The 54,843-nt window shown below is 63.7% G+C and carries 53 protein-coding genes (2 of these 53 only partly in view); 23 read left to right on the forward strand and 30 right to left on the reverse strand.

The genetic code is table 11. From position 1 onward, the window contains the following. The 3 genes from J5M73_RS24430 to J5M73_RS24440 all read left to right on the forward strand — a co-directional run. Nucleotides 1-593, forward strand: the 3' portion of a protein-coding gene (locus J5M73_RS24430; protein WP_102863254.1) for a c-type cytochrome. The gene continues 58 nt to the left of window position 1, outside the view; only the last 593 of its 651 coding nucleotides appear in the window; the start codon falls outside the window, past its left edge; its stop codon occupies nt 591-593. Next, nucleotides 590-1,510 carry a c-type cytochrome gene (locus J5M73_RS24435; RefSeq protein WP_102863255.1) on the forward strand — a complete coding sequence of 307 codons (921 nt, stop codon included), beginning with the start codon at nt 590-592 and terminating at the stop codon, nt 1,508-1,510. The genes J5M73_RS24430 and J5M73_RS24435 overlap by 4 nt, the downstream gene beginning before the upstream one ends. 69 nt (nt 1,511-1,579) lie before the next feature. After that, the gene (locus J5M73_RS24440; RefSeq protein ID WP_102863256.1) at nt 1,580-1,810 is read left to right on the forward strand and encodes a hypothetical protein; all 231 of its coding nucleotides are present in this window, start codon (nt 1,580-1,582) and stop codon (nt 1,808-1,810) included. Nucleotides 1,811-1,825: 15 nt separating this feature from the next. On the opposite strand, the gene J5M73_RS24445 is transcribed toward J5M73_RS24440, so the two are convergent. Further along, nucleotides 1,826-2,107, reverse strand: coding sequence for a hypothetical protein (locus J5M73_RS24445; RefSeq protein WP_102863257.1), 282 nt, complete (start codon nt 2,105-2,107; stop codon nt 1,826-1,828). Between the two features lie 464 nt (nt 2,108-2,571). Here J5M73_RS24445 and galU point away from each other — a divergent pair, with 464 nt between their 5' ends. Both galU and gorA read left to right on the forward strand, forming a co-directional pair. Continuing rightward, on the forward strand, nt 2,572-3,411 hold the full coding sequence (gene galU / locus J5M73_RS24450) for a UTP--glucose-1-phosphate uridylyltransferase GalU (protein WP_007935647.1): 840 nt from the start codon (nt 2,572-2,574) through the stop codon (nt 3,409-3,411). A gap of 131 nt (nt 3,412-3,542) precedes the next feature. Beyond that, entirely contained in the window at nt 3,543-4,901 is a 1,359-nt protein-coding gene (gene gorA / locus J5M73_RS24455) for a glutathione-disulfide reductase (RefSeq protein ID WP_102863258.1), read from the forward strand. Here the strand turns inward: gorA and J5M73_RS24460 are convergent, their stop codons facing one another. Next, nucleotides 4,902-5,909 (reverse strand): DNA-binding protein, encoded by a 1,008-nt coding sequence (locus tag J5M73_RS24460; RefSeq protein WP_102863259.1) that lies wholly within the window; start codon nt 5,907-5,909, stop codon nt 4,902-4,904. It abuts the gene before it with no gap. Nucleotides 5,910-6,089: 180 nt separating this feature from the next. Here J5M73_RS24460 and J5M73_RS24465 point away from each other — a divergent pair, with 180 nt between their 5' ends. The 3 genes from J5M73_RS24465 (at nt 6,090) to ahpF (ending at nt 9,441) form a co-directional block, all read left to right on the forward strand. Continuing rightward, complete coding sequence (locus J5M73_RS24465; RefSeq protein WP_102863260.1) at nt 6,090-7,028, forward strand: site-specific integrase; 939 nt, start codon at nt 6,090-6,092, stop codon at nt 7,026-7,028. Between the two features lie 151 nt (nt 7,029-7,179). Continuing rightward, nucleotides 7,180-7,743, forward strand: a complete 564-nt coding sequence (ahpC, locus tag J5M73_RS24470) for an alkyl hydroperoxide reductase subunit C (protein ID WP_011061677.1) — start codon at nt 7,180-7,182, stop codon at nt 7,741-7,743. A gap of 132 nt (nt 7,744-7,875) precedes the next feature. Continuing rightward, the gene (ahpF, locus tag J5M73_RS24475; RefSeq protein WP_102863261.1) at nt 7,876-9,441 is read left to right on the forward strand and encodes an alkyl hydroperoxide reductase subunit F; all 1,566 of its coding nucleotides are present in this window, start codon (nt 7,876-7,878) and stop codon (nt 9,439-9,441) included. Between the two features lie 172 nt (nt 9,442-9,613). Here ahpF and gloA read toward each other — a convergent pair whose 3' ends face one another. Continuing rightward, nucleotides 9,614-10,135, reverse strand: coding sequence for a lactoylglutathione lyase (gene gloA / locus J5M73_RS24480; protein ID WP_102863262.1), 522 nt, complete (start codon nt 10,133-10,135; stop codon nt 9,614-9,616). 244 nt (nt 10,136-10,379) lie between these two features. Between gloA and J5M73_RS24485 the strand changes: the two genes are divergently transcribed. Next, nucleotides 10,380-10,862 (forward strand): DUF4946 domain-containing protein, encoded by a 483-nt coding sequence (locus J5M73_RS24485; protein WP_240322092.1) that lies wholly within the window; start codon nt 10,380-10,382, stop codon nt 10,860-10,862. Nucleotides 10,863-11,094: 232 nt separating this feature from the next. Here the strand turns inward: J5M73_RS24485 and J5M73_RS24490 are convergent, their stop codons facing one another. The 3 genes from J5M73_RS24490 to J5M73_RS24500 all read right to left on the reverse strand — a co-directional run bounded on the left by J5M73_RS24490 (nt 11,095) and on the right by J5M73_RS24500 (nt 14,219). Then, nucleotides 11,095-11,460, reverse strand: coding sequence for a histone-like nucleoid-structuring protein, MvaT/MvaU family (locus J5M73_RS24490; protein ID WP_102863264.1), 366 nt, complete (start codon nt 11,458-11,460; stop codon nt 11,095-11,097). Nucleotides 11,461-11,705: 245 nt separating this feature from the next. Continuing rightward, entirely contained in the window at nt 11,706-13,244 is a 1,539-nt protein-coding gene (locus J5M73_RS24495) for an EAL domain-containing protein (RefSeq protein ID WP_102863265.1), read from the reverse strand. An 81-nt stretch (nt 13,245-13,325) separates the two neighbouring features. After that, nucleotides 13,326-14,219 carry a LysR family transcriptional regulator gene (locus J5M73_RS24500; protein WP_102863266.1) on the reverse strand — a complete coding sequence of 298 codons (894 nt, stop codon included), beginning with the start codon at nt 14,217-14,219 and terminating at the stop codon, nt 13,326-13,328. Between the two features lie 85 nt (nt 14,220-14,304). Here J5M73_RS24500 and J5M73_RS24505 point away from each other — a divergent pair, with 85 nt between their 5' ends. The 3 genes from J5M73_RS24505 to hpaR all read left to right on the forward strand — a co-directional run bounded on the left by J5M73_RS24505 (nt 14,305) and on the right by hpaR (nt 17,141). Continuing rightward, nucleotides 14,305-15,261: a DMT family transporter gene (locus J5M73_RS24505; RefSeq protein WP_102863576.1), complete on the forward strand. Its 957-nt coding sequence runs from the start codon at nt 14,305-14,307 to the stop codon at nt 15,259-15,261. A 251-nt stretch (nt 15,262-15,512) separates the two neighbouring features. Beyond that, a complete protein-coding gene (gene hppD, locus J5M73_RS24510; RefSeq protein WP_102863267.1) occupies nt 15,513-16,589 on the forward strand; it encodes a 4-hydroxyphenylpyruvate dioxygenase in 1,077 nt (358 codons plus the stop codon). Between the two features lie 129 nt (nt 16,590-16,718). Then, nucleotides 16,719-17,141: a homoprotocatechuate degradation operon regulator HpaR gene (hpaR, locus tag J5M73_RS24515; protein ID WP_102863268.1), complete on the forward strand. Its 423-nt coding sequence runs from the start codon at nt 16,719-16,721 to the stop codon at nt 17,139-17,141. Between the two features lie 51 nt (nt 17,142-17,192). Here the strand turns inward: hpaR and rarD are convergent, their stop codons facing one another. The 3 genes from rarD to J5M73_RS24530 form a co-directional block, all read right to left on the reverse strand. After that, complete coding sequence (gene rarD / locus J5M73_RS24520; RefSeq protein WP_102863269.1) at nt 17,193-18,074, reverse strand: EamA family transporter RarD; 882 nt, start codon at nt 18,072-18,074, stop codon at nt 17,193-17,195. Between the two features lie 201 nt (nt 18,075-18,275). Further along, nucleotides 18,276-19,289, reverse strand: coding sequence for an aldo/keto reductase (locus tag J5M73_RS24525; RefSeq protein ID WP_207816297.1), 1,014 nt, complete (start codon nt 19,287-19,289; stop codon nt 18,276-18,278). A gap of 203 nt (nt 19,290-19,492) precedes the next feature. Beyond that, entirely contained in the window at nt 19,493-20,395 is a 903-nt protein-coding gene (locus J5M73_RS24530; protein WP_102863271.1) for a LysR family transcriptional regulator, read from the reverse strand. A 100-nt stretch (nt 20,396-20,495) separates the two neighbouring features. On the opposite strand from J5M73_RS24530, the gene J5M73_RS24535 reads away from it, so the two are divergent. Together J5M73_RS24535 and J5M73_RS24540 are read left to right on the forward strand one after the other, a co-directional pair. Beyond that, on the forward strand, nt 20,496-21,227 hold the full coding sequence (locus J5M73_RS24535) for an SDR family oxidoreductase (protein WP_115580240.1): 732 nt from the start codon (nt 20,496-20,498) through the stop codon (nt 21,225-21,227). Then, complete coding sequence (locus tag J5M73_RS24540) at nt 21,224-21,634, forward strand: hypothetical protein (RefSeq protein ID WP_102863273.1); 411 nt, start codon at nt 21,224-21,226, stop codon at nt 21,632-21,634. The genes J5M73_RS24535 and J5M73_RS24540 overlap by 4 nt, the downstream gene beginning before the upstream one ends. 77 nt (nt 21,635-21,711) lie before the next feature. Here J5M73_RS24540 and J5M73_RS24545 read toward each other — a convergent pair whose 3' ends face one another. Beyond that, nucleotides 21,712-23,022: an MFS transporter gene (locus J5M73_RS24545; RefSeq protein ID WP_207816299.1), complete on the reverse strand. Its 1,311-nt coding sequence runs from the start codon at nt 23,020-23,022 to the stop codon at nt 21,712-21,714. 155 nt (nt 23,023-23,177) lie between these two features. Here J5M73_RS24545 and J5M73_RS24550 point away from each other — a divergent pair, with 155 nt between their 5' ends. Continuing rightward, the gene (locus tag J5M73_RS24550; RefSeq protein WP_115580239.1) at nt 23,178-24,308 is read left to right on the forward strand and encodes a sugar diacid recognition domain-containing protein; all 1,131 of its coding nucleotides are present in this window, start codon (nt 23,178-23,180) and stop codon (nt 24,306-24,308) included. A 257-nt stretch (nt 24,309-24,565) separates the two neighbouring features. Continuing rightward, complete coding sequence (locus tag J5M73_RS24555; protein ID WP_102863276.1) at nt 24,566-25,708, forward strand: glycerate kinase; 1,143 nt, start codon at nt 24,566-24,568, stop codon at nt 25,706-25,708. 476 nt (nt 25,709-26,184) lie between these two features. On the opposite strand, the gene hpaI is transcribed toward J5M73_RS24555, so the two are convergent. The 8 genes from hpaI to J5M73_RS24595 form a co-directional block, all read right to left on the reverse strand. Then, entirely contained in the window at nt 26,185-26,985 is an 801-nt protein-coding gene (gene hpaI, locus J5M73_RS24560; RefSeq protein ID WP_207816300.1) for a 4-hydroxy-2-oxoheptanedioate aldolase, read from the reverse strand. 10 nt (nt 26,986-26,995) lie between these two features. Further along, nucleotides 26,996-27,799, reverse strand: coding sequence for a 2-oxo-hept-4-ene-1,7-dioate hydratase (gene hpaH / locus J5M73_RS24565; protein WP_102863279.1), 804 nt, complete (start codon nt 27,797-27,799; stop codon nt 26,996-26,998). 2 nt (nt 27,800-27,801) lie between these two features. Beyond that, nucleotides 27,802-29,109 carry an MFS transporter gene (locus J5M73_RS24570; RefSeq protein ID WP_207816301.1) on the reverse strand — a complete coding sequence of 436 codons (1,308 nt, stop codon included), beginning with the start codon at nt 29,107-29,109 and terminating at the stop codon, nt 27,802-27,804. Between the two features lie 162 nt (nt 29,110-29,271). After that, a complete protein-coding gene (locus J5M73_RS24575) occupies nt 29,272-29,661 on the reverse strand; it encodes a 5-carboxymethyl-2-hydroxymuconate Delta-isomerase (RefSeq protein WP_102863281.1) in 390 nt (129 codons plus the stop codon). A 135-nt stretch (nt 29,662-29,796) separates the two neighbouring features. Further along, nucleotides 29,797-30,648 (reverse strand): 3,4-dihydroxyphenylacetate 2,3-dioxygenase, encoded by an 852-nt coding sequence (gene hpaD / locus J5M73_RS24580; RefSeq protein ID WP_102863282.1) that lies wholly within the window; start codon nt 30,646-30,648, stop codon nt 29,797-29,799. Between the two features lie 54 nt (nt 30,649-30,702). Continuing rightward, nucleotides 30,703-32,163, reverse strand: a complete 1,461-nt coding sequence (gene hpaE / locus J5M73_RS24585; protein WP_102863283.1) for a 5-carboxymethyl-2-hydroxymuconate semialdehyde dehydrogenase — start codon at nt 32,161-32,163, stop codon at nt 30,703-30,705. Beyond that, nucleotides 32,164-32,964: a fumarylacetoacetate hydrolase family protein gene (locus J5M73_RS24590; protein ID WP_102863284.1), complete on the reverse strand. Its 801-nt coding sequence runs from the start codon at nt 32,962-32,964 to the stop codon at nt 32,164-32,166. A 9-nt stretch (nt 32,965-32,973) separates the two neighbouring features. Beyond that, nucleotides 32,974-33,633, reverse strand: coding sequence for a fumarylacetoacetate hydrolase family protein (locus J5M73_RS24595; protein WP_102863285.1), 660 nt, complete (start codon nt 33,631-33,633; stop codon nt 32,974-32,976). Between the two features lie 207 nt (nt 33,634-33,840). Between J5M73_RS24595 and hpaA the strand changes: the two genes are divergently transcribed. Together hpaA and J5M73_RS24605 are read left to right on the forward strand one after the other, a co-directional pair. After that, nucleotides 33,841-34,770, forward strand: coding sequence for a 4-hydroxyphenylacetate catabolism regulatory protein HpaA (gene hpaA, locus J5M73_RS24600; protein ID WP_102863286.1), 930 nt, complete (start codon nt 33,841-33,843; stop codon nt 34,768-34,770). A 122-nt stretch (nt 34,771-34,892) separates the two neighbouring features. Next, nucleotides 34,893-35,984, forward strand: coding sequence for a DUF1176 domain-containing protein (locus J5M73_RS24605; RefSeq protein WP_207816302.1), 1,092 nt, complete (start codon nt 34,893-34,895; stop codon nt 35,982-35,984). 9 nt (nt 35,985-35,993) lie between these two features. Here the strand turns inward: J5M73_RS24605 and J5M73_RS24610 are convergent, their stop codons facing one another. The 5 genes from J5M73_RS24610 to J5M73_RS24630 are packed head-to-tail and all read right to left on the reverse strand — an operon-like array spanning nt 35,994 to nt 41,938. After that, the gene (locus tag J5M73_RS24610) at nt 35,994-37,655 is read right to left on the reverse strand and encodes a GMC family oxidoreductase N-terminal domain-containing protein (protein WP_102863288.1); all 1,662 of its coding nucleotides are present in this window, start codon (nt 37,653-37,655) and stop codon (nt 35,994-35,996) included. Between the two features lie 35 nt (nt 37,656-37,690). Continuing rightward, entirely contained in the window at nt 37,691-38,992 is a 1,302-nt protein-coding gene (locus J5M73_RS24615; RefSeq protein WP_102863289.1) for a carbohydrate porin, read from the reverse strand. A gap of 51 nt (nt 38,993-39,043) precedes the next feature. Beyond that, complete coding sequence (locus J5M73_RS24620) at nt 39,044-40,108, reverse strand: 2,3-butanediol dehydrogenase (RefSeq protein ID WP_102863290.1); 1,065 nt, start codon at nt 40,106-40,108, stop codon at nt 39,044-39,046. Further along, complete coding sequence (locus tag J5M73_RS24625; RefSeq protein WP_102863291.1) at nt 40,105-41,370, reverse strand: MFS transporter; 1,266 nt, start codon at nt 41,368-41,370, stop codon at nt 40,105-40,107. The genes J5M73_RS24620 and J5M73_RS24625 overlap by 4 nt, the downstream gene beginning before the upstream one ends. Nucleotides 41,371-41,404: 34 nt before the next feature. Continuing rightward, nucleotides 41,405-41,938 carry a 2,4'-dihydroxyacetophenone dioxygenase family protein gene (locus tag J5M73_RS24630; RefSeq protein WP_060839573.1) on the reverse strand — a complete coding sequence of 178 codons (534 nt, stop codon included), beginning with the start codon at nt 41,936-41,938 and terminating at the stop codon, nt 41,405-41,407. 309 nt (nt 41,939-42,247) lie between these two features. Between J5M73_RS24630 and J5M73_RS24635 the strand changes: the two genes are divergently transcribed. Next, a complete protein-coding gene (locus J5M73_RS24635; RefSeq protein WP_102863292.1) occupies nt 42,248-43,216 on the forward strand; it encodes a helix-turn-helix domain-containing protein in 969 nt (322 codons plus the stop codon). A 22-nt stretch (nt 43,217-43,238) separates the two neighbouring features. On the opposite strand, the gene J5M73_RS24640 is transcribed toward J5M73_RS24635, so the two are convergent. The 5 genes from J5M73_RS24640 to J5M73_RS24660 all read right to left on the reverse strand — a co-directional run bounded on the left by J5M73_RS24640 (nt 43,239) and on the right by J5M73_RS24660 (nt 48,290). Beyond that, nucleotides 43,239-43,499, reverse strand: coding sequence for a hypothetical protein (locus tag J5M73_RS24640; protein ID WP_102863293.1), 261 nt, complete (start codon nt 43,497-43,499; stop codon nt 43,239-43,241). Nucleotides 43,500-43,904: 405 nt separating this feature from the next. Further along, on the reverse strand, nt 43,905-45,026 hold the full coding sequence (locus J5M73_RS24645; RefSeq protein WP_180988571.1) for a class II histone deacetylase: 1,122 nt from the start codon (nt 45,024-45,026) through the stop codon (nt 43,905-43,907). 62 nt (nt 45,027-45,088) lie between these two features. Continuing rightward, a complete protein-coding gene (locus J5M73_RS24650) occupies nt 45,089-46,279 on the reverse strand; it encodes an MFS transporter (protein ID WP_102863295.1) in 1,191 nt (396 codons plus the stop codon). Between the two features lie 24 nt (nt 46,280-46,303). Next, the gene (locus J5M73_RS24655) at nt 46,304-47,176 is read right to left on the reverse strand and encodes a transporter (protein WP_102863296.1); all 873 of its coding nucleotides are present in this window, start codon (nt 47,174-47,176) and stop codon (nt 46,304-46,306) included. Between the two features lie 136 nt (nt 47,177-47,312). Then, nucleotides 47,313-48,290, reverse strand: coding sequence for a helix-turn-helix transcriptional regulator (locus tag J5M73_RS24660; RefSeq protein ID WP_102863297.1), 978 nt, complete (start codon nt 48,288-48,290; stop codon nt 47,313-47,315). Nucleotides 48,291-48,504: 214 nt separating this feature from the next. On the opposite strand from J5M73_RS24660, the gene J5M73_RS24665 reads away from it, so the two are divergent. Beyond that, nucleotides 48,505-49,356 (forward strand): helix-turn-helix transcriptional regulator, encoded by an 852-nt coding sequence (locus J5M73_RS24665; RefSeq protein WP_102863298.1) that lies wholly within the window; start codon nt 48,505-48,507, stop codon nt 49,354-49,356. 83 nt (nt 49,357-49,439) lie between these two features. Beyond that, complete coding sequence (locus J5M73_RS24670; RefSeq protein WP_102863299.1) at nt 49,440-49,790, forward strand: VOC family protein; 351 nt, start codon at nt 49,440-49,442, stop codon at nt 49,788-49,790. Between the two features lie 17 nt (nt 49,791-49,807). On the opposite strand, the gene hpaC is transcribed toward J5M73_RS24670, so the two are convergent. Both hpaC and hpaB read right to left on the reverse strand, forming a co-directional pair. Next, nucleotides 49,808-50,320 (reverse strand): 4-hydroxyphenylacetate 3-monooxygenase, reductase component, encoded by a 513-nt coding sequence (hpaC, locus tag J5M73_RS24675; RefSeq protein ID WP_102863300.1) that lies wholly within the window; start codon nt 50,318-50,320, stop codon nt 49,808-49,810. Between the two features lie 154 nt (nt 50,321-50,474). Beyond that, nucleotides 50,475-52,037: a 4-hydroxyphenylacetate 3-monooxygenase, oxygenase component gene (gene hpaB / locus J5M73_RS24680; RefSeq protein ID WP_102863301.1), complete on the reverse strand. Its 1,563-nt coding sequence runs from the start codon at nt 52,035-52,037 to the stop codon at nt 50,475-50,477. 378 nt (nt 52,038-52,415) lie between these two features. On the opposite strand from hpaB, the gene J5M73_RS24685 reads away from it, so the two are divergent. Both J5M73_RS24685 and J5M73_RS24690 read left to right on the forward strand, forming a co-directional pair. Next, on the forward strand, nt 52,416-54,041 hold the full coding sequence (locus J5M73_RS24685; protein ID WP_102863302.1) for a methyl-accepting chemotaxis protein: 1,626 nt from the start codon (nt 52,416-52,418) through the stop codon (nt 54,039-54,041). Between the two features lie 85 nt (nt 54,042-54,126). Continuing rightward, nucleotides 54,127-54,843: the 5' portion of an aminotransferase class I/II-fold pyridoxal phosphate-dependent enzyme gene (locus J5M73_RS24690; protein WP_102863303.1), read on the forward strand. The gene runs 483 nt beyond the window's last position; the window shows 717 of its 1,200 coding nt (coding positions 1-717); it begins with the start codon at nt 54,127-54,129; the stop codon falls past the right edge of the window.

Here is a 54,843-nt window from a genome sequence, read left to right on the forward strand (position 1 = left end):
CACACGCCGTGGATGGGCAGAAAGTCTTCACCCAAGGCGGCACCCAGCCAGGGGCAACAGCTTGTCTGGCCTGTCATGGAGCGGACGCGATGGGCTTGGCCCCCGCCGGGTTCCCGCGTCTTGCCGGCTTGCCGGCGGGCTATCTGGCCAAGCAGTTGCATGACTTTCGCAGCGGTGCACGCAGCAGTCCGGTCATGCAGCCTCTGGCCAAGGCGTTGAGCGAAGACGAAATCACCGCCGTGACCGCCACCCTCGCGGCCATGCCCGGGCCGAAAACCCAAGCGATCGGCCGTAGCCAGGCCGCCAGCGGTGTCGGTGAACGCCTGGCCTTGCGGGGCGCCTGGGAGCGGCAGGTTCCCGAATGCGTCAGTTGTCACGGGCCTGGTGGTGTCGGTGTCGGTGTGGCTTTTCCGCCCCTGGCCGGGCAACCGGCCGGCTACCTGGTGGCGCAACTCAATGCCTGGCGCGATGGCAGTCGGCACAACGACCCCAACGACCTGATGGGGCATGTCGCCAAGTCCTTGAGTGCCGAAGAAGTCACCGCAGTGGCGGACTACTTTGCCAGCTTGCAACCTCAGGAGGCGCGGCCATGAAACTATTGATTGCCGGGCCGTTGATGGCATTGCTTGCCGTTCAAGTTCAGGCCGCCTCCATCGCCATGGAGGATCAGTCGCAGATACCGGCGCCAAGCGCTCCCGCTCATACCCAGTACTTCCAGCCGCCGGCTGAGAGCGAGTTACCGGACAATGCCTACGGCAAGCTGGTGCGCGAAGGTCATGCCTTGTTTGTCGACACCAAGCGCCTGGCGCCGCAGTACGTGGGCAACGGGCTCAATTGCAGCAACTGTCACCTTGACCAGGGCCGCCTGGCCAACTCCGCGCCGCTTTGGGGCGCCTATCCGATGTATCCCGCCTACCGCAAGAAGAACGACAAGGTGAACACCTTTGCCGAACGCTTGCAGGGCTGCTTCCAGTTCAGCATGAATGGTGGCAAGCCGCCGGCGGCGGACAGTCCGGAGATTACTGCGCTGTCGGTCTATGCCTACTGGCTGGCGAGCAAGGCGCCCCTGGGCGTGGAGCTGCCTGGAAGGGGGTATCCGGATGTGGCCCAGCCTGCCAAGGGCTATGACCTGAAGCGGGGCGCGGCGGTGTATCAGGCGCAATGCGCGGTCTGCCATGGCGAGCAAGGTCAGGGCCAGAAGGCTGGCGCGGACTATGTGATGCCGCCGCTTTGGGGCAAGGATTCCTACAACTGGGGCGCGGGGATGCATCGGATCAATACGGCGGCGTCCTTTATCAAGCACAACATGCCCCTGGGCAAGGGCGGCAGCCTGAGCGACCAGCAGGCCTGGGATGTGGCGGCCTTCGTCAACAGCCACGAGCGGCCCCAGGACCCGCGCCTGGTGGAGGGCTCCATCGAGAAGACCCGAATCAAGTTTCACGCCAATGACGGGGTAAATTTGTACGGTCAGACAGTAGAGGGCGTGCTGATAGGCCAGGGCATCCGATAAACTATCCCCTATCGTCAACGATGCCGCCCGGGTTCAAGCCTTGGCGGCATCGTCTTTTTGGGAGAAAGCATGAAGCGGGAACACGTCAGGGAAAAGCATGCAGAGGGCTTGATCTCTGCCACTCACGTGATTCAGAACCCGGCCAACTCCGGGGAATGGATTGTGTTTTTCAAGAAGAGTGCCGGACGCAGCTACTTTCTGGTGGATGAGAGCGACGAGGTGGAATCCTTTTCCCGTCTTGACGATCTGATCGAAACCATTCGCGGCCTGGGCATCAAGTTTGCCGAGATTCACATGTAGTGGGGCGTTTGCCCGCTATTTGCAGACGACTATCACGCTGCGGCTTTTGTAGTTGCCAACGTCGACTCCCAGGGTCTTGTCGCTTTCCTTGGGGGCGGGTGTGCCTTCGGTGCTGACGATCTGATAGCCCGTGCCGGCGCAGGACGCTTCGGCTTTTTCATAGCAGCTGGCCCAGGAGCCGGCTTCCCCGGAGCAGTCGATGCTCAGGCCTTGTTCGCCATTGGTCAGATAGGTGTTGGAAGCCGTGGCGCATCCGGTCAGAGCCAGTACAGCGGTGACTGCGAGAAGTCTGTTCATGGGGGGATTTCGTCGTCTGGGAGGGGGATGTGTTGGGAGGCGGGTATCGATGTGGCGATGCTATAGCTAATGGCCATTTCGGTACAGCGCATCACCTTAGTCCGCAGGCATTGCCGAAAAGTGCCGCATCTGGATATGGCAGCTCTTGTGTCGGGAATCCAAGGGCTATTTCGTCGCCGTCGACGGTGCCATCAGTGTTGCGTGGAAAATGCAATTGTCTGTGCCTTTGCGGGCTCGCATGGGAAGCATCTCGATCTGGCTGGTCAAGGCTCCAGGTGGCGGTTTACAAGCCCTGTGAGGTGATGAAGGTTTACGCCGTGCGCTATCTGGAGGATGCTGCGGAACTATCTGGCGCTTTATTTCTCTATGATGGCAGCGGTTAGCCAGCGCGGGGCATTGTAAGGTGCACGCGGCCTGATTAGACTGCGCCGAAACTCGTACGCACAGCCTTTTTAAGGACTCATATGATCAAGAAATGCTTGTTCCCAGCAGCCGGTTACGGTACTCGCTTCCTGCCAGCGACTAAAGCCATGCCTAAAGAAATGCTGCCGGTGGTGAACAAGCCACTGATCCAGTACGGCGTTGAAGAAGCGCTGGATGCTGGACTGACTGAAATCTCCATCGTGACCGGCCGTGGCAAACGCGCCCTCGAAGACCACTTCGACATCAGTTACGAGTTGGAAAACCAGATCAAGGGCACCGATAAGGAAAAGTACCTGGTTGGTATCCGCAAACTGCTGGATGAGTGCTCGTTCTCCTACACTCGCCAGACCGAAATGAAAGGCCTGGGCCACGCGATTCTGACCGGTCGCCCGCTGATCGGTGATGAACCCTTCGCCGTGGTACTGGCAGACGACCTGTGCGTCAACCTCGAAGGCGACGGCGTGCTGACCCAGATGGTCAAGCTGTACAAACAGTTCCGCTGCTCGATCGTGGCCATCCAGGAAGTCGACCCGCAGGAAACCAACAAGTACGGTGTGATCGCCGGCGAGATGATTCGCGACGACATCTATCGCGTTCACAGCATGGTCGAGAAGCCAAAGCCGGAAGACGCCCCGTCGAACCTGGCGATCATCGGTCGTTACATCCTGACGCCGGACATCTTCGATCTGATCGAGCAGACCGAGCCGGGCAAGGGGGGTGAAATCCAGATCACCGATGCCCTGATGAAGCAGGCGCAGAACGGTTGTGTAATGGCCTACAAGTTCAAGGGCACGCGTTTTGACTGCGGTGGCGCCGAGGGTTACATCGACGCGACCAACTTCTGCTTCGAGAACTTCTACAAGACCGGCAAGGCGTACTGATAGTCGCCTCGCGGGGTTGTCGGAAAAAGCCACCTTCGGGTGGCTTTTTCATTGCTCGCCCTTATGTAAAACCACGGCGCTGACCCGATCGCCATCTGCGGTTATGCTGTCAGTCTGCCTGGGAGAGTGAAATGGCCTACGATTTTGATCTTTATGTAATTGGTGCCGGTTCCGGCGGTGTACGTTGCGCGCGCTTTGCTGCGGGTTTCGGGGCGAAAGTCGCGGTGGCCGAGAGCCGCTATCTGGGCGGTACCTGTGTCAACGTCGGCTGCGTGCCCAAAAAACTCCTGGTGTACGGAGCCCACTTCGCCGAAGACTTCGAGCAGGCCTCGGGTTTTGGCTGGTCACTGGGCGAGGCGAACTTTGATTGGGCGACTTTGATCGCCAACAAGGATCGCGAAATCAATCGCCTTAATGGCATCTACCGTAATCTGCTGGTCAACAGTGGCGTGACCCTGCACGAAGGCCATGCCAAGTTGATTGATCCTCATCAGGTGGAGGTCAATGGCCAGCGCTACAGTGCCAGGCACATCCTGATTGCCACAGGCGGCTGGCCGCAGATTCCGGATATTCCCGGTCGCGAGCATGCCATCAGTTCCAATGAGGCGTTCTTCCTCAAAGCTTTGCCAAAGCGTGTCCTGGTGGTGGGCGGTGGTTACATTGCGGTGGAGTTTGCCGGGATCTTCCATGGCCTGGGTGCCGATACGCAGTTGCTGTATCGCGGTGATCTGTTCCTGCGTGGCTTTGATGGCGCGGTGCGCAAGCATTTGCAGGAAGAGCTGACCAAGCGCGGCCTGGGACTGCAATTCAATGCGGATATCGAACGCATCGACAAGCAGGCCGATGGGAGTCTGGAGGTCACCCTCAAGGACGGTCGCAAGCTAGCAACAGATTGCGTGTTCTACGCCACTGGGCGTCGGCCGATGCTCGACAACCTGGGGCTGGAGAATACCGGTGTCAAACTCGATAAGCGCGGCTTTATCGAGGTCGACGACCAGTACCAGAGCAGCGAGCCGTCGATCCTGGCCATTGGCGATGTAATTGGTCGCGTGCAACTGACACCTGTGGCCCTGGCAGAAGGCATGGCCGTGGCTCGGCGTCTGTTCAAGCCGGAACAGTATCGCCCAGTGGATTATCGGATGATTCCGACGGCGGTCTTCAGCTTGCCGAATATCGGCACCGTTGGCTTGACCGAAGAGCAGGCGCGCGAGGCGGGGCACAAGGTGCAGATCTTCGAAAGCCGTTTCCGGCCGATGAAGCTGACGCTGACCGACTGCCAGGAGCGCACCCTGATGAAGCTGGTGGTGGATGCCGAGAGCGACAGGGTGCTGGGGTGCCACATGGTTGGACCTGATGCCGGGGAAATTGTCCAGGGCCTGGCGATTGCCCTGAAGTCGGGAGCCACCAAGCGCGACTTCGACGAAACCATCGGCGTGCATCCGACGGCTGCCGAAGAGTTCGTTACCCTGCGTACCCCTGTCGCGGACTGATCACGCGTCTGCAGGCGTGTCTGGCTGCGCCTTGGTTGCCGCAGCCAGGCGCAGCGCCTCAAGGCCGGCCTCGGCCTTGGCGGCGCGCAACTCCATCTCCTTGCTCAATCGAGTCTGGCTGTCGGCTCTTTCCTTGAGTGCCTGAATCTCCTCCGAGGCTACGCGCAAGCGTTCCTGGAGCAGGGCGACGGCGCTGTCCTGACGCGCCAGCTGCTCGCTGAGCAGTGCTTGCGATACGGTGCTCTTGCTCGCGGCGTCCTGGACCAGCTTAAGCTCCTTGTGGGTGGCTCGCTGCTCGCTGAGCAGACGTTCATTGTCACGATGCAGTTGGGTGATTTCATCCTGGCGTACCAGTGCGCTCTGCTGAGCCTGGCGCAGCTCCATTTGCACCTGTTGGATCTGGCCTTCGTGGCGACGCTGTTCCTGTTCGCGTTGTTCCTTGCTGGCGGCGCGATAGTGCTCCAGGGCGTCCCGGGCATGCAGGTGCTTTTCTTCCAGGGAGCGGATCTGTTGCTCCTTGTCTTCTAGGCGCAGATGGCAATCCTTCAAGGCTTGATTGAGTTCGGCGTTGCGGGTCTGTTCGCTCTGCAGCATGGAGCGGGTGTCTTGCAGGGCGGCACTTTCCCCGGCCAGGGCGCTGGCCTGGATTTGTAGCTGCTGTTGCAGTTGCTCTTGGCTCTGCCGCGCTTGCTCCAATTGCTGCTCGAAGGCCTGCTTCTGTTGTTCGGAGTGGGCGAGGGCCTGTTCCAGAGGTTCCTGGGCCTGCTCCTGCAGGCGTTGAGCCAGTCGTCCCACCAGTTCGCTCAACTCTTCATCCAGCGGCATCGGGCCCGCATCTCGGCGGCTGGTGCCGTCATCCAGCTCCTTCAAATAGCGGTGGATGGTGGTTTTCGAGCCGGTATTGCCCATTTCTATGCGTACTGCATCGATGCTGGGGTGTTCGCCGCGGGCAAGAATCGCCTGACGCGCTTTCTTCACCACCGCCTTGTTTATGCCTCCGCGAGCCATGGCTTCTCCAACGATTTGATACTGTGATACATGGTATGTAATTGATGGTTATTGTACAGATGGATGAAGCTGCTAGATAGAGAAAATATGACCTGGGATATTGTAGTATTACCCAGTGTCACGGGGCATGCGGCGCTTCTTTGTCTTTTGTGGCCGTACATCTGCCGGGGTTGAATTGTCATGAGTGAACTGGATCGTTACCTGCAAGCCGCTACCCGCGATAACACCCGTCGCAGTTATCGGGCAGCGATCGAGCATTTCGAGGTGCAGTGGGGCGGGTTCCTGCCGACGACGGCGGAGAGCGTGGCCCGTTATCTCGCGGCCTACGCCGGGGAGTTGTCGATCAACACCCTGAAGTTGCGCCTTTCTGCCCTGGCTCAATGGCACAACAGCCAGGGCTTTGCCGATCCGACCAAGGCGCCGGTGGTACGCCAAGTGTTCAAGGGCATTCGTGCATTGCATCCAGTGCGTGAGAAACAAGCCGAGCCCTTGCAGTTACGGCACCTGGAGCAGGTGATTGGCTGGCTTGACGAGGAGGGCACAGCCGCTGCCGCCGAAGGCCGTCAGGCCGACCTGTTGCGAGCACGCCGCGACCGGGCGCTGATCCTGCTGGGGTTCTGGCGGGGTTTTCGCAGTGATGAACTGTGTCGCTTGCAGATCGAGCATGTGCAGGCTGTGGCCGGTTCCGGCATCAGCCTCTATCTGCCGCGCAGCAAGGGTGATCGCGACAACCTGGGTCGCACTTTTCACACGCCGGCGCTGCAGCGCTTATGCCCGGTGCAGGCCTATGTCGACTGGATCAACAGCGCCGCACTGGTGCGCGGTCCGGTGTTTCGCAGCATCGACCGCTGGGGCCACCTGAGCGAACAGGGGTTGCACGCCAATAGCGTGATTCCGTTACTGCGCCAGGCCCTGGAGCGCGCCGGCATTGATGCCGAGCATTACACCAGCCACTCCCTGCGCCGTGGTTTTGCCACCTGGGCCCATCGCAGCGGGTGGGACCTCAAGTCCCTGATGAGCTATGTGGGCTGGAAGGACCTGAAGTCCGCCATGCGCTACGTGGAGGCCAGCCCGTTCATGGGCATGGCGCTGATTGATCCGCAGCCGGTCCGTCGGTAATCAAAGGTTTCTTCTATTAATACTGTCGGCTGATAGTCAAAGCCAATCGATAGCATCAGGTTTGCCAATGAGCCAAGCGGCAAGTCATTGGTTAGGATTCTCCCCATCAAGTTTTCACCCAATGTTTTCAACCACTGATGGAGAGTCAACGATGCCTATCATCAACAGCCAAGTTAAACCGTTCAAAGCTACCGCATTCAAAAACGGCGCATTCGTCGAAGTGTCGGACGCTGATCTGAAAGGCAAATGGTCTGTCGTGTTCTTCTACCCGGCTGACTTCACCTTCGTTTGCCCAACCGAGCTGGAAGACCTGGCCGACAACTACGCCGAATTTCAGAAACTGGGCGTTGAGATCTACAGCGTTTCCACCGACACCCACTTTGCTCACGCTGCCTGGCACAACACTTCGCCAGCCATCGGCAAGATCCAGTACACCATGATCGGCGACCCGACCCTGGCCATCTCCCGCAACTTCGACGTGCTGATCGAAGAAGCCGGTCTGGCTGACCGCGGCACCTTCGTGATCAACCCGGAAGGCCAGATCAAGATCGTTGAAATCAACGATGGCGGCGTAGGCCGTGACGCTTCCGAGCTGCTGCGCAAGATCAAGGCCGCTCAGTACGTTGCCGCTCACCCAGGCGAAGTCTGCCCAGCCAAGTGGAAAGAAGGCGAGGCCACTCTGGCTCCGTCCCTGGACCTGGTTGGCAAGATCTAAGTCCATGCATTACCCAAGGGCGGTGATCCGCACTTAAGTCAGCTGCACCGCCCCTAAAACGCCCGGGCGAGATTCGCTCGGGCGTTTTTTTTACCGAACCATCTCTTTATTCAGAACATGGAAATCGCCCGTATGTTGGACGCCAATCTTAAAGCTCAGTTGAAGTCATACCTGGAACGGGTCACCCAGCCGATCGAGATCGTCGCCTCCCTCGACGACGGTGCGAAATCCCAGGAAATGCTCGCGTTACTCAAAGACATTGTCAGTCTTTCCAACCAGATTACGTTGCTCGACAACGGTACCGATGGGCGCAAGCCGTCGTTCACGTTGAATCGCCCGGGAGGCGATATCAGCCTGCGTTTCGCCGGTATTCCGATGGGCCACGAATTCACTTCCCTGGTGCTGGCCCTGCTGCAAGTGGGCGGCCATCCGTCGAAAGCCAGTGCTGAAGTGATCGAGCAGATTCGCTCGCTCAAAGGCGAGTTCAACTTCGAAACCTACTTCTCGCTGTCCTGCCAGAACTGCCCGGACGTGGTCCAGGCCTTGAACCTGATGGCGGTCCTCAACCCGAACATCCGTCATGTGGCGATCGACGGCGCGCTGTTCCAGGCCGAAGTCGATGAGCGCAAGGTCATGGCGGTGCCCAGTGTCTACCTCAATGGCGTGAACTTCGGTCAGGGCCGCATGGGGCTGGAAGAGATCCTCGCCAAGCTCGACAGCGGTGCGGTAGAGAAGCAAGCGCAGAAGCTCAACGCCAAAGAGGCCTTTGATGTGCTGGTGGTCGGCGGCGGTCCCGCCGGTGCTTCGGCAGCCATCTACGCCGCTCGTAAAGGCATTCGTACCGGGGTCGCGGCCGAGCGCTTCGGCGGCCAGGTACTGGACACCATGGCCATCGAGAACTTTGTTTCGGTGAAAGAGACCGAAGGGCCAAAACTGGCCGCGGCACTGGAAGAGCACGTCAAGCAATACGACGTCGACATCATGAACCTGCAGCGAGCCAGTGCCCTGGTGCCGGCCAAGGAAGTGGGCGGCCTGCATGAGATTCAGTTTGAAAGCGGCGCCAGCTTGAAGGCCAAGTCGGTGATCCTGGCGACAGGTGCCCGTTGGCGTGAAATGGGTGTGCCGGGTGAGCAGGAGTACAAGGCCAAGGGCGTGTGTTTCTGCCCGCACTGCGATGGTCCGCTGTTCAAAGGCAAACGGGTGGCGGTGATTGGTGGCGGTAACTCCGGCGTCGAAGCGGCTATCGACCTGGCGGGTATCGTCAGCCATGTCACCTTGCTGGAGTTCGACAGCAAGCTGCGGGCCGATGCCGTGTTGCAGCGCAAGCTGTACAGCCTGCCCAACGTCAAGGTCATCACCAGTGCCCTGACCAGTGAAGTGAAGGGTGATGGGCAGAAGGTCACCGGCCTGGCCTACAAGGATCGCGATTCGGGTGAATTCCACACGGTGGACCTGGAAGGCATCTTTGTGCAGATCGGCCTGCTGCCCAACACCGACTGGCTCAAGGGCTCGGTAGAACTGTCGCCTCGTGGCGAGATCATCGTCGATGCCCGTGGCGAGACTTCGCTGCCCGGCGTATTTGCTGCCGGAGACGTGACCACCGTGCCCTACAAGCAGATCGTGATTGCGGTGGGTGAGGGCGCCAAGGCTTCCCTCAGTGCATTCGATCACTTGATCCGCACATCAGCACCGGCTTGATCGGCCGCTGAACAAACAAAACCCCATGAGCCTGGCTCATGGGGTTTTTTTATGGCTGCCTGGGTCGGCGCCGGCTTGCCAGTGAAGAGGCTGTTGGGCCTGGCGCAGTCCTTGCGGATGCGTTCGCTGGCAATCCAGTTCCTACACAGGCCGGCTCTGCACCTGCATCGGGTTACAGCGGCGCTGGCTGGATGATCTCGACCCAGTAGCCATCGGGGTCCTTGATGAAGGCCAGGCTCTTCATGCGGCCATCATTCAGGCGCTTCTGAAAGTCGCAGCCCAGGGTCTCGAAACGTTCGCAGGCAGCGACAATATCCGGTACCGAGATGCAGATATGGCCGAAGCCACGCGGGTCGGTGTTGCCGTTGTGGTAGGCGAAATCCGGATCGTTCTCGGTGCCGTGGTTGTGGGTCAGCTCGAGAATCCCGGGGATCGACTTCATCCATTCGGTACGGGCCGCAGCGTCGGCCGGAATCTGCGACTTGTCCACCAGTGCGAGGAAGTACAGGCTGAATTCGGCTTCGGGGAAATCACGTTTTTCCACCAGGGAAAAGCCCAGGACCCGAGTGTAGAAGTCCAGGGAGCGAGTGATGTCCTTGACCCGCAGCATGGTGTGGTTGAAGACGAAACGAGCAGTGGCTGCGTCCGGTTGGGCGGTCACGCCAGGGAAAGTGTTGAGTTCGTTGAGGCTCATGGGCCCTCCAGAAGAAAGTGCGGCAAAGGCTGCCCGCGAGGGCGGGGAAGTCCTTGTCTGGCAATGGTTCGGACATCCTTGGAAGCGGGCAATGATACGCAACTGGACAGGATGGCGCCAAACCCAAAGCTCCTGATCTATTGCCCATTCCTGGCGCCGGGCTCAGACTTCAAGGCCCGTTTCTTTAGTGTGCCAATCCATGATCGAGTCGCTTAGAGCCCAGGCTGTGGCCGTTTTACTGTTGATGTTTGCGGGCGTTGTCCAGGCGCAACCGGAGGTTGCCTGGCCCGAGGGCTGGACTGTGGAGCCAGTGCCGGTCCAGGAGGCGGATCAGGCTGCGCAGGTTTCCCGGCAGCGGGCGGTGAAGAATGATGCCGCGGGCAATCCGCAACTGGTCATGGAGTTGACCATGACCCAGGTGGAACGCGGGCATGTAGTCAATCTTCAAGGGGTATTGCTGGAGATGCGCAAGTCAGTGCAGAAAGACTTTGCCCGCAGTGGATATCAGAGTGTCTGTAACAAGATTCATGCTGCACAGTTGAGTCGTCTGGACGCTCTGGAGACCACTTGTACCATTACCCAGAATGGGCGACATGTGTTGTCGCAAACACTGGTGGCGGCACTGGATGAGGATAAGGCTTATGTACTTTCATACGCCGGTCAGGCGGCGGCTTATGCCGATAGTCAGGATCAGATACTGGCTGTACGAAATAGCCTCAAACTTTAAGGAAAAATCTGAAACAGTCGGTTTGCTTTTCGCGTGTAGCGAGTTCGTTTTCGAGAAAGGCATTAAGCGACTAGTTGCTTTGGGGGCTGGCTTTATAGCAAAGCCTATCGCGAGATGGCTGATTGCCATCGGTTGGGCTGGATCTTCCCTTAGATTCAAGTCGTAATAAGAATATTCTTGTCAATGTAAAAGGCCCTGCATATGCAGGGCCTTTTTCAGGTGGCGGCTTTGTTCAAGCGCGCAGCCAGGAATCCACAGTGGCAGCACCGTACTGTTCTTTCCAGGCTTTCAGGCCGCGATGATTGCCGCCCTTGGTTTCAATCAGTTCACCGGTGTGCGGGTTCTGATAGACCTTCACCACACGTGCGCGGCGCTGTTTAGGGGCGTTGGCTTGTGGCAGGCCGCTTTTGCCCAGGTTGGGATCAAGGATTGCGATAATGTCACGCAAACTCTTGTCGTAGGATTTCATCAGGGCCTGAAGTTTCTCTTCGAACTCGATTTCCTTTTTGAGTCCGGCGTCGTTCTTCAGGGATTCAAGCTGCGCGAGCTGTTCTTGAAGTGCTTTTTCTGCAGCACGAAATTCAGCAAGTCTGGACAATATCTTCACTCCAATAGTCTATTTTGGCTGATACAAACCACAAACAAAGCTATAAGCCATAAGCCGGTTAAGGCTCGATTAAGTGGCCTACCTGTGAATCTTGTACAGGCGGGAAAAATTGTAGTAGTTAATGGCGCGAGAGTAAATCAGGTTGTTCTTGTTCAAGCCTGTATTTGCCAATTGAATCAAATTGGTGCGTATCCCGAGTTGCCGTAGTCGAGCACTTAATGTTCTGGTATGGCTATTTAATGGCGCGCCAGGGCCGCAACAAATTCCGCACTGGGCATGGGGCGCCCAAATAAATAACCCTGCAGGAAATCCACGCCTTGAGCCGCCAGGTAATCCCGCTGCTCGGCAGTTTCAATACCTTCGGCGACGATGCCCAGATCGAGTTTGGTCGAGAGTTGAATAATGCTGTCGAGTATATGCAGCGACAGTGCGTCGGCACCGATCATGGCGACAAAGCTTTGATCGATCTTCAAGTAATCGACATTGAACTGACGCAGATAACCCAGGCTGGAATGCCCGGTGCCGAAGTCGTCGATGGCGATCATTACCCCGAGTTCGTGCAGAGCGGCAAACAGCTGCTGGGTGGTGGCTGTGGGCTCGATCAGTTCGCGTTCGGTCAACTCCAGCACCAGGATCACCTTGCCGGGAGGGAAGGCGGCGAGAAACTCCCGGCAGTCCTCCAGCAACTGCAAGTCATGGCAGTGACTGGCAGTGATGTTGATGCCGATATGAAAACCGTCGGTGAAGCCAGCGGCGTGGGGGGCCAGCACCTGCATCGTCTGCTGCATCAGCGAACGGGTCATGGGCACGATCAGCCCGGAATGTTCGGCGAAAGGGATGAACAGGTCCGGACGCACGAGTCCCTCTCGCGGATGTTGCCAGCGCATCAGCACTTCAATGCCGGCCCATTGCAGCGTGTCACCGCGCACCACCGGCTGAAAGTATGGGATGAACTCCCGGGCTTCCAGTGCCCGGCGCAATTCATGGCTGGGAGAGGCGGAGCGCTTCTGCAACCAGTGGGCCAGGACACCGGCGCCGGCACCGAGAAAGACCAGCAGGCTGAACAACGCCGGGTACTGGCTTTTCATGTATTTCCAGATGTCCCCCTCGGGAAATCCTGTACTGACGCTGTAGGGATAACGCGATGAACTCAGATGCAGGGGGGCCACTGCTGCCAGTGGCGGTGCGCCGTCGTGGACCCCGCCATCACTGGACAGCCAATGCTCGCCCACCTGCAGCCGCAAATGAGCGAAGCGGCTGATCAGGCGCAGGGCGTTGGTCAGGTGATAACCGTCGATGGTCGCCAGGGCCGAGCGCTCCCCCTCACTCAAGCGGTAGATCAGCAGCGCGGTGTTGGGGGTGACGGGATTGCCACTCATGAGCCAGAGCCGGCCGTCAACGTAATCCCGGGGATCGAGGGGCACCGGATAGCTGCCCAGCAATGAACTGCAATAGTTGTTGTTGCGCCACACCAGGTTGGTCGAGCGCACGAATGGTCGGCGAGTCACTTGGTTCCTCAGGGCCAGTTGCCGTACCTCGTCGCACTCCAGGCCTGCCTGGGGCAGCAGCGCCCTGGCGGCAATATCGGTGTTGTCCAGCATCAGGTCGAACTGGCGGATGGCTTCCTCGGCGGTTTCCAGGCTGCTGCGCACCAGCGCTCGTTCGGCCTGGGCGTAGAAAATGACGGCCCCCAGTCCGATGGGAAGCACAATCGCCAACACTGTCCAGAGTCTGCGGGTAGAACGCTTGAGCGGACCTTTGGCGGTCAGGGGCATGGATCGAACCTGTGGCGGAGGAGGGGCGGGCCAGCGTCTGGCTGCCGCAGCGGTGGCGGCAGCCTCCTGACATTGTCTGGATCATCGCAGGATAGACGGCTTTGGATGACGATACAGACGTTGCGCATGCTGGATGAAGGCCAGTGTCGCCGGCGATGCCTGGCGCCGATCGAGCACGGCGATCCCCACTTGGCGCCGCACCGGCGGCGACAGGGGCTTGCTCCCATAGCGGGCGTCCGCAGTCGGGGGCAAGGACAGCTCGGCCAGAATGCTCAAGGCGTCACCCCGGGCCACGGTTTCCAGGGTGCTGAGCAGTTGCGAACTGCGGTAGCGGATGTTGGGGCTCAGGCCGGCGCCGATGAACAAGCGCGTAACCAGCTCGGCCGAGCCGGCTTCGGTCAGCACGAAGGGATCGTGACACAGCTGTTCGAGGCGGATCTCTTGCTCCCGGGCCAGGGCATGGCCTGCGGGAATCAGCGCCATCAACTGGTCCTCGATCAGGGCGAAGGTATCGAAACGCTCCTCGGGCAACACCACGAAGCCGACGTCGACCCGTCGCTCCTCCAGCCATTGCAGCACCTGGCGATCCGGCCCCTCGTCGATATGCACCTCGATCCCCGGATGCTCGCGCCGGTACTCCTCGAGAATGGATGGCAACAGGCGCATGGAGGAGGTGGGGCCAAAGGAGCCGATGCGCAAGGTGCCGCGCTTCATGCCCCGAGCATCGGCGGCCTCCTGTTCCAAGGTCGCCGCCAGCCCCAGCATGGCCCGGGCCCGCAGCAACAGTTGGCCACCAATATCGGTGAGCTCGACCTGGGCCTGATGGCGGCGGAACAACTCGACCCCCAGTTCCTGTTCCAGGGACTTGATGGCGTGGGACACGGCCGACTGGGTGATGCCCAGGCGCGTGGCGGCGCTGGTAAAACCCGCCAGTTCGGCCACCCGGGAGAAGATCTCCAATTGGGTCAGGGTCATGAGTAAAAGCTCATTTTACGATGATGAGCCATTAGACAAAGAATGACCTCAGAGCACAAATCCACGACCACAGAGCAGCATGATCATGAGTGAAAGCAGTATTAGCGGCGCCCTGGCGGCCGATCACGCAGACCTGTCGGTCTATTGCAAACTGGTGGCAGTGACCATGATCTGGGGCGGCACCTTCGTCGCCGGGCGTTACCTGGCCGGCGGGCTTTCCCCCTGGCTGGCTGCCAGTCTGCGCTTCTTGCTCGCCAGCCTGGCCCTGCTTGGCTTCATGGCGGTGGCGCGCATTGCCCTGGTCAGACCCAGCCTCAAGCAGCTCGGCCAACTGGCGCTCCTGGGGTTCTTCGGCATCTTCTTCTACAACCTGTGCTTCTTCCTCGGCCTGCAACAGGTCAACGCCTCGCGGGCGTCCCTGATCGTGGCGCTCAATCCTGCGGTGATTGCCCTGGCGTCCTGGGCACTGTTCAAGGAACGCCTGAGCCGGCGCAAGTTGTTGGGCATCCTGTCGTGCCTGAGTGGCGCGGCCCTGGTGATCTGCAGTCGCGATCCTTCGGCCCTGGCTGCCGGGGCAGGGGGCTGGTATGGCGACCTGCTGATACTCGGCTGCGTCCTGGGTTGGGGGGTGTACTCGCTGTGTTCCAAAGGTCTCAATCAGCACCTTGGCCCGTTGCAGACCGTTACCTATTCGATCCTGATGGGAACCCTGATGCTGTGGGCTGCAACCCTGGCCCGGGGTGAGTTCGACCTGCATGCCATTGTCCGCCTGGACCTGAGCCAGGGCTTGAGCCTGCTGTACCTGGGCGTCCTGGGTTCCGCGCTGGCCTATATCTGGTACTACGAAGGCCTGCGACGCATCGGTGCCACCCGCTCCGGAGTATTCATTGCCCTCAACCCGCTGACGGCAGTCCTGCTGGGCGCACTGTTGCTGGGAGAGCAACTGAGCCTGGTGATGGGAATGGGCGGGGTGTTGATTCTCGGCGGCATCTACCAGTGCAACAAACCCCTTGCGGGCCAGGCGAAAAAGGCGATTTTATAGAGAATGCGGACAAAGGCTTTTACGCTGTGTAGAATCCGGTTACGCATACAATAATAAAGTCTTCTGGCAGCAGAAGCCTCGTCCCCCAGCCTGTAAGACAGGGTCGAAATGAAGATTCTCGGGTTTCAACTGATCTACGGTGACTTCCTCGCCCGCAGCGTGCGGGGCATCTCCTGCGCACCGCCTTCTTTCCTCAGCATTGATAGCAACTAACGATCCGTTAATTCTAAAAATATGATGAGGCGCCAACCATGGCAGATATCTTCGAAAACCCAATGGGCCTGATGGGCTTTGAATTCATCGAATTCGCATCGCCTACCCCCAATACCCTCGAACCGATCTTCGAGATCATGGGTTTCACCAAAGTCGCGACCCATCGTTCAAAAGACGTGCATCTGTACCGCCAGGGTGCGATCAACCTGATCCTCAACAACGAACCCCACAGCGTTGCCTCGTACTTCGCCGCTGAACACGGCCCGTCGGTATGCGGCATGGCGTTCCGGGTCAAGGATTCGCAAAAGGCCTACAAGCGTGCCCTGGAACTGGGCGCCCAGCCGATCCACATTGAAACCGGGCCGATGGAGTTGAACCTGCCGGCAATCAAGGGCATTGGCGGCGCGCCGTTGTACCTGATCGACCGTTTCGGTGAAGGCAGCTCGATCTATGACATCGACTTCGTGTTCCTCGAAGGCGTGGACCGCAACCCACCGGGTGCCGGCCTGAAGATCATCGACCACCTGACCCACAACGTGTATCGCGGGCGCATGGCCTATTGGGCCGGCTTCTACGAGAAGCTGTTCAACTTCCGCGAGATCCGTTACTTCGACATCAAGGGCGAATACACCGGCCTGACCTCCAAGGCCATGACCGCTCCGGATGGCATGATCCGTATCCCATTGAACGAGGAATCGTCCAAGGGCGCCGGGCAGATCGAAGAGTTCCTGATGCAGTTCAATGGCGAGGGCATCCAGCACGTGGCCTTCCTCACCGACGATCTGGTGAAGACCTGGGACGCGCTGAAGAAGATCGGCATGCGCTTCATGACCGCGCCGCCAGCAACCTACTACGAGATGCTCGAAGGCCGCCTGCCGAACCACGGCGAGCCGGTCAATGAGTTGCAGTCCCGCGGCATCCTGCTGGACGGCTCCTCGGAAGCCGGTGACAAGCGCCTGCTGCTGCAGATCTTCTCGGAAACCCTGATGGGGCCGGTATTCTTCGAATTCATCCAGCGTAAAGGCGACGATGGTTTCGGCGAGGGCAACTTCAAGGCACTGTTCGAATCGATCGAACGCGACCAGGTGCGTCGCGGGGTACTGGCCACCGAGTAACCCTCGGCAGGCTTGAACACAGAGCCCGATCAGGCCATGCCTGATCGGGCTTTATATTGCCTGTCGGTTGGCGATAGTGAATGTGTTAATGTTTCCGCCTTTGTTTCCCAGCCCTTGACCGATGCCTCGATGAACACACCCAGACCGTCCCTGACCTTGACCCTGTTGCAGGCCCGTGAGGCCGCCATGGCCTTTTTCCGCCCCTCGCTGAACCAGCACGACCTGACCGAACAGCAGTGGCGGGTGATCCGCATCCTGCGCCAGAACGGCGAGCTGGAGAGCCACCAACTGGCAAAGATGGCCTGCATCCTGCCACCGAGCATGACCGGCGTGCTGACCCGCCTGGAGCGTGACGAGTACGTCAGCCGTCGCAAATCCCCAGAGGACCAGCGCCGCCTGTTCATCACCCTGACCGACAAGGGCCAGGCCTGTTTCGAATCCATGAGCGGCGACATGGAAATCAACTACCAGAAAATCCAGCAGCAATTTGGCGAGGACAAGATGCAGGCCTTGCTGGCCCTGCTCAATGAGCTCAAGCAGATCAAGCCCTGATCCCCAACGGCGCCCGAACCTGGGCTGCCCAGGCCCATGCGGGCGCGTCGATCAGTTGCGGCGCTGGCGCAGCAGGTGCCTGACCCCTTCGAGCACCAGCACCAGCACCGCCAGCCAGACCGGGATGTAAGTCAGCCATTCCCCGGCCTTGATGCTTTCCCCCAGCAGCAGGGCGACAAACAGCAGCAACACCGGCTCCACATAGCTGAGCAGGCCGAACAGGCTGAAGGCCAGCAAGCGACTGGCGATGACGTAGCACGCCAGCGCCGAGGCGCTGATCACCCCCAGCAGAGGAATCAGCAGGTACAGGCCGGGATGGCTGTCCACCACGGCAAATCCCTGTTCGCCGCCTTGCACAAACCACAGTGCCACCGGGATCAACAGCGCCATGTCCAGCCACAGGCCACCCAGATGATCGGTGCCCAGGCGCCGCCGCAGGACGAAATACACCGGGTAGCCCACGGCCACCACCAGGGTCGCCCAGGAAAAACTGCCCACTTGATACAACTCGTTGAGCACCCCGAGGCAGGCCAGCAGCGTGGCCACTTTCTGCAGGCGCGACAGACGCTCGCCATACACGATGCGTCCGGTCAGGACCATGGTCAGCGGCAGCAGGAAGTACCCCAGTGACACATCCAGGCTGTAGCCGTTGAGCGGCGCCCACATGAACAGCCAGAGCTGCACCCCCACCAGGGCCGACGACAGCAGCAACACCAGGCTCAGCAGCGGTTTGCCTGCCACCTGGCGCAGCACTTGGCCGACCCGGTGCCACTCGCCGCTGAAGATCATGAACAGGGTCATGCAGGGCAGGGTCAGCAGCATCCGCCAGCCGAAAATCTCCACCCCGGTCAGGGGCGTCAGCAGGGAGGTGTAGAAATACATGACGGCAAACAGCACCGACGCCAGGACCGATAAGGCAATTCCTTTAGACACACTGTCCTCGTAATACCCGAACGCTCGGGACACATAGAAATAGGGGGGAGAAGCGAGGGGGAATATAGAGGGTCAGGCGCGAGTTTTTTGCTCTGATTGCGCCATCGTGGCGGGATTTTTTCTCGTTTATGGCCACAGTGCCGCCGAGCCTGCTGAGCCCAAGGCCGGTGGCGCGCGCCTTTGCGCCGCCACCGGCAGCGTTCAGCCCAGGTGCGGAAAACGACCGGAGACGAAATGACTCACATCGTTGAAGCCTGGCGTCGAGGCGTGCCCCGGGGTCACCAGGGCGTCGATGAAGGCTTCATCCTCTGGGCTGATCTTCACCTCAAGGGCCCGGGTGTAGGCGTCCCACTGGGCTTCGGTACGCGGACCGACAATCGCTGAACTCACCGCCTGGTTGTTCAGCACCCAGGCGATGGCGAACTCGACGATACCGATCCCGCGGTCCTGGGTGTAGGCCTGGATCTGCTGGGCGATGCGCAGGGATTCCACCCGCCACTCGGTTTCCAGGATGCGCTTGTCCTGGCGTCCGGCGCGGCTGCTGCTGTCCGGGGCCGTGTCCGGCGCGTACTTGCCACTGAGCACGCCACGGGCCAGTGGGCTGTAAGGCACCACGCCCAGGCCATAGGCCTTGGCCGCGGTGATCTGCTCGGCCTCGGCCTGGCGGTTGACGATGTTGTACAGCGGCTGGCTGATGACCGGGCGGTCCACCCCCAACTGGTCGGCTACGCGAATGGCCTCGGCAATCCGCCAGCCTCGGTAGTTGGACAGGCCCCAGTAGCGGATCTTGCCCTGGCGCAGCAGGTCGCCGATGGCCGAGAGGCTCACCTCCAGCGGAGTGTTGTGGTCCTCGCGGTGCAGGTAGTAGATGTCCAGGTAGTCGGTGCCCAGGCGGGTCAGGCTGGCCTCGATGCCGTTGAAGATGTGCTTGCGGCTCAGGCCGCTGCGGTTGGGCACGCCATCCGCCGGGCCGAAGCCGACCTTGGACGCCAGCACCCACTCATGGCGGTGGCGGGCGATGGCTTCACCGACGATTTCCTCGGAGCGGCCCTGGGTGTAGACGTCCGCGGTGTCGATGAAGTTGATCCCCTGGTCCCAAGCCTTGTCGATGATGCGCAGCGAGTCTTCGGTGCTGGTCTGCTCGCCGAACATCATGGTGCCCAGGGTCAGGCTGGAAACCTTGAGACCGGAATGGCCGAGGGTGCGATAGCTCATGGGCGAAATCCTTGTGCTAGAAGGGTGGCCGGGGCATCTCCGGCCGTGGGGGCGACCATCAAATACCACAACGCCGGGCTAGCGCAATGCCTGAATGGCGCCTCCTCGCCGGGGCCGGCCTTTCGGCAAAGAGGCCCATGAGATCGCCTGCAAGGACATTGCGCAGGAGCCGGCTTGCCGGCCAGCCGCCCCCGGACCGGCGCTCAACACGGGCACAGCGCCCGACAGCGCTGCAACACAAAGCTGTGCAGCAGGCGCACCCGCTCGGAAACCTGCAGGCGATGGGGGCACAGCAGATTGAACGGCGCCCGTTCCCCTTGCCAGTCGTCGAGCAGCGGCACCAGGCGCCCGGCGCGGATATCCTCGGCCACATCCAGCCGGGCCTTGTAGACAATGCCGTGGCCGGCCAGGGCCCAGCGCCGGGCCACTTCGCCGTCGTCGCACAGGTAGTCGCCGCGCACGGGCACCTCGCGAGTCTCGGCGCCACGGCTGAAACGCCAGCTGTCATAGGGTTGGCCGTTACGCAGGTAGAGCAGGGCACTGTGGTGCGACAGGTCTTCGGGGGACTGCGGGGTGCCGCAACGGGCCAGGTAAGCCGGGCTGGCGCACACCAGGCGACGATGTTCGGGGAGGATCGGCAGGGCCACCAGGCTCGAGTCCGCCGGCACGCCAAAGCGCAGGGCCACATCCACGGTGTCGCGGAACAGGTCGGCGTGGCGGTCATTGAGCCGCAGTTGCAGGCGCAGTTGCGGGTGCTCGGCCTTGAATTCGTCAAGCCAGGGCAGCAGCGCGTTGCGTCCGAAATCCGAGGGCGCCGACAGTTGCAGCACACCGGCCAGGCCCTGGCTCTGCTGCTTGAGCGCCTGCTCACCGTCCTCCAGAGTGGCCAGGGCCAGACGCACGCTTTCCAGGTAGCGGCGCCCCTCTTCGGTCAGGCGCATGCTGCGGGTGGAGCGCGCCAGCAGGCGGCTGCCCAGGCGGGTTTCCAGGCGCTTGAGGGCGATGCTGGCCGCAGCGGCCGTCATGCCCAGGGAGCGGGCGGCGGCGGAAATGCTCCCGGAATCGGCCGTGCGCACGAAAATTTCCAGGTCGAGGATTGAGCTCATTAGTAAAAATCCTTTAAAGATCTTTGCGTTTTAGCGGGATTTTTCCTCGATTGGCAAGCTGTGAAGATGCAATCACCTTTACATGACCCAGGGGATCGCAATGACTCTTTCCAATCCAAGCTTGCAGCACAAGACCGTGGTGGTGATTGGCGCCGGCAGCGGCATCGGTGCTGCCGTGGCCCGTCAGGCGGCCGCACGCGGGGCCAAGGTGGTACTCGCCGGGCGCAGCCTCGAAGCCTTGCAACGGCAGCAGGCGCAGTTGCCGCCCTCGGCCCGCAGCCTCGCCGTGGACATCACCGACGCCGCCAGCCTCGGTGATCTGTTCAGCGCCGTGGGCGCCTTTGACCATCTGGTGATCAGTGCCGGTCCGGCGATCACCGCCAAGCCCCTGGCCGACACCGATCTGCTGGATGCCCAGCGGGCGTTCGAGGTGAAGTTCTGGGGCGTGTGGCGCGCGGTCCAGGCGGCGCTGCCCCATCTGGCGGCTCAAGGCAGCATCAGCCTGACCTCAGGTTTGCTGTCACGCAAAATGGTTCCCGGACAAGTGCTCAAGACCACCCTCAATGCCGCTCTCGAAGCCCTGGGCAAGCACCTGGCCAAGGAACTGGCGCCACGCCGGGTGAATGTCATCAGCCCTGGGGTCACTGCCACCGAAGCCTATGCTGGTCTGACGGCGGAGGCCCGGGCAGCAATGTTTACCCGCACCGCCGCCAGCCTGCCGGTGGGTCGTGTCGGCCAGCCGGATGACATCGCCGCGGCCTTTATCCTGGCCATGGAGAACGGCTTTATCAGCGGCAGCCTGATCGACGTCGATGGCGGTGGCCTGCTATGAGCTGGCGCTTCGATCACCTGGCGTTCAACTGTGCCCAGGGCCAGGCGTTGCAGCAGGCATTCGCCGATCTGTTGGGCCTGCAAGCGGGACGGCGTCCCCCGTTTCCCTTTCCCGGGCGCTGGCTGTATCAGGACCGGCAGGCGCTGGTCCACGTCATCGAACAGGCCGATAGCCCCGAGCCGCAACTGAGCCATATTGCCTTCAGCACCCAGGAGGCGGCCGACGCCGTGTTACGGCGAGTGCAAGCCAGTGGCCTGGAGCATCAGGTGGCGCAGGTCCCGGAAGACGGCATCTGGCAGATCTTTGTCCGCTTGCCCGGCGGCCTGGTGCTGGAGCTGGATGCCCCGGCGGCGGGGGAATTGAGCATCAGCCACGACTACGCCAGGCACGGTGGCGCCCCGAGCTGAGGCCGGCCATGAAAAAACCCGTTGGAGCAGAGGCTCGAACGGGCTTTTTTCGTTGCTGGGCGGTGTGTTGCCGGGGTTCAGCGGTTCAGGGTGCGGGTCATGCGCAGGGCCAGCAGGCTACCGCCGACAATCACCCCGGCCAGCAGGTACAGCGCGGCATCGGTGGAGCCGGTGCTGTCCTTGACCCAACCGACCAGGTAAGGGCTGAGGAAGCCGGCCATCTGGCCCATGGAGTTGATCAGCGCCAGGCCACCGGCCGCGGCTCCGGCACTGAGCAGGGCGGTGGGCACCGGCCAGAACATCGGCAGGCCGGTGAGGGCGCCCATGGTGGCGAGGGTCAGGCCGAGGATGGCCAGGGCCGGGGTGCTGGCGAAGTTCACCGCGATCAGCAGGCCCACGGCGCCCATCAGCATCGGCACCACAAGGTGCCAGCGGCGCTCCTTGCGCAGGTCCGCCGAACGGCCCACCAGCAGCATGAACACCGCCGCCAGCAGGTAGGGAATCGCACTCAGCCAGCCGATCACCAGATTGTCGGCAAAGCCCAGGTTCTTGATGATCGACGGCAGCCAGAAGTTGATCGCGTAGACCCCGCTCTGGATGCAGAAATAGATCAGGCCGAAGGCCCAGATCGCCGGGTTCTTGAACACGGCTGCCAGGGAATCGCTGGTGGTTTTCGGCTGGTTGGCGGCGTCCGCGGCCTGGTCGGCCTCCAGCACCGCGCGTTCAGCCGGCGTCAGCCACTTGGCGTGGGCGAAGCTGTCGCTGAGCAGGAAGAACGCCAGGGCGCCGAGTACCACCGTGGGAATGCCCTGCAGCAGGAACATCCACTGCCAGCCGGCGAGGCCGCCTTGTCCGGCCGCGAAGTGATTGAGAATCCAGCCGGAAAACGGGCTGCCCAACAACCCTGAGACCGGGATCGCCGACATGAACAGGGCCATGATCCGGCCCCGGCGGAAGGTCGGGAACCACTGTGAAAGGTACAGCACCACCCCGGGGAAGAAGCCGGCTTCGGCGGCTCCGGTGAACAGGCGCAAGGTATAGAACTGGGTCGGCGTGGTGACGAACAGCAGGCAGGTGGACAGGGTGCCCCAGGTGATCATCATCAGCGCGATCCAGCGCCGTGGGCCGAACCGGTTCAGCGCCAGGTTGCTCGGTACGCCGCACAGCACGTAACCGATAAAGAAGATCCCGGCGCCCAGGCCGTAGACCGTTTCACTGAATTTCAGGGCATCGAGCATCTGCAACTTGGCGAAGCCAACGTTGACCCGGTCGAGGTAGTTGAACAGATAGCAAACGAAGATGAAGGGGATCAGGCGCAGGGTGATGCGCTTGTAGACGGCGTGCTTGTCGTCAGCCTGGGCCAGTGGGGCAGCGGCGCTCTGTGACATGGAGTGTCTCTCTTTATTATGATTTTTTGCGGTGCAAGGGTAACGTTGACCGCCCCGAGAGTCTCAGTCACACCGAGGTCGCTGTCTTTGTGCCGGCGCACAGCGATTGGCCGCCGACCCTGTGCCACTGAACAACGTCCAAGGACCTTCCCTCTATGTTCGAACTCGATCATGACCTGGCACAGGACATCGTCGACCGCACGATGGCCATCCTGCCCTACAACGTCAACGTCATGGACAGCCAGGGTCTGATCCTGGGCAGTGGCGAGCCGGAGCGCATCAACACCCGCCACGAAGGCGCGCAACTGGTGCTGGCCAACGGCCGGGTGGTGGAGATCGACGAGCCCACCGCACGCCAGCTCAAGGGGGTGCAGCCGGGGATCAACCTGCCGTTGCTGCACGACCAGCGGCTAATCGGCGTGCTGGGCATCACCGGCGATCCGGCGTTGCTGCGCACCTACGCCGAACTGGTGCGCATGACCGCCGAGATGCTGGTGAGCCAGCGCCACCAACAGGCCGAACAGCAATGGCGGCGCCAGCGTTGTGACGATCTGCTGGCCCTGCTGTTGAGCGACAGCGGCGACTCGCCACGGCTGGTGGATGAAGCTCGGCAGATGGGCCTCAAACCGCAATTGGCGCGCACCCCTTACCTGTTCGAACTGGCACCGGAGCAGCCCGTGGGGCAGGGCGTCGAGACCCTCAGCACCTGGCTGATGAGCCGCTACCCGGACAGCTGGTGCGTCAGTTCGTCAAAGACCTCCCTGCTCTGGTGTCGCCCGGCGAACTTCAGCCTGGACAACCCGCGCCTGCTGGAAAAACTCGACGGCCAGGGCTGGAACATCCTGCGGGTTGCCGTGGGCGGGCAGGCCGATGGCCTGGCCGGATTGCGCCGTTGCTATCGTCGGGTCGGCGACCTGTTGGCCTACGGCCGCGACCTGCTGCCGGACTCGCGCCTGCTGACCCTCAACCGCTACCGTCTGCCGGTGATGCTCTGGCGCCATCGCAACGACGACGCCCTGGACGAGTTGCTGACCCCGTTGCGCAAGGTGCTGGCCAAGGACAGCAACGGCCAGTTGCTGGCGACCTTGCGCAGCTGGTGCGACCACGATGGCCAGAGCCAGGCCTGCGCCGACGCCCTGGGCATCCACCGCAACAGCCTGCGCTACCGCATGGAGCGGATTGCCGAACTCAGCGGCGTCGACCCCTTGCGCCTGGACGGCATGCTGGCCCTGTACCTGGGGGTGCAATTGCTGCCCCCCAACACGGCTCAACACAATCCCCTGTAGCCGCTGCCGAGCCATGGCGAGGCTGCGCAAAGGCCCGCAGGGCCTTGCCTGGCAATCTCCCGTCAAACCTGCGTCGCCCTCAAGCCCCTCGCGAGCGCTCCGCGCCCGTTCGCAGCCTGCGGCAGCGGTTTCAACGCTAGGCGAGGCTGCGCCGTTGTAGCAATGAACAATAAAGCGCCCCCGGACTTGTGCAGCGGACCGGGGCCAGCGCCTGCGCCAAGTGGCAGCATGGCGGCACAAGAACCGGAGAACACCCCATGAAGATCATCATCGCCCCCGACTCGTTCAAGGACAGCCTGAGTGCCGCAGGCGTGGCCCAGGCCATTGCCCTGGGGCTGGCCGAGGTCTGGCCCGACGCCGAGCTACGTCAATGCCCGATGGCCGACGGCGGCGAGGGCACGGTGGAGTCGATTCTCGCCGCTTGTGACGGGCAGCTGCGCAGCCATCGGGTCCAGGGACCGCTGGGGGCGACGGTCGAAGCCCGCTGGGGCTGGCTGCCCCAGAGCCACACGGCAATCATTGAAATGGCCGAGGCCAGCGGCCTGCAATTACTGGCGCTGGACCAGCGCGATGCCTGCAACAGCAGCACCTTCGGTACAGGGGAACTGATCCTGGCCGCGCTGGAGGCCGGGGCCCAGCGCATCATCCTGGCCATCGGCGGCAGCGCCACCAACGACGGTGGCGCCGGTGCCCTGCAAGCCCTGGGTCTCAAATTGCTGGATCGCCAGGGTCAGGTACTGCCCCGGGGTGGTCTGGCCCTGGCTGATCTGGCCGGTATCGAGCTCGATGGCATGGACCCGCGTCTGGCCCAGGTACGTTTTGAAATCGCCGCCGACGTCAACAACCCGCTGTGTGGCGAGCACGGTGCCTCGGCGATCTTCGGCCCGCAGAAAGGTGCCTCGCCGCAACAGGTGCAAGCGCTGGACCGGGCCCTGGGGCACTTCGCCGACCTGTGTGCCCAGGTGTTGCCCAAGGACCTGCGTGACGAACCCGGCAGCGGCGCGGCGGGCGGCCTGGGGTTTGCCGCCAAGGCGTTCCTCGGCGCGCAATTTCGCCCGGGGGTGGAAGTGGTGGCGGAGCTGGTGGGCCTGGAACAGGCCATGCGCGGTGCCAATCTGGTGATTACCGGTGAGGGCCGCTTTGACGCCCAGACCCTGCGCGGCAAGACCCCCTTTGGCGTAGCGCGCATTGCCCGGGAGCAGGGCGTTCCGGTGATCGTGATTGCCGGCACCCTGGGCGAGGGTTACCAGCAGATGTACGCCCACGGCGTGGACGCAGCCTTCGCCCTGACCAGCGGCCCCATGAGCCTGGAGCAGGCCTGCCGCGAGGCCCCGCGCCTGCTGCGCGAACGCGCCGCCGACATCGCCCGCGTCTGGCGCTTGGCCCGCAACGCCCGCTAGATACTCGCTGGAGCTGGCTGGCCAGCGAAGTTCGTTAACCTGCGCGGGTGGTGGGCATATTCGTTGCTGCGGTAATGGCCGCTCAGGGTTTCGCTCTTACAGTGGCGGTTTGGGGTACATATCCATTTCCGCGGGTGCGGCGGCTGGCGGTTTCGCCCTTACGGCGAGTCACTTTGGGGCCCCAAAGTAACCAAAGGGCTTTGCCCCTCCACTCGGTGCCTCGCTGGGGCTCGGCATGCCCGAACTCCGGCATTGATCCGTGGGCCGCCGCCACCGGCCATCCATGGCCGGGTGGCGGCTAACCCGGCATCCCTGCCGGGTTACCCACGGCTCAATGCCTGCGTTCGGCCATCGTGGTTAACGGGGCGTTCAGATCAAGATCAAGATCAAGAGCCAGACGGCGGCCTTGCGGCCGGCCTGAAGCAGTGGGGACAGTGAGCTGGCTGGCCAGCGAAGAGGCTACCAGCCAGCGTTCGTCAGTAAACCCCGCCTTCGCTGGTAGGGGTGTCCAGGGTCTTGTACTGGCCGGCCAGGCTCTGCAAGCCTTTCATCAGGACCGTGGTATCTACGCCCACCGCAACAAAATTCGCCCCCAGTTCGATGCAGCGCCGGGCCAGACGCTGATCGGCACTGAGAATCCCCGCGGCCTTGCCCGCCTGACGAATCCGCACGATGGCGTCTTCAATCGCGGCCACCACCTCGGGGTGCCCGGGGTTACCGCGCTGGCCCATGGCCGCCGACAGATCCGCCGGGCCGATAAACACGCCGTCGACTCCGTCCACCGCGAGAATCTCATCCAGGTTGCGCAGGCCTTCGAGGTTCTCGATCTGCACCAGCAGGCACATCTGCTCGTCCGCCTGATCCAGGTAGCCGGCGATGCTGTTCCAGCGCGATGCCCGGGCCAGGGCGCTGCCGACCCCGCGCACCCCCAGCGGCGGATAGTGCATGGCGCGCACCAGCTGACGTGCCTGTTCGGCGCTTTCCACCATGGGAATCAGCAGGGTCTGGGTGCCGATGTCCAGCAGTTGCTTGATCAGCGCGGTATCGCCAATGGGCGGGCGGATGATGCCCTGGGCTGCGTAGGGCGCGATGGCCTGCAGCTGCGCCAGCAGGCTGCGCAGATCGTTGGGCGCGTGTTCGCCGTCCAGCACCAGCCAGTCGAAACCGGCGTTGGCCGCCAGCTCGGCGCAGTAGCCGTCGGCCAACCCCAGCCACAGGCCGATCTGCGGTTCGCTGTGTTGCAGTCGTTGTTTGAACAGGTTCAGAGGCATGTCCATGGCTGTCTCCTCAGACAAAGCGGCAGGCAATGCTGCCCAACTGATCGTAGTCCACGTGGAAGACATCCCCGGGACGGGCGGCCACCGGGCGCGTGAAGGAGCCGCCGAGAATGATCTGCCCGGCTTCCAGGCCGACGTCGTAGGCCGCCAGCTTGTTGGCCAGCCAGGCCACGCCCTTGGCCGGGTGGTTGAGTACCGCGGCAGACACCCCGGACTCCTCGATCACGCCATTGCGGTAGAGCACCGCCGGCACCTTGCGCAGGTCCACATCCCCTGGGCGCACGGCGCGGCCGCCCATTACCACCCCGGCGTTGGCGGCGTTGTCGGAAATGGTGTCGAACACCTTGCGCGTGGCCTGGGTCTGCGGGTCCACTTGCTGGATGCGCGCGTCGATGATCTCCAGGGCCGGGATCACCCAGTCGGTGGCGTCCAGCACATCGAACAGCGTGCAGTGGGGGCCTTTCAGGGGTTTGCCGAGGATGAACGCCAGCTCCACCTCGACCCGCGGCACGATAAAGCGCTGGAAGGGAATGTCCGTGCCTTCATCGAACAGCATGTCGTCCAGCAAGGCGCCGAAATCCGGCTCGGTGATGTTCGACGATACCTGCATCGCCCGGGACGTCAGGCCGATCTTGTGGCCCACCAGCTTGCGGCCGTCGCGGATCTTCTGCTCCACCCAGCTGCGCTGGATGGCGTAGGCATCCTCGATGCTGATGTCGGGGTATTGCAGGGACAACTGGCCGATCTGTTCGCGGCTGCGTTCGGCGGCATTGAGGCGCGCGGCGGCTTCTTGGATATCCGAAGGGCTGAGCATGGTTATTTCTCCCGAGGGTTGACGATATGGGCTGGCACCCGCAGCACCAGCCAGGCGCCCAGGGCGATCAGCAGGGCCAGGGCATAGAGGGCGAGGCTGGCGCTTTGGGTGGCGTCGCGCACCACGCCGATCAGGTAGGGCGCGAGGAAGGCGGCCACACTGCCGAAGGAACTGATCAGGGCAATACCCGCGGCCTGGGTGCTGCTGGCGAGAAAGGCCGGCGGCAACTGCCAGAACATCGGCAGCGCGGCGCTGGCGCCCATGCCCGCCACCAACAGGCCGAACATCACCAGCCACGGGTCGCCCGGGGCCAGCCCGGTGAGAGTCAGGCCGAGGCTGGACATCAATAGCGGTATCGCCAAATGCCAGCGGCGCTCGCGCAGGCGGTCCGAAGAACGGCCAACGCCGAGCATGAACAGGCAACCGGCCAGATAGGGCAGGGCGCTGAGCAGGCCGACGTTGCTGTCCCGGGCGATGCCGGCGTGGTGGATCAGGGTCGGCATCCAGAAGGCGATGGTGTTCACCGCCAGCATCACCGCGAAGTAGATGCACACCAGCAGCCAGACATGGCGCTCCGTGAGGATGTCGCTGAAGCGGTTGATGGACTTGCGCTGTTCTTCCTGTTGCAGCGCCTGCAACAGCTGGGTTTTCTGCGCCGGGGTCAGCCAGTTCACCTGCTCGATGCTTTCCGGCAGGGCCTTGAGCACCACTAGACCCAGCAACACCACGGGCAAGCCTTCGATGAGGAACATCCATTGCCAGCCGCGTAGGCCGCCGAAGTCGTGGAAGCTTTCCAGAATCCACCCCGACAAGGGCCCGCCAATCACTCCGGCCATGGGCACGGCGATGGCGAACAGCGCGGTGACCTGACCGCGGCGGCTGGCCGGGTACCAGCGGTTGAGCAGCACCAGGATGCCGGGGAAGAAACCCACCTCGGCGACCCCCAGCAGAAAGCGCAGCACATAGAAGCCCCAGGCGCTGTCGACCAGCATCAGGGCACTGGACAGCAGGCCCCAGACCAGCATCAGCAAGGCGATCCAGCGCCGTGGCCCGACCCGCTCCAGGGCCAGGTTGCTGGGCACCCCGAACAGCGCGTAGGCCACGAAGAACAGCCCGGCGCCGAGGCCGTAGACGCTGTCGCTGAAGCCCAGGTCCTGGGTCATCTGCAACTTGGCGAAGCCGATATTGATGCGGTCCAGGTGGGCGAAGATGTAGCAGACGAACAACAGCGGCATCAGCCGCCAGGTGATCTTGCGATAGCAGTCGTTGACCTCGGCCACAGGAGCCTCGGCGATTGCGGGATGGGACATGGGGAGATCTCGTTATTGTTCTTGTGTGGGTCGGCTTGCCAGCGAAGTCTGCCTAGGGGCTGGCGCCTGGCTTGCGGGCCTGTTCTCTGGCAAGCCAGCTCCTACGGGTGGCATGGGCGTTGTGCAGGAGCCGGCTTGCCGGCGAAAGGGCCGGCACAATGCTCAGGCCTGTCCGCGCAGGAACTCATGCACGTTGTTGTGCTTGAAGTTCAGCTCGGCCTCCAGCTCGCTCATCTCGAACGACAGGGCCAGCAAGCGCTGGGCCTGCAGCGTGGCGAAGTGGGCCTTGATGATGTCGAACAGCCCCTCGGCCACTTGGCGCCGGGTGGCCAAGTCACGACCGGCACCCACTTGCAGGCGCATATGGACAAAGGCGTAGTCGTGCTTGCCATCGGCCATGCGCCAGGTGTCCAGGCGTACCCCGCGGCTGCGAATGCCCCCAAGGGGAAACACGCCCGTGGCGCCCAGGTAGTCATGAACCTTGCTGAACAGCCCTGGCAGATCGGCGGCCTGTTCGATGTTGTCGGTGTACTCAGCGATGAAATGCGGCACGGGAAGTCTCCTTGGGAGGCAGCGGCAAGCGTCAAGCTGCAAGCCACAAGAGCGGACTCCTGTGACTTGAGGCTGGTGGCTTGGCACTGCGTTCGATTGTGTCTTGCAGCGAGTGGCTGGAACTTGCCGCTGCTTCTAGAAGATGGCGTTGATCTGGCCGGTGCCGGAGCTGCCGAACAGCGGCGTGATGATCTCCGCCGGGCGCTGGTGTTCCGGCCCGCCCAGCAGCCCCAGGAGCATTGCCGTGTCGTGCATGCCGCCTTCGCCATGGCAACTGGTGGCGTAGTCCGGGAGCATGGCGCAGAACTCGCGAAAGCGACCCTGCTGCCACAGCTCCACCACCCGCTGGTCCACCTGCTTGTCGAATTCCCGGGTCCAGTTGTGGATGTTGGCCTCGGCTTCGCGGTCGTTGGAGAAACGGTGGGACAGCGAGCCGGACGCCAGCACCAGGACCTTGCGCTCGCTCTTTTCAATCGCCCGGCGCACGGCGGCGCCGAAGGTGAAGCTGTCCTCCAGCTTGTGCCAGGCGCACCAGGCGGCGATGGACACCACCTTGAAATGCTCGGCGGCGGGCACGTCCATGTGCATGTAGCGCATGGGCACCAGGGTGCCGTACTCCAGCTCCAGGCTGGGGATGTTGTGGGCCAGGGTGCGCACGTCGGCGGCGTTGGCCTCGGCGGCGATCAGCTCCCCCAGCTCCGGGCAGCCCTGGTAGTCGTAGGTCATGTTCTTGATGAAGTGCGGCAGCTCGTTGCTGGTGTAGGTGCCGTTGAAGGCTTCACCACAGTTGATGTGGTAACCGCTGTTGACCAGCCAGTGCACATCGAACACCACCGCGGTGTCGGCCCCCAGCGCCCGGGCGCGGCGAGCAATTTCCTTGTGCCCGGCAATGGCCGCCTCACGGCAGCCGTGGTGCTTGCCCGGCAGTTCGGACAGGTACATCGATGGAACGTGGCAGACCTTGGCGGCCATGACGACTTCGCCCATGGTGCTTCTCCTGAAACATCTTCTTGTTGGCGTGATCCGGGACGGTTGTAAACCTTACACGCCCCAGCGCGGGATGTGATGGCTGCCCATGGAGAGGCAGACGTTCTTGATCTCGGCAAACACTTCGAAGCTGTATTCGCCGCCTTCGCGGCCGGTGCCCGAGCCCTTGACGCCACCGAAGGGCTGGCGCAGGTCGCGGACGTTCTGGCTGTTGATGAACACCATGCCGGCCTCGATACCCCGGGCCAGGCGATGGGCCTTGCCGATGTCCTGGGTCCAGATGTAGGAGGCCAGGCCGTACTCGGTGTCGTTGGCCAGCTGCAGGGCCTGGGCCTCGTCCTTGAACGGGATCAGGCACACCACCGGGCCGAAGATCTCTTCCTGGGCGATGCGCATCCGGTTGTCCACGTCGGCGAATACCGTGGGCTGGATGAACTGCCCGCGGGCCAGGTGCGCCGGCAGGTTGGCCGGACGTTCCAGGCCGCCGGCCAGCAGGGTCGCGCCTTCTTCCAGGCCGATGCGGATGTAGCCGGTGACCTTGTCGTAGTGGGCCTGGGTGATCATCGAGCCGACCTGGGTCTTGGGGTCCTGCGGGTCACCGACGATCAGGCGCTTGGCCCGGGCGGCGAACTCCTTGACGAACTGCGGGTAGACGCTTTCCTGGATGAAGATCCGGCTGCCGGCGGTGCAGCGTTCGCCGTTCAGGGAAAAGATGGTGAACAGCGCGGCGTCCAGGGCCCGTTCCAGGTCGGCGTCCTCGAAGATCAGCACCGGCGACTTGCCCCCCAGTTCCATGGAGTACTTCTTCAGGCCAGCGGTCTGCATGATCTTCCTGCCGGTGGCGGTGCCGCCGGTGAAGGAGATCGCCCGCACGTCCGGGTGGCGCACCAGGGCATCGCCGGCGGTGGCGCCGTAACCCTGGACGATGTTCAGCACCCCGGCGGGAATCCCGGCTTCCACCGCCAGCCGGCCCAGCTCGTTGGCGGTCAGCGGCGACAGTTCACTCATCTTCAGCACCGCGGTGTTGCCCAGGGCCAGGCAGGGCGCGGTCTTCCAGGTGGCGGTCATGAACGGCACGTTCCACGGCGACACCAGGGCGCACACGCCCACCGGCTGGTACAGGGTGTAGTTGAGCATCTGGTCGTCCACCGGATAGCTGTGGCCATCCATGCGGGTGCAGACCTCGGCGAAGAAGTCGAAGTTGTGCGAGGCCCGGGGAATCAGCACGTTGCGGGTCTGGTGGATCGGCAGGCCGGTGTCCAGGGTTTCCAGCTCTGCCAGGTGCGGCACGTTCTCCTCGATCAGCGCACCCAGGCGGCGCATCAATCGCGCCCGCTCCTTGGCCGGGGTATTGGCCCATTTCGGAAAGGCGTCCTTGGCCGCCGCTACCGCCTGGGCGATTTCCTCGGCGCCGCCGCTGGCCACCTCGCCAATGGCTTCGCCGGTGGCGGGGTTGTAGTTGGTGAACACTTCACGGCTTTCGACTTCGCGGCCGTTGATCCAGTGCTTGATCATTTATGCGTGCTCCTTGGCCACGGCGGTGGGCTCTGGGTGGGCGTGATGGGCGAAGAATTCGCTTTCGCTGACGATACGGTTGACCAGCCGGCCAATGCCTTCGATCTCCACCACCACCTCATCGCCGGGCACTACATCGCTGAGGCCTTCGGGGGTGCCGGTGGCGATCATGTCGCCCGGTTGCAGGGTCATGAAGCTGGACAGGTATTCGATCAGGTAGGGGATGTCGAAGATCATGTCGGCGGTGCTGCCTTGCTGGCGCAGTTCGCCGTTGACCCAGGTGCGCAGGGTCAGCTTGTTGGGCTCGGGCACCTCGGCGGCGTCGATGATCCACGGGCCCACCGGGGTGGTGGCGTCGCGGTTCTTCACCCGCAGGTTGGGCCGGTAGTAGTTCTCCAGGTAATCGCGGATCGCGTAGTCGTTGCACAGGGTGTAGCCGGCCAGGTAGTCCAGGGCGTCCTCGCGCTTGACGTTGCGCGCGGTCTTGCCGATCACCGCCACCAGCTCGCACTCGTAGTGCATGTAGGCGACGTTGTCCGGGCGCCAGGTCACCTGCTTGTGGCCGGTGTAGGTGCCCGGCGACTTGATGAACACCAGGGGCTCGGTGGGCGGCGTGAAGGCCAGCTCCGCGGCGTGGTCGGCGTAGTTCAGGCCCAGGGCGAACAGGGTGCCGGTGGCCGGTGGCAGCCACTGCACCTGGTCTTCGGCCAGGACCCGGCCGTCCTCCAGTTGCAGGGTGTTGGGGCCGGTGACCCGAGCGTCGTGGACCTGGCCCTGATAGCGGATGCGCGCGTGTTTCATGTCGGTTCCTTATTCGGCAACGATGCTGTTGGCCAGACGGCCCAGGCCGCTGATCTGTACTTCGACCCGGTCGCCGGGCCGCACATCGACCCGGCCTTCGGGAGTGCCGGTGATCAGCACGTCTCCGGCATGCAGGGTCATGAATTCGCTGATCTCGGCAATCAGCTGGGGGATGTTGCGCACCAGGTTGGCGGTGCTGTTGTGCTGCACCCGCTCGCCGTTGACGAACAGCTCCAGGCTCAGGTCGTGGGGATCGCTGATCTGGGCGGCCGGCACCAGCTGCGGGCCGATGGCGCAGAAGCCGTCACGGCATTTGGCCTTGACTGCCGGGCGGTAGTAGCTGTCTTCCGGCAGGCTGAACTCGTTGACGATGGTGTAGCCGGCCACATGCTCCAGGGCGTTTTCCAGGCTCACCCGGCTGGCACGCTTGCCGATCACCACCCCCAGGGCCGGGCCCGGTTGCAGGCGTTCGACGTCCTTGGGAAACACCACCGGTGCTTCATGGCTGTTGCGGGTGTTGGGCGTCTTGATGAACAGCACCGGCTTCACCGGAGGCTTCTGGTAGGGCGGCTGGGTGAAGCTTTGCAGATGGCTCTGCAGCAACCCCTGGTAGTTCAGCGCAACGCCGAACAGGGTGCCGCCGGCGTGATCGTTCAGTGCACGGCTCATCGAGCGTCTCCTGGTTCCTGGTGTGGGGCCCCGCAGTGCGCTTGCCGCTGGCGGGGTGAATTCGTTAATGTATTAACGTTATATTTAATATGTTAATGATCGTCAAGCGCCAGCCTGAACGATTGCGTCTTGCCCTGGCGGGCCAGCCGCGAATCGCGCAGGATGCCAACGCTCTGCGTGCTGAAAAATAAAAAACAGAAGGGTGCCATGAACCCACGTCAACCCATTCCCAACATCAACATCGGCCAGGTCTACGATCAGCGCTACGCCGATGCCCAGGTGCATTACGACAAGCTCAGCAACCTCGCCGGCTTCTTCGGGCGCAACATGCCGGTGCACCGCCACGACCGTTTTTTCCAGGTGCATTACGTGCAAAGCGGCGCGGTGCGGGTCTATCTGGACGACCAGCAGTACCTGGAGTCGGGACCGATGTTCTTCCTCACTCCGCCGACCATTCCCCATGCCTTCGTCACCGAGGCCGACAGCGAGGGCCACGTGCTCACCGTGCGCCAGCAGTTGGTGTGGGAGCTGATCGGCGCCGATCCGACGCTGGCCCCCGCGCCGCTGGTGCCACCGGCCTGCGTGGCCCTGGCGCGGCTGGGGCCGCAGTTCGCCGGCGAGGTGCGGCGCCTGGAGTGCCTGTTCCATGAGTTGCAGCAGGAAATCGCCGGGCAGGACGCGGGGCGCGAGCCGGCCCTGGAGGCCCTGACCCGGCTGCTGATGATCAGCCTGCTCAGGCTGTCGGCCAACTCCCTCAAGGCCCGTCCGGCGCGCCACGAAGACCTGCAGATCTTCCACCGCTTCAACGAGCTGATCGAGGCCCGCTACCTGGAGCACTGGCCCCTGGCGCGCTACGCCAGCGCCCTGGGGGTCACCGAAGCGCGGCTCAACGATGTCTGCCGACGCATTGCCGACCTGCCGTCCAAGCGCCTGGTGTACGAGCGCCTGATGCAGGAGTCCAAGCGCCTGCTGCTGTTCACCGCCAGTTCGGTGAATGAAATCTGCTACCAGCTGGGCTTCAAGGACCCGGCCTATTTCAGCCGCTTCTTCCAGCGTTACGCCAAGACCGCGCCGGGGGAATACCGCGCGCGCCAGGGCCAGACCAACCCGCCAGGGGCCGACGCGCCAGGCCCTTGAGCGCTGGCGCCGGGCCGTTCGGCGCGGCGGCGATGCCTCGCCCCGGGGCGCTGGCGATGGCGGTATTCGAACCTGGGCGAGCGTGGCAGAATCCGCGCCTTTGTCTGACCAGGAGCGTCGTCATGCTGCGTCCCGCTGTGCTGTCTTTGCTGGTGCTTGGCGCCGCTCCCTGCCTGGCCCAGGAGCTTCCGGAACTGACCCCGCTGTGGGTGCAGCAGCAGGGCTGGATCAGCGCCTGCGACAACCGCCGCGACTGCCAGCTGCTCTACACGCCGAACATCGGGTTTGCCGAGCCGGTCAACCACCTGACCCTGATCATCCGCAGCCAGGCCGGTCCCGAAGGCCGGCTGCAGCTGCAACTGGAGCACCAGGGCGCGCCTATCGAGCCCAACGTGCTGCGCCTGGACGGCCGCCCGCTGGAGCCCGCCTTGCTGGCGGCGCTGGTGCAGGAAGTGGAAGCCCCCGACAGTACCCGGCAGCAGCAGTATTACCGGGTTGACGATCAGGCCCTGGCCCGGCAATGGCTGGCGCGGTTGCGCAGCGGGCAGGTGCTGGAACTGCCGGGGGCGCAACCGGCCCGGGTGCTTCTGACCGGGCTGGCCGAATTGCTGCAACAGGTCGATCAGGTGCAGCACCGCCAGGGCACGCTCAGCGCCCTGGCCACGCCCGGCGAACAACCGGCCAGCGCGGTGCCCAGGGTCCAGGCGGCCCCGGCGCTGCGCCCCTATCCCGGGGTGACGCCGCTCAGTGCCCGGGAGCGCAGGGGGCTGCGGGCGGCGGTGCAGAAAACACTCCCTCCGCCCAAGTCGGAAGAGGACGACGACTACGTCATGCCTGCGCGCATCGAGCTCTATCCGCTGACGGCGCAGCAGGCGCTGGTGTTCGAGTTCTCCGACTGCGGCGCCTATATCTGCCTGTTCGACATCAGCAGCCGCTCGCGCACCGCGCCCTATGCGCTACAGCCCCTGCTGATGCAGGCATTGCCGGACGGCAGCGTCGACCATACTGGCGGCATCAACTATGACCCCGAAACCGGGACGCTCAGCAGTTTCCTCATGGGCCGCGGGATCGGCGACTGCGGGGAAATGGCCAGCTGGCACTTCGACGGCCAGGCCTTCCAGCTCACCGACTACCGGCGCATGCCCAATTGCAGTGGCCTGGGCTATGACAACTGGCCGGTGCTCTGGAGTGCCGAGGCGCCGAAGCGCCCCTGAACCCTGGCCTCAGGCGCACGCGTGGCCCTGGGGCTCGGCGCTCGGCTGTGCCAGTGACGAGCCCAGCAGCAGGTCGGCGGCCTTTTCCCCGATCATGATCGCCGCCGCGTTGGTGTTGCCGGTGATCAGGCTCGGCATGATCGAGGCGTCCGCCACCCGCAGTCCCTGCAGGCCGTGGACCCGCAGTTGATCGTCGACCACCGCCAGTTCGTCATGGCCCATCTTGCAGCTGCCCACCGGGTGGAACACCGTGCCCAGGTGCTGGCGGATCCATTGCTCGATCTGCTCCTGGCTCTGCACCTGCGGACCGGGCAGCAGTTCGCCCTTGAGGCGCCGGGAGAAGGCCCGGGTCGCAGCCAGCTGGCGCACCAGGCGCAAGCCGGCCACCAGTTTGCGCAAGTCTTCCGGGTGGCTGAGAAAGTTGGCCTCGATCAGCGGTTTGTCGTGGGGATCGGCGGAGTTCAGGCGCACTCGACCTCGGCTTTGCGGATGCATCACCGCCACATGCAGGCTGATGCCATGGCCCACGGGAATCAGGCGCCGGGGCTGGTTCTTCAGGGCCGGGGCGACGATCAGCCCCAGTTCCGGCACCGGGTCTTCGGGCGTAAGGCGCAGAAAGGCCCCGGACTCCACGGTGTTCGACGTCAGCGGGCCCTGGCGCCGGGTCAGGTATTGCCAGGGCGAACGGGCCAGGGGCAACAGGCCCTTGGGCGAAAGACCGTAGCCCAGCTCCGGGTCGCTGCGGTACATCAGCACGATGTCCTGGTGGTCCTGCAGGTTCAGGCCGACCCCGGGCAACGGGTGGCGCGGCAGGATGCCGTGGGATTTCAGTTCCTCCGCCGGGCCGATGCCGGAGAGCAGCAGCAACTGCGGCGAGTTGATCGCCCCGGCGCAGAGGATCACTTCCCGGCGCGCCTGCAATTGCCGGACCTCGCCGTTCTGGCTGATCTCCACGCCGCTGGCGCGAGTGCCTTGCAGCAGCACCCGGTGGGTCAGGGTGTTGCTCAGCACGGTCAGGTTCGGCCGCTGCAGGATCGGGTGCAGGAAGGCCCGGGCCGCGCTGCAACGCTCGCCGTTGACCTGGGTGACATGGAAGGGCCCGAAGCCTTCCTGTTCCGGGCCGTTGAAATCCGGGTTGTAGCGCCAGCCCAGCTCCGTGGCCGCCTCATAGAACACCTGGTTGACCGGGCTCGGGCTGCGCTGCTCGGCGACGTTGAGCTCGCCGTGCTGGCCGTGCCAGGGCGAGTCGCCCGGTTCGAAATGCTCCGAACGCTTGAAATAGGGCAGCAGTTCGTCATGGCTCCAGCCCTGGTTGCCGGCAGCGGCCCAGCGGTCGAAGTCCTGGCGATGACCACGTATGTAGATCATGCCGTTGATGGCGCTGGAGCCGCCCCAGACCCGGCCGCGGGGGCAGGGGATCGGCACGTCGCCGCTGGCGGCCTGGGCGCTGAATTGATGCATCCAGTTCCAGCGCGGGTTGGCGATCAGGCGGATGATCCCCGCCGGTGTACGCACATAGGCCGCCGGCAGCAGGCTGCGGTCGCTGGGGCCAGCCTCGATCAGGCACACCTGAAGCTTGGGATCGGCGGACAACCGGTTGGCCAGCACGCAACCGGCGGAGCCGGCGCCGACCACGATGTAGTCGAAGGTTTGCGTGGGGTGTTCAGTCATGGGGATACCTCTTTGGGCAGTCACAGAAATCCATCTCACAGCCCCAGCAGCGAGCCGAGGTCGAGGGTCACTTGCAGGCCGACGACAAAGCCGTTGCCGCTCAGCTCGCGGGCTTCGGGGTTGTAGAAATTGTCCGGGTTGATCAGGTACTGAACGCTGGGTTCCACCGCCAGTTGCCGGGTCAGGGCGATGTGGGCGTTGGCTTCCAGGGCATAGACATTGCGCTCGCCCAGGCGCGGATCGCCGCCGTTGGCGGTCCGTGCCTGTTGCTGGAAGCGCAGTTGGTGATCGTTGAGGCGCAGGTAGCTGGCCTTGAGGTTGAGCTTGTCCCGGGGCCGGTCGAAGGGCGCCAGATAGGTCAGCCCGGCTTCGGCGAACTGGCTGAAGGGCTGTTTGTCGTCGGCCGCCGCCGACAGCGAACCGAACAGCAGCAAGGCCTGGGGCGCGGTGCCGGTGCCGGCGTCGGCGCGCCATAGTGCCTGCTGGAACTTGAAGAAGGCGCCGCCGCTGCCGAATGCGGTGGCCCCGGTCAGCGGATCCACCTGTTTGGAGGTGTTGTAGTAGCCGTTGAGCTCGTAGTGGGCGCTGTAGGCCTCTTGGTTCTGACGGCCGAGGCCCAGCAGCAGGCTGGTGCCGCTGGCGTCGTCGGTGCTGAAATCCAGGCCCTTGCGCTCCTTCAGGTAGTCCACCGGGTTGGACTCGAAGGCGCCGCCGTGCACGTACCACTGGGGCGTCAGCCGGTACTTCAGGTAGCCGCCCCAACTGCCGTAGGGCGGCGGCAGGGTGCCGGTGGAAGAGTCGATGATCGGGTCGTTGCAGGTGACGGTGCTTTCGCAGTTGTAGATATAGAAATAGCGCCGCGCGTTGGTCCGCCCCAGGCTCAGGTCGACCCGGCCGTCGAGCCAGGTCTGCTGGTAGGTCAACAGGCTCAACTGGTGGCTGGTGAGGTCGTTGTGGATCGGCGCGCCGCCAAAGTAGCTGCCGGCGGCGCCTTGCCAGTTGCGTGAGGTGGGCACGCCGGTCTGCTGGTCGAGGATGAACAGGGTCTGTTCGACGTGCAGCGCCGCGCCGTCGAGGCCGGCGAAGGTCCCCAGGTCGATATCGACGCCGACGAACAGATCGCCGCTGTTGCCGAAGCTGTGGGGCCGCGGGCCGGTATCGAGGTTCTTCATCGCCAGGCTGAGAAACTGCACATGGGGCGTAATGCCCCGGTCGGCCAGGTAGTCGCCCAACCCGGACAGTGGCCCGCTGCGGGGCGCAGCCGGGGCATCGGCGAAGCCATCAAGGGGCAGCAGCAAGGCTGCCAACAGCGGGCACAGCGCACAGGAAGCATTCATGTCGGGTACTCGTTTCTTGTTGTTTTTGTCTTGAGTGTTGAAAGCGATGGGTCAGGCCTCGGCCAGGGCCGGCGTCGGGTTGATCAGCACCTTGATCTGACTCTTGTCGTGCAACAGCGCCTCGAAGCCCTGTTCCACCGCCTGCTCCAGGGCCAGGCAGCGGGTCACCAGCCGCGACAGGTCCAGGCGTCCGCTGGCCAGCAGCTCGATCAGTTCGGGGTACACATGGCGGTAGCCGACGCTGCTGAGCAGGCGCAGTTCGTGGTTCACCAGGTGGAAGGCGTCGACCTGCACTTGGCCCATCAGGCCCACCAGCACGGCCTCACCGCCCTTGCGCAGGCAGTGCAGGGCATGGCTCAGGGTCTGCTGGGTGCCGGCGGCCTCAAAGGCTGAGTCGAGGCCGCCGTCGCTCAGTTGCCGCAGGCGCTCCTGCAACTGTGGGTCGGCGCCGTCCAGGGCGGCGCTGGCGCCGAATTCCAGGGCCAGGCGCCGGCGCTCGGGGTCCAGGTCCACGGCGTAGATGCGCTCCACGCCCCGTAACCGTGCCAGCAGGACCAGCAACAGGCCGATGGGCCCCAGCCCGAACACCACGCAACTGTCGCCGGCCAGCAGGCTGCTCTGGTTCAGGGCGTGGTAGGCCACCGCCGCCGGCTCCAGCACGGCGGCCTGCTTGAAGCTGACGCGCTCTGGCAGCCGGTGCAGCATGTAGGCGGGCACCAGGGCCTGCTCGGCAAAACCGCCGTCGCCCATCAGGCCGATAAAGCCCATGGACTCACAGAGGTTGTACTGGCCCATGCGGCAGTATTGGCATTCGCCGCAGCGATACTCCGGCTCCACGGCCACCCGTTGCCCCAGCAGGCTCGGATCGACACCGGGGCCCAGGGCCACCACCTGACCGCAGAACTCATGGCCCAGGGTCAGTGGCGCCCGGCAGCCGGACAGCGGGTGGGCCGCGTGCTGGGGAATCGAGTGCGGCCCGTCGGCGTACTCATGCAGGTCGCTGCCGCAGATACCGCAGTAGGCGACCTGCAACAGGACTTCCCCGGGGCCGGGCTGGCGCAGTTGCACCTGGCTCAGGCGCAGGTCCCGGGCGGCGTGCCAACGCAGTGCGTTCATGGCTGGTTTCCTTGCAGGACAGAGGAGGTGTGCTGGCGCTGTTGACGGGCCAGCAGCGCCGGAGCGGTTTCCTTGAGAAACAGCGCCAGTACCGCTGCCAGCAAGGCGCCGCCACAGGACATCCACATGACGATGGACAGGCCGAAGCGGTCGGCGGCGAACCCGGCGATGGTCGGGGCGACGAAGCCGCCCACCAGCTCGCCGATGCCCATGATCAGGCCCAGGGCCGTGGCCATGACTTCACGGGGCACGGTTTCCGCCGGAATGGTGGCCATGAACAGGGTGAAGCAGCCCAGGCCGGTGTAGGTCAGCAGCATCAGCCCGCCGAGCATCCAGGGCGAAGACGCATAGAGCAGGGCCATGGGGCAGCAGGCGGCGATCAGCGAGAACAGCACCAGGGTCGGTCGCCGGCCGATGCGATCGGAGATCGCCGGCACGCCGAAGCCCCAGAGCACCCAGGCGCCGCCCAGGCAGCTCATCACCGTGCCCATGCTGGCCGGGCTGTAGTCGCGGACCTTGACCAGAAAGGTCGGGGTGAAGGAAATCAGAATGATGAACCAGGTCAGGAACACGCAGCTGATCAGGGTGCAGAGCACGATGTTGCGGCTTTTCAGCAAGGCCAGCCGATGTCCGCTGCCCTTGCTCGGTGCGGCGTTGGTTCGGGATTCGCTCCGTGGCGGGTCCGGGTGCACGTAGCGCCAGATCAGCAGGGCGATCAGCAGGCCGGGAACCAGCGAGAGGATGAAAGCGTGGCGCCAGCCATAGGCTTCGGCCAGGGCGATCAGCAGCGGCGGGCCGATCACCGCCCCCAGCAGCCCGGCCGCCGAGCCTTGTAGCAGGCCCATGTTCAGGCCCCGGCGCTGGGGCGATGAAGCCTCCACCATCAAGGATTGCGACAAGGGCAGGATTGGCCCTTCGGCCAGCCCCATGATGGCGCGAAACAACAGCAGGCTGAGGAAGCCGGTGACCAGCCCGGAGAGGGCCGAGCACAGGGAAAACAGGATCACCGCGACAATCAGCAGCGGCTTGCGCACGCCACGGCGGTCCGACCAGGCGCCCACCAGGGCACCGGACACCGCCCAGGCCAGGGCCAGCACCGACGACAGCATGCCCAGGTGGCGGTTGCTCAATTGTAGTTCGTCGGCCATGAACGGGAACAGGAAGGACAGCGCCAGACGATCGAAAAAGACAAAGCCGAAGGTCAGGAACAGCACCCCGAGCAAGGTGTTCTGGTAACTGGCCTTGTTGTTTTTATAAGCCATGGTGGTTCTCCAAAGGAGGTGTGAGCGGCGCAGGTCAGCGAAACAGGGTGTCGATATGGGCCGCGCCCAGGCCGATCTTTTCGTAGTGTTCGCGACACAGGGCGATGTAGGAGTGCACGTCGAAATAACCGTCGGGCTCACCCTGTTGGTCGAGCCAGATCAAAGGGCCCTTGACGATGAAGAACACCCGCATCGGTTGCTCGTGCTCGTAGGCCACCAGGGTGTGGCCTTCGCCCGGGGTTTCGTAGACGAAGTCGCCGGCGCTGGCCGTCCATTCGTGCTCCAGGTAGCCCCACTTGCCGGACAGGGTGTAGGCGAAGACTTCGTGAGGGTGGTAGTGGCGGTTGACCAGCCCGGCGCTGCGGGCCATGAGGATGTCGCACCAGCGGTTCTCGCTGGGGGAAATCCACAGCGGTCGCGACGACACGGTTTCGGTGAAGGGCACGTACAGGCTCAGGTCGTCGCTGGCGGCATTCGGCAGGTAGACCTCGGGCTTGGCGTCGGGCTTGAAACAGTGGGCGATGGGCTGCAGGTCTTTCCAGAACTCACGGGTGGCGGCTTCAGGCATGGTCGACCTCGATTGTTGTGATAGGGGGGGCGTCATGGGGATGACTGAGGCGACTTTAGGCCTACGGCTGGACGCCGGTTTGATTGAATCGGACCGATTTGTTGTCTGTTTCGGACGGGGATTTTTCCTACCGAAAATAGCGAGGTGACGAGGCCGTTCCGGCGAACGGCTCTCACTGCGTTTCAAGTTGACAGGCTATATGGTTCAGATGTTAATGAATGGCCGCAGCCCGCAGATCATGCGGCCCCAGGTGCCCGGACACAGCCTTGCCGTCCGGGGAATATCCAGCCGCCCATGAGAAGAACAACAATGTCTCCATGCGCCTTGCTCGAAACCCGGCACGCCAGCACCCAGGCGGTCGACCCGGATCACCGCCTGAGCTTCTGGGAGGACTACAACGCCAGCACCCTGGTGGGGCTCAAGTGCAACTCCTACGCCGACGACGGTTTCACCGCCCGCCAGGACAACCTGCAGTTGGGGGCCATGCGCCTGGCGCGCATCGTGGGCAATGAACACGTGGTGGAACGCGATACGTCGATGATCCGCGGTGTACCCAAGGATTCGATCTTCGTGTCCCTGGTCACCGGCAGCGGTTCGTTCTTCTATCAGGACGGCGCCTGTCAGGTGCTGGAACCTGGGGAGCTGGTGGTCTACCGCACCGACAAGCCTTACCTGTTCGGCTTCTGCGGGGCGATGCGCCAGTTCATTTTCGACATTCCCCAGGAGCAGTTTGCCGAGCGCTGCCTGAAGCGTTTCGACCGGACGCTGAAGATCAGCGTGCACAGCGCAGTTCAGCGCTTGCTGTTGCGCACCCTTGGCGAGCGCACCCGGACGTTTTTCCAGCAGCCGCTGTGTGGCGAGGCCGAGACCTACCAGGAACAGGCCTTCGAACTGCTGGCCAGCATCATCGCCGGGCAGGTTGGAGAACGGCCCATCAATGCCCTGAGTGCTTCCTACCTGCTGGCGGCCAAACAGTGCATTCATGAACAGTTGGGGGACCCGGCCCTGAGCTGCGAACGGGTCGCGGCCCAGACCGGCATTTCTACCCGGCACCTGGCCCGGCTGTTCGCCATGGAGAACACCGTGCCCAGCCGCTTCATCCTGGAAAAACGCCTGCAGCAGGCCCGCCAGCTGCTTTGCAGCAGCCAGGGGGCAAGCCTGGACATCAGTGAAATCGCCTACCGTCATGGCTTTGTCAGCCAGGCGCATTTTGCCCGGGCGTTCAAGGCCCGTTATCAGCAGACACCCAGTGAGGCCCGGGCCCTGGAGCCGTTATAGCCAGGGCATTGCCCGCGGTGCTTCAGTCCGCCGGTTCCGTCGGCGGCGTGCTCCCGGCGGACCCGTATCCGGGTGGCGCAGCCTGTTCGGAACCGCGACGCAGTGCGGCCAGGCCGCAGCTGTGCAACAGATCGTCCAGCGCTTCCTTGGCGGTATCGGCTACGGTGGTTTCCCTTGGGCCGGGGGGAGGTTCGTGAAGTTGTGCCGCTTGCTGCAACAGGCGGGCGCGGGCCCTCTGCCAGAAGTAGATCTCGTCGAGGTATTGCTTGGTCTTGCGGTCCATGGACATCTCCTTTGTCTCAGCGGATAGGCAAGCCCCCGATCAGTGGGAAATCCCGGCAACCGGGGATAGCGGGCAAGCAGACGGACAGGCCCCGGCGCACGACACACCCGATCCCGAAGGCAAAGGCGCGTTGCTACGGCACGCGAGAGTTCTTCCTGGGGTGAACGGCGAAAAAACGGACCCGTGGGTCAGGTTATTGAGGAGAGAATAGAAAACCTTTGGCCATCGTCAGGGCGAATGTGCCGGAGGGCTGCGCGAGGCAGCAGGCAGAGGAGCGGGGGGACGGGGCTCGGGCCACGGCCATTGGCGTGGCGCAATAACGCGTGCGAGAGCTGATAAGGCAGGCAGTGGCTGATGTCCGGCGTCAGGCCGCTGAACATCAGTCCTGGGAGGGCGCCGGGTGGGTCAGCGAGCGGCGGTCGCTATGGCCACGGCCTGACGGTCCAGCAACTGGCGCTGAAAGGCCGTGAAGTCCTGCTTGGGCTGCTGCTGGCGCACGAACTCCAGCATCGGGTCCTGGACCGCGGTACGGATGCCCGACAGTGCTTCCAGGGTCGCCAGCCCGCAAAAAGGCACATAGGCCTCGGAGTAGCCGCCTTCGTGCACCAGTACCAGGCGTCCCCGGCACAGGCGTTCGGCAGCGTCGCGCAGGCACTGGGTCATCTCGCGGAAGGAGTCGCTGTGCAGCAGCATCCGCGCCAATGGGTCCACGGCGTTGGCGTCATAGCCGCAGGCGACGATGATCAGCTCGGGCTCGAAGCGTTCCAGGGCCGGCACCACGATGCGCTGCATGGCGTACAGGTAGGCATCATGGCCACCACCGGGCAGCAGCGGGACGTTGATGTTGCAGCCCAGGCCAGCGCCGCGGCCACGCTCGTGCTCACCGCCGTAACCCGGTGGAAAGCAGCCGTCCTGGTGCAGGGACAGGGTCAACACGTCGGCCCGCTCTTCGTAGATCGACTGGGTGCCGTTGCCGTGGTGCACGTCCCAGTCGATGACCGCTACCTTGCCCAGGCCATGGCGGACCTTGGCGGCCTCGATGGCAATGGCGATGTTGGCCAGGAAGCAGAAGCCCATGGCCTGGTCGCGGGTGCAGTGGTGTCCCGGTGGACGGGACAGCGAGTAGGCGTTGTCGGCTTCACCGCTGAGCACGGCGTCCACGGCGGCCAGGGCCAGCCCGGCGGACAGCTTGGCGATTTCATAGCTGCCGGGTCCCACAGGCGCCTCGTCGCCCAGTTGACCACCGCCGGCATCGCTCAAGGCCTTGAAACGTTGCAGGTAGGCGGCACTGTGGACCCGTAGCAGATCGTCCTCGGTGGCCGCAGGGGCACTGCGCAGATGCAACTGACGGGTCAGTCCGCAGACATCCATCAGGCTTTTCAGCCGGCGCTTGGTTTCCGGTGATTCAGCATGCCCCGCGGCAGACGGCGGCTGGACCCAGCCGCCTACCGGGAGCGTCAGGACGTGGGGGCTGCCGCTGTGCCACAGGCAGCGTTCATCGAAGAAAAAAGCCGTTCTACAGGTCATGGTGATATCCATTTTTCAAGGAAAGTGTTGTTCAAGGACGCGGCGGTGCTGCCCGCTGGCCGTCATCGCCCCTGGGGCTGGGAAGGGGCCTGGAGGGCGGGCCGGCAACTGAGTACCAGCGCCAGGGACAGCAAAGTGATGACGGCCCCCCCCAGCAACAGGCCCTGGAAGCCGCCGCTGCTTTCGATCAGGCGCCCGGCCAGGGTCGGGCCTATGGCCAGGCCGGCGCTGATCACCAGATTGGAGGCGTTCATCAAGCGCCCGCTGCGATCCATCTCGGCCATGCGCGCCAGGATCAGCGGCAGGATGAAGGTCCAGGTGAACTTGAACACCAGCGCCGCCAGCGCGAAGCGCGCCAGCTGCGGCTGGCCCAGAAGCGCCAGCACCGAACCCGCCATCAGGCCGTAGCCCAGCAGGAGCAGGGCGCTGCGGGGCAGGCGGTCACCGAACAGGGTGGCGCACAACGCGCCGACGATGCCCATCAAGGTGGCGATGGCCAGGATGTCGCCGTTGGTCTGCGCCGAGAGGCCGGACTGGCTGCCGATGGCGCCGATGAAGGTCCAGACCCCGCTGAGGCTGATGTAGAAGGTGAGGATGCCGAGTATTCCCAGGCTCGCCTTGAGCCAGGAGATCGCTGGGGCTTGCGCGGCATCGGCGGCCGGGCGCGCAGCGCCTGCTGGAAAACAGCGGGCCAGGGGCAGGCACAGGGTCATCAGCAGCGCCAGGATCAGGTAGCAGGCGCCCAGGCCGAAGCGTTGGAAGAGCATGGGCAACAGGCTCAGGCCGACCGCGCCCAGCACCAGCTGGCCCATCACCCAGAAGCCGTAGGCCCGACTGGGACTGGGGCTGGCGGCGGCGCTGGCCAGGCAGATGATCATCAGCGAGCCGCCTGCCAGGGCGCTGCCAAAGCGCGCCATCAGCAACAATGAATAGTCGTGGGCCAGCATCGACAGCAGGTTGGCAACGATGAACAGCACGGCGCTGCACAGTGCGGCGCGCCGCCAGTCGATGTGTTTCAGCCACCAGATGGCCGGCAACGTGGCCAGGCTCATGGCTCCCAGTTCGGCAGAGAACAGGTCGCCGATCTGTGTGGGGCTCAAGTGCCACTGGCTGGCCAGTTGGGCGGCGATGGCCGGGGCCATCAGCAGTACCGCGGGAGTGATGGCGGCGAACAGCACGATGGCGGCCAGCAGCCCCAGGGGGTGGCGAGCAGCTGGCGCGGTGGCGCTCAAAACGGCGTTCTGGGTGTTCATGGACAGGCTCCAAAGGCAAGGGGTTCAGAACACGTGGACCAGGCGCAGCAAGGCGTCGGTGCCGGCAAAACCGTTATCGGTGGCGACGTTCTGCGACAGGCTGAACATCAGCTGGTTGCGCTTGTCCAGCCAGTGCCCGACCTCGAATCCGGCCTGGGTGTAGCGCTTGTGGGTGTCGTTGATCCGTCGGTCGTTGATCCGCAGTTCGCCGCCATCGGCGTGGATCAGGCGCAGGGCGCCGTAGGTAGCAGGGGTGAAGTTGTAGGAGGCGAAGGCTTGCAGGCGATAGAGCGGGTCCTGTTTCAGGTCGCTGCCGAAATAGTCGTCGTTGGTGCCGTACAACTGGGCTTCGAGGTTGGCCTCCAGCACCCATTTTTCCCCCAGGCCCTGGGTGTAGTTGTAGACAAAGGTCGCGCCCCAGCGATTGGCCCCCGGGGAGACGTCCGGGTTGCGGCTGTGGTACTCGCCCAGCGGCAGCGTGACCAGGGTCAACAGGCCGCTGTAGGTGCGGGTTTGCGGCTGGTTGATGAAAAACAGCGTGCCCCCCACCTGAGGATCACCGAAACCGCTCTCACCGGTATGGCGTTCGGCGCCGGGCAAGCGAGCGCTGATGTCGGCCAAGGGCACGATGAACTGTGGGGTGCACAGGGTGCCGCACAGGTCGCTGAAGAACACCTGGCGGTAGGCCATGGCATTGACTCGCAGCTCGGCCTTGCCGCTGCTGTCGGCCGGGCCGTGAAAGTCGCCGGCACGGGTGGCCGGGAGGTACAGCACCCCCAGGCGGGTGCCCACGGGGGCGGCGAAGAAGTCCCGGGCGTTGAGGTCCGCGGCGTTGAGCGACAGGCTGGCCAGGGTGCCAGCCAGGGCCAGGGTGGTGCGGGTAATGAGCCTTGTCATGGGCGGTGCGTCTCTTGTTGGAGTTGTTGTTCGGCGAAGGGCTCGCCGGCACACGGCAGTGGGGCAAAAAAAGGGCAAAGGCTGCCCGTGGCCGTCAAATACGACGGCGTAAATCAGCGCAGGTCAGGGGGTGGGGTCAGTCGGGCGGGGCGTGGAGCAACTGGGCGATGCGCGCCTTGTCCTTGACCCCGAGCTTGCTGTAGATGGCGCGGATGTGATGACGCACGGTGTTGGGCGACATGCCCAGGTCCCGAGCCACTTCCTTGTAGGTCTTGCCATCACCGAAGCACTGGGCGACGGCGTTTTCCCGGGGGCTGAGCTTGGGCAGCAGGCTGCGGCTGCGGGCCGCCAGCAGGTACAGGTCGCCCACGGCCGAGCAGTCGATCTGCAGGCGCTTACCCTCGAAACCGTTGCCATCGAGCTTCATGGGCAGTTGCGGACCGTTCCACTGCGGCCATTCATGCAGCAGCAGATCGACAAAACCGCGCTCGGCGCACTGCAGCACACCGCGCTGGTCGCACACGGCCAGGGCCAGATTGCGCGGGCGGGTGAGTTTCTCGCGCATGGCCACCAGGGTGCGGATCTGATTGGCCGACACCGCTGCCACCAGGTGCAGCATCAGGTTGTTCAGCACATGGCAGTCGTCCCGGGTAAAGGCCGGGGCGCCAGGGGCACGGTACAGGGCCAGGTGGTTGCTCAGTTGGGTATGGGGATCGATGTGCACCACGCATAGCAGCTCGCCGATGTTGTACTGGCGCCCCAGCCAGTTGAGTCCGGGGCCGTTGTGCGGATCGGCCATGTCGACGATCACCGCCCGTCCCGGCACTTCGTGCACCCGGTTCACGGTGACGTCGATGTGGCGGATCGATTGCCAGTCCGCCAGGTAGCTCGGTGGCAGGCGGTACAGGTAGCAACTGTGTTCATCCGGCAAGCCGTCGACCAATGCGGCGCGGCCCCACCAGGCACTGTCGAAGGGCAAGAGTTTGCAGATGCGCGCCAGGGCATGCTGGTGAAGGTTTTCGATGTCCTTGTTCTGCGCCAGTTGCTGCAGTTCCAGGGTCAGCTCGCTGAAGGCCTGCAACAGGCTGGCCGGAGCGTGATCGAGTCGGTTCATGGGTCTGTACCTCTGTGCGACGTTGTTATTGTTTTCGTCACGGAAGGGGTTGAGGACCATTACGCCTGGGGGACGTGGGCAGGGCCTGGTGCGAGTATCGATGGCTTGGCCGGCCACCGCCATCCTACAGATGCAGGAGGTGGCCCATGGCCCAGCGGCGCGGGTCGCTTATGCTTCAGCTGGTCAACCATGATCACTATTGGGAGTGAGTTCGATGCCAATGCAGCCTTTCTCTGTTTCGCACTGCGTCACAGGGTTTGATGCCATCAGGCTGCGGCCCTGGGGCGGTCGCTTGTACGGCTTCAGCGAGACACTGCCGGGCACCGTGCGGCGGCTTGAGGTCGCGCAGCCACAGGTCAAGCTGATCATCGGGCTGGCGTCCCCCTACGGGCTCGCCGCCAATGGGCGCGAGGAACGGTGCCAGGCGTTCGTGGTGAGCCGCCCGGCAGCTCCGGTGATCGTCGAGCAGAGCGGTGTGCATTCATGCATCGAGGTGGAGCTACCGCCCTGGGCCGCGTTCCGCCTGTTTCAGGGTGATGGCCAAGTGCTTGCCAGCCCTTGGCTGGATCTGCGGGAACTGTGGGGCACGTCGGTGTGCTTGTTGGTCGAGGCACTGGAAGAAAACCCTTGCTGGACGAGTCGATTGCAGCGGGTCGAAACCTTTCTTGCCGAGCGTTTGCAGAACTCGCGCCGTGAGTTGCCCGAGATGCTGCGCCGGGCCTGGGAGGAACTGCAGCGAAGCGCTGGCGGTACCTCGATCGGTGATCTGAGTCAGCAGGCCGGCTGCAGCGGACGGCATTTCGCCAGTCGCTTCAAGGCCCATCTGGGACAAGGGCCCAAAGCCTGCGCCCGGCATATTCGTTTTGCTCGCGCCCAGCAGTTGCTGGAATCGCTACCGGCGCTGGAGCTGGTGCAGGTTGCGGTGCTGTGCGGCTACAGCGACCAGAGCCACTTCACCCGGGAGTTCCAGGCATTCGCCGGCTGCTCCCCGGGAGCCTATGCCCGAAGCGGCTGGGCCGATATTCCTGGCAAACCGGCATCGTTGCTCGAAGGCCGGGAGAATTGAGTGACCCGGTCAGTTTTATTCAAGACCCGCCGAGCCTTTGCAGCGGACAGTGACAGCTCTGTCTCTGTGAACGTGGAGGATGTATGCCAGGTAGTCTTTCTCATGTGGAAATCGGGGTTGCCGACGCTCCGCAGTCGCTGGTTTTTTTCCAGCGCCTGTTCGACTGGTCGCCGCAGCGGTTGGGTGCAACGGAGGATGCCTGGTTGCAGACGCCCTCGATCCGGGTCGGCGTCCATGGCGACGATCCGCAGTCGCGCATGGTCGTGTATTTCCGGGTCAGCGACATGGCCGACAGCGTGTCCCGGGTCCGGGCTCTGGGGGGGCAGGCCGGTGACATCAGTCCCCACGAGCCCGGTTTCGGTCGGTTCTGCCAGTGCCACGATCCCCAGGGCGTGTGCTTCGGCCTGCATCAGCCGGACCCCCTTGAATCCTAGCCAGGGCTGGGAGGCGTTCAGGCAGCCTGGCCAGGGCGCTGCAGGCGATGGAAGCAGCGGCTGAAATACACCAGCGAGTCGCCTTGCTCGCGCACGCTGATTTCATCCAGTTCCACCAGCATCACCGAGTGGGTGCCGATTTCCTGGACCTCGGTGATGCGTCCCTGGAGGCTGGCCAGGGCGCCCTCCAGCACCGGCAGGGCCTGCAGACCGTCGCGCCAGGGGTGCAGGCCGAAGCGCTGGTCCATGGCCACCTCGGTCATGCCGGCAAAATGCCGCGCCACGTCCTCGTGTTCGCCGCTGAGGACGTTGATGCACAAATGGCCGTTGCCCTTGAACACCGGGTTCAGGGCGCTGTTGCGGTTGACGCAGACCATCAGGGTCGGCGGGCTGTCGGTGACCGAGCAGACCGCGGTGGCGGTGATGCCGCAACGGCCGGCGGGGCCGTTGCTGGTGATGACGTTGACCGCAGCGGTCATGTGGGCCATGGCGTTGCGGAAGGCGAGTTGCTTGGGATCGAGTACAGACATGACGAATTCCTCATGGACGCAGGGCATTGCGCTGCAGGAGCCAGCTTGCCGACGAAGAGGAGCTTGTGGTGCTCTGGCGGGCGCTTTCGCTGGCAAGCCAGCTCCTACGACAACAGGTGGACATTGGCCTTTTCCGTAGGAGCCGGCCTCGTGGCTACTGGCGGATGCGGTCCAGCATGTTGATGTCGTCGGGGTTGCTCAGGTGCGGCACGGTCCAGCCATCGAGGTCGTAGTCGCCCAGGCATTTGTCCACCAGGTCGGTCATGGCCTTCATCGAACCGCTGGCCTGGGCGTGGCGCAGGCACTGCATGCGGATCTCGTCCTGGCTGCCGGCATAGTTGATCTCGTACAGCTCGTGGCGGCCGCCGAACTCGGTGCCGATGGCGTCCCACAGCAGCTTGAGAATCTTGATCCGCTCTTCGTGGCCCATGCCCCCCGAACCGCGGCAGTAGGTACTGAGGTACTGGTTGAGCACCGGGTCCTTGAGATCGCGGGAGCCGGAGGGCAGGTAGATCAGGCCGCTGGCCACCACCTGCTCGATGATCTTCTTGATGTCGGTGTAGGCCTGGGGCGCCAACACCCGGTAGGCCTGCAGGGCCTGGGTGCTGGGCAGGTAGACGCCGTTCATCCATTCGCTGGCGTTGCCGTGCATGGCGTCGGTCAGCGACCAGAACAGGTTGCGCCAGGCCACCACTTCGCCGACCTGGGCCTGGACCCCGCGAAACTCCAGGGAGCCGGTGCATTGCAGGGCCTTGACCAGCAACCCGGTGATGAAATCGAGCTTGACCGCCAGCCGGGTGCAGCCCTGCATGGGGAACAGCCGACCGAAACCGCCCTGGGGGAACCACTGGCGGCAGCGCTCGAAGTCGCGGTAGATCAGCACGTTTTCCCAGGGGATGAACACCTTGTCCATGATCAGGATCGCGTCGTTCTCATCGAAGCGGCTGGACAGCGGATAGTCGAAGGGCGAGCCGGTCATGCCGGCCTGCAGTTCGTAGGACGGGCGGCAGATCAGCTTCATGCCGCGGGTGTTCATCGGGGCGATGAACATCAGGGCGAAGTCGGTGTTGTCCCCCAGCAGCTGGGCCGAGCCCTGGCCGACGAAGTTGTAGTGGGTCAGGGCCGAGTTGGTGGCCACCACCTTGGCGCCGCTGACAATGATCCCGCCCTCGACTTCCTCGTCCACCGAGATGAACACGTCCTTGACCTGATCCACCGGCTTGTCGCGGTCGATGGGCGGGTTGACGATGGCGTGGTTGAGGTAGAGGCAGGCTTCCTGGATGCGCTTGTACCAGGTGCGGGCGTTGTCCGCGAAGCGCCCGTAGAACTCCGGGTTGGCCCCCAGGGCGCTGCCGAAGGCGGCCTTGTAGTCGGGGCTGCGGCCCATCCAGCCGTAGGTCAGGCGCGACCAGTCGGCGATGGCGTCGCGCTGCTGGCGCAGTTCATCGGGGCTTTTCGCCGAGCGGAAGAATTTGTGGGTGTAGCCGCCGTTGCCGGTGTCGGTGTCCCAGCACAGTTGTTCCTTGGTGGCCGGGTCGTGCAGGGCGTCGTACAGGCGGGCCATGGAGGCCGCCGAGTTGCGGAAGGCCGGGTGGGTGGTGACGTCCTTGACCCGGTCGCCATAAATGTAGATTTCACGATCATCGCGCAGGCTGGCCAGGTATTCGGCACCGGTCAGCGGGCGGTCGGTTGCGGCACGAAAGTCTTCAGGTTTCATATCCAGTCTCGGCGTTGTTTTTATTGACTGGGGCCATGATGGGCAGGGGCGGGCGCTGAAAAAATGGCTTTTACGGCGAATGAATTGCACTTTTCATAGGGCGCGTTGGCGCTCTCGGGCTGGGTACGGCGCACTGTTCTGGCGCGGCGAGTCACGGCTTTATCGATTCACTTCACGTTGTGTTGTCTCAGGCCTGACACAGGGGGCACATTTCGAAATATTTTTGCCAATCAGACAGATGAAAGCTCAAGTTCGGCCGATATCTCTGATAGGCCCATGGACGCTCTTTCCGTGGTGTCCCTCGTCGATGCAGTCCTGATGCGTCGGTCGATAAGGGCATGGATGCTCGCCGCCCCGTTCTCCTTCGAGACTCGTCCTATGTCCTTGCGTAACCTGAATATCGCCCCGCGTGCTTTCCTCGGTTTTGCCTTTATTGCCCTGCTGGTCATGGTGTTGGGCGTATTTGCGGTGAACCGCATGTCGATCATCCGCGACGCGTCCCTGGAAATGGAAAGCAATCAGCTGCCCAGCGTCGGTTATCTGGGCAACCTGACCGAGAACGTCCTGCGCCTGCGGATTCTGTCATTTCGCGTGCTGGTGAACCGCGAGCCGGCCGGCCTTGCCGAAGCCCAGACCCGCATCGGTGTGCTGGTGGACAAGGCCAGGCAGGCCCAGGCCAGCTACGCGGCGTTGCCGGCGGGCCCGGAGGAAGTGGCGCTGTACAAGACCTTCAGCGCGACCCTGGACAATTACCTGCTGGCGCAGAAGGAGATGCTCGAGCTGTCACGCCAGGACAAGCTGGAGGAACTGCGCACCTTGATCAACACCCGGATCAAGGACGGCACCGATCAGATGGGCGAGCAGTTGAACAAGCTCATCGCGATCAATGCCGCGGGCGCCAAGAGTGCCTCCAAGGCGGCCGGCGAGCACTACGACAGTGCCATTGCCGGGATCGTCATCGTCGCGCTGCTGGCCGCATTGCTGACCATCGTGCTGGCGCTGTTGTTGACCCGCAGCATCGTCACCCCCCTGAACAAGGCCCTCAACGTCGCCGAGGTGATCGCCGGCGGCAACCTGCGCCAGGCCATCGAGGTCGACGGTCAGGACGAGCCGGCACGCCTGTTGCGCGCCCTGGCGCAGATGCAGGCCAGCCTGCGCCGCACCATCGAGCAGATCGCCGGCTCGGCGACCCAGCTGGCTTCGGCCTCGGAAGAACTCAGCGCAGTGACCGAGGAAGCCTCTCGCGGCGTGCAGCAGCAGAACACCGAGATCGAACAGGCCGCCACCGCAGTCAACGAAATGACCGCAGCAGTGGAAGAGGTGGCACGCAACGCAGTGTCCACTTCCGAGGCGTCCCAGCAGTCGACCCAGGCCGCCCGCGAAGGCCGCGACCGTGTGGTGCAGACCGTCGAGGCGATCCAGACCATGGCCCATGACGTGCAAAACACCTCGGTGATGATCGAAGGCCTGGCGACCCAGGGCCGGGACATCGGCAAGGTGCTGGACGTGATCCGCGCCATCGCCGAGCAGACCAACCTGCTGGCGCTTAACGCCGCCATCGAAGCGGCCCGTGCCGGCGAGGCCGGGCGTGGCTTTGCCGTGGTGGCCGACGAGGTGCGGGCCCTGGCCCATCGCACCGCCCAGTCGACCCAGGAAATCGAGAAGATGGTGGCCGGTATCCAGAACGGCACCGGCGAAGCGGTGGAGTCCATGCAGCAGAGCAACCGGCGGACCCAGAGCACCCTGGAGCTGGCCCGCGCCGCTGGCGAGTCCCTGGAGCAGATCGCCGAATCCATCAATCAGATCAACGAGCGCAACCTGGTGATCGCCAGTGCCTCGGAAGAACAGGCCCAGGTGTCCCGCGAGGTGGACCGCAACCTGGTGAACATCCGTGACCTGGCGATCCAGTCGGCGGCCGGGGCCAACCAGACCAGTTCAGCCAGTCATGAACTGTCGCGCCTGGCGGTGGATCTCAACGCCATGGTGGCGCGCTTCGTGGTCTAAGGGCGCGAACGGTGGGGCCGGGCGCTCGACGAGTGCCCCGCCAGCACCTAGGGTTTTGGCTGAAGCATCTTGCATGGAGAAAGCGATGCGCTACTCAGCCCTGACCCAACGGATTGTCGGAGAAGGTTCTGCTGCCTGGAACATCCACTACCGGGCCCTGGCCCTGCGCGAGCAGGGGCGGGATGTGTTGCTGCTGACCATTGGCGACCCGGATTTCGATACCCCCAGGCCCGTGGTCCAGGCCGCGATCGACAGCCTGCTGGCCGGCGATACCCACTATTCGGACGTGCGCGGCAACCTGGCGCTGCGCAGTTGCATTGCCCGGCGCCATCATCAGCGCTGCGGACAGATTGTCGACGCCGAGCATGTGGTGGTTTTGCCGGGCGCCCAATGCGCGGTGTTTTCCGTGGCCCAGTGCCTGCTCAATCCCGGGGACGAGGTGCTGGTGGCCGAGCCCATGTACGTCACCTACGAAGGCGTGTTCGGCGCCTGCGGGGCCCGCATCGTGCCGGTGCCGGTGCGGGCCGAGCAGGGCTTTCGCGTCGATCCGCGGGACATGGCGGCGCGGATCACCCCGCGCACCCGGGCCATGTTGCTCAACAGCCCGAACAACCCGTCGGGCGCGAGCCTGTCCCTCGACGACTGGCAAGCCCTGGCGCGGCTGTGCTTTGCCCACGACTTGTGGCTGATTTCCGATGAGGTCTATTGCGACCTGCTGTACCAGGGCCAGCACTTTAGCCCCGGCAGCCTGCCGCGCATGGGCGAGCGCACGGCCACCATCAACAGCCTGTCCAAGTCCCAT

Source organism: Pseudomonas sp. 50_B, from assembly GCF_017491625.1.
GTDB lineage: Bacteria > Pseudomonadota > Gammaproteobacteria > Pseudomonadales > Pseudomonadaceae > Aquipseudomonas > Aquipseudomonas danubii.

Excerpts from the sequence above, each read along its gene's own strand:
- J5M73_RS24435 (WP_102863255.1), top strand. The coding sequence starts at position 590 with ATGAAACTATTGATTGCCGGGCCGTTGATGGCATTGCTTGCCGTTCAA.
- J5M73_RS24440 (WP_102863256.1), top strand. The coding sequence starts at position 1,580 with ATGAAGCGGGAACACGTCAGGGAAAAGCATGCAGAGGGCTTGATCTCT.
- J5M73_RS24445 (WP_102863257.1), bottom strand. The coding sequence starts at position 2,107 with ATGAACAGACTTCTCGCAGTCACCGCTGTACTGGCTCTGACCGGATGC.
- galU (WP_007935647.1), top strand. The coding sequence starts at position 2,572 with ATGATCAAGAAATGCTTGTTCCCAGCAGCCGGTTACGGTACTCGCTTC.
- gorA (WP_102863258.1), top strand. The coding sequence starts at position 3,543 with ATGGCCTACGATTTTGATCTTTATGTAATTGGTGCCGGTTCCGGCGGT.
- J5M73_RS24460 (WP_102863259.1), bottom strand. The coding sequence starts at position 5,909 with ATGGCTCGCGGAGGCATAAACAAGGCGGTGGTGAAGAAAGCGCGTCAG.
- J5M73_RS24465 (WP_102863260.1), top strand. The coding sequence starts at position 6,090 with ATGAGTGAACTGGATCGTTACCTGCAAGCCGCTACCCGCGATAACACC.
- ahpC (WP_011061677.1), top strand. The coding sequence starts at position 7,180 with ATGCCTATCATCAACAGCCAAGTTAAACCGTTCAAAGCTACCGCATTC.
- ahpF (WP_102863261.1), top strand. The coding sequence starts at position 7,876 with ATGTTGGACGCCAATCTTAAAGCTCAGTTGAAGTCATACCTGGAACGG.
- gloA (WP_102863262.1), bottom strand. The coding sequence starts at position 10,135 with ATGAGCCTCAACGAACTCAACACTTTCCCTGGCGTGACCGCCCAACCG.
- J5M73_RS24485 (WP_240322092.1), top strand. The coding sequence starts at position 10,380 with ATGTTTGCGGGCGTTGTCCAGGCGCAACCGGAGGTTGCCTGGCCCGAG.
- J5M73_RS24495 (WP_102863265.1), bottom strand. The coding sequence starts at position 13,244 with ATGCCCCTGACCGCCAAAGGTCCGCTCAAGCGTTCTACCCGCAGACTC.
- J5M73_RS24500 (WP_102863266.1), bottom strand. The coding sequence starts at position 14,219 with ATGACCCTGACCCAATTGGAGATCTTCTCCCGGGTGGCCGAACTGGCG.
- J5M73_RS24505 (WP_102863576.1), top strand. The coding sequence starts at position 14,305 with ATGAGTGAAAGCAGTATTAGCGGCGCCCTGGCGGCCGATCACGCAGAC.
- hppD (WP_102863267.1), top strand. The coding sequence starts at position 15,513 with ATGGCAGATATCTTCGAAAACCCAATGGGCCTGATGGGCTTTGAATTC.
- hpaR (WP_102863268.1), top strand. The coding sequence starts at position 16,719 with ATGAACACACCCAGACCGTCCCTGACCTTGACCCTGTTGCAGGCCCGT.
- J5M73_RS24525 (WP_207816297.1), bottom strand. The coding sequence starts at position 19,289 with ATGAGCTATCGCACCCTCGGCCATTCCGGTCTCAAGGTTTCCAGCCTG.
- J5M73_RS24530 (WP_102863271.1), bottom strand. The coding sequence starts at position 20,395 with ATGAGCTCAATCCTCGACCTGGAAATTTTCGTGCGCACGGCCGATTCC.
- J5M73_RS24535 (WP_115580240.1), top strand. The coding sequence starts at position 20,496 with ATGACTCTTTCCAATCCAAGCTTGCAGCACAAGACCGTGGTGGTGATT.
- J5M73_RS24540 (WP_102863273.1), top strand. The coding sequence starts at position 21,224 with ATGAGCTGGCGCTTCGATCACCTGGCGTTCAACTGTGCCCAGGGCCAG.
- J5M73_RS24545 (WP_207816299.1), bottom strand. The coding sequence starts at position 23,022 with ATGTCACAGAGCGCCGCTGCCCCACTGGCCCAGGCTGACGACAAGCAC.
- J5M73_RS24550 (WP_115580239.1), top strand. The coding sequence starts at position 23,178 with ATGTTCGAACTCGATCATGACCTGGCACAGGACATCGTCGACCGCACG.
- J5M73_RS24555 (WP_102863276.1), top strand. The coding sequence starts at position 24,566 with ATGAAGATCATCATCGCCCCCGACTCGTTCAAGGACAGCCTGAGTGCC.
- hpaI (WP_207816300.1), bottom strand. The coding sequence starts at position 26,985 with ATGGACATGCCTCTGAACCTGTTCAAACAACGACTGCAACACAGCGAA.
- hpaH (WP_102863279.1), bottom strand. The coding sequence starts at position 27,799 with ATGCTCAGCCCTTCGGATATCCAAGAAGCCGCCGCGCGCCTCAATGCC.
- J5M73_RS24570 (WP_207816301.1), bottom strand. The coding sequence starts at position 29,109 with ATGTCCCATCCCGCAATCGCCGAGGCTCCTGTGGCCGAGGTCAACGAC.
- hpaD (WP_102863282.1), bottom strand. The coding sequence starts at position 30,648 with ATGGGCGAAGTCGTCATGGCCGCCAAGGTCTGCCACGTTCCATCGATG.
- hpaE (WP_102863283.1), bottom strand. The coding sequence starts at position 32,163 with ATGATCAAGCACTGGATCAACGGCCGCGAAGTCGAAAGCCGTGAAGTG.
- J5M73_RS24590 (WP_102863284.1), bottom strand. The coding sequence starts at position 32,964 with ATGAAACACGCGCGCATCCGCTATCAGGGCCAGGTCCACGACGCTCGG.
- J5M73_RS24595 (WP_102863285.1), bottom strand. The coding sequence starts at position 33,633 with ATGAGCCGTGCACTGAACGATCACGCCGGCGGCACCCTGTTCGGCGTT.
- hpaA (WP_102863286.1), top strand. The coding sequence starts at position 33,841 with ATGAACCCACGTCAACCCATTCCCAACATCAACATCGGCCAGGTCTAC.
- J5M73_RS24605 (WP_207816302.1), top strand. The coding sequence starts at position 34,893 with ATGCTGCGTCCCGCTGTGCTGTCTTTGCTGGTGCTTGGCGCCGCTCCC.
- J5M73_RS24610 (WP_102863288.1), bottom strand. The coding sequence starts at position 37,655 with ATGACTGAACACCCCACGCAAACCTTCGACTACATCGTGGTCGGCGCC.
- J5M73_RS24615 (WP_102863289.1), bottom strand. The coding sequence starts at position 38,992 with ATGAATGCTTCCTGTGCGCTGTGCCCGCTGTTGGCAGCCTTGCTGCTG.
- J5M73_RS24620 (WP_102863290.1), bottom strand. The coding sequence starts at position 40,108 with ATGAACGCACTGCGTTGGCACGCCGCCCGGGACCTGCGCCTGAGCCAG.
- J5M73_RS24625 (WP_102863291.1), bottom strand. The coding sequence starts at position 41,370 with ATGGCTTATAAAAACAACAAGGCCAGTTACCAGAACACCTTGCTCGGG.
- J5M73_RS24630 (WP_060839573.1), bottom strand. The coding sequence starts at position 41,938 with ATGCCTGAAGCCGCCACCCGTGAGTTCTGGAAAGACCTGCAGCCCATC.
- J5M73_RS24635 (WP_102863292.1), top strand. The coding sequence starts at position 42,248 with ATGTCTCCATGCGCCTTGCTCGAAACCCGGCACGCCAGCACCCAGGCG.
- J5M73_RS24640 (WP_102863293.1), bottom strand. The coding sequence starts at position 43,499 with ATGGACCGCAAGACCAAGCAATACCTCGACGAGATCTACTTCTGGCAG.
- J5M73_RS24645 (WP_180988571.1), bottom strand. The coding sequence starts at position 45,026 with ATGACCTGTAGAACGGCTTTTTTCTTCGATGAACGCTGCCTGTGGCAC.
- J5M73_RS24650 (WP_102863295.1), bottom strand. The coding sequence starts at position 46,279 with ATGAACACCCAGAACGCCGTTTTGAGCGCCACCGCGCCAGCTGCTCGC.
- J5M73_RS24655 (WP_102863296.1), bottom strand. The coding sequence starts at position 47,176 with ATGACAAGGCTCATTACCCGCACCACCCTGGCCCTGGCTGGCACCCTG.
- J5M73_RS24660 (WP_102863297.1), bottom strand. The coding sequence starts at position 48,290 with ATGAACCGACTCGATCACGCTCCGGCCAGCCTGTTGCAGGCCTTCAGC.
- J5M73_RS24665 (WP_102863298.1), top strand. The coding sequence starts at position 48,505 with ATGCCAATGCAGCCTTTCTCTGTTTCGCACTGCGTCACAGGGTTTGAT.
- J5M73_RS24670 (WP_102863299.1), top strand. The coding sequence starts at position 49,440 with ATGCCAGGTAGTCTTTCTCATGTGGAAATCGGGGTTGCCGACGCTCCG.
- hpaC (WP_102863300.1), bottom strand. The coding sequence starts at position 50,320 with ATGTCTGTACTCGATCCCAAGCAACTCGCCTTCCGCAACGCCATGGCC.
- hpaB (WP_102863301.1), bottom strand. The coding sequence starts at position 52,037 with ATGAAACCTGAAGACTTTCGTGCCGCAACCGACCGCCCGCTGACCGGT.
- J5M73_RS24685 (WP_102863302.1), top strand. The coding sequence starts at position 52,416 with ATGTCCTTGCGTAACCTGAATATCGCCCCGCGTGCTTTCCTCGGTTTT.